The organism is Devosia enhydra, from assembly GCF_900119845.1.
Taxonomy (GTDB): Bacteria; Pseudomonadota; Alphaproteobacteria; order Rhizobiales; family Devosiaceae; genus FPKU01.
Genome location: NZ_FPKU01000004.1, coordinates 284,265 through 339,115 on the forward strand (window position 1 = coordinate 284,265; position 54,851 = coordinate 339,115).

Annotated in this window: 56 protein-coding genes and 1 tRNA gene (2 of these 57 cut by a window edge); 33 read left to right on the forward strand and 24 right to left on the reverse strand. The window is 65.7% G+C overall.

Translation table 11 applies throughout. The features are described from left to right. The 4 genes in view from BT183_RS19775 to BT183_RS19790 are tightly spaced (at most 23 nt apart) and all read right to left on the reverse strand, a layout consistent with a single transcriptional unit that may run on beyond the window. Nucleotides 1-862 carry the 5' portion of an ABC transporter substrate-binding protein gene (locus BT183_RS19775; RefSeq protein WP_072346820.1) on the reverse strand. It extends 398 nt beyond the left edge of the window, so the window shows 862 of its 1,260 coding nt (coding positions 1-862); the start codon lies at nt 860-862; its stop codon lies off the left edge, out of view. A gap of 23 nt (nt 863-885) precedes the next feature. Continuing rightward, nucleotides 886-2,010 (reverse strand): ABC transporter ATP-binding protein, encoded by a 1,125-nt coding sequence (locus BT183_RS19780; protein ID WP_072346822.1) that lies wholly within the window; start codon nt 2,008-2,010, stop codon nt 886-888. Between the two features lie 5 nt (nt 2,011-2,015). Then, nucleotides 2,016-2,924 (reverse strand): carbohydrate ABC transporter permease, encoded by a 909-nt coding sequence (locus BT183_RS19785; RefSeq protein WP_072346824.1) that lies wholly within the window; start codon nt 2,922-2,924, stop codon nt 2,016-2,018. Between the two features lies 1 nt (nt 2,925). Continuing rightward, on the reverse strand, nt 2,926-3,816 hold the full coding sequence (locus BT183_RS19790; protein WP_072346826.1) for a carbohydrate ABC transporter permease: 891 nt from the start codon (nt 3,814-3,816) through the stop codon (nt 2,926-2,928). A gap of 240 nt (nt 3,817-4,056) precedes the next feature. Here BT183_RS19790 and BT183_RS19795 point away from each other — a divergent pair, with 240 nt between their 5' ends. Both BT183_RS19795 and BT183_RS19800 read left to right on the forward strand, forming a co-directional pair. Next, nucleotides 4,057-4,998, forward strand: a complete 942-nt coding sequence (locus tag BT183_RS19795) for a helix-turn-helix transcriptional regulator (RefSeq protein WP_072346828.1) — start codon at nt 4,057-4,059, stop codon at nt 4,996-4,998. A gap of 92 nt (nt 4,999-5,090) precedes the next feature. Beyond that, nucleotides 5,091-6,014: a glycine--tRNA ligase subunit alpha gene (locus tag BT183_RS19800; protein ID WP_072346830.1), complete on the forward strand. Its 924-nt coding sequence runs from the start codon at nt 5,091-5,093 to the stop codon at nt 6,012-6,014. A 27-nt stretch (nt 6,015-6,041) separates the two neighbouring features. Here the strand turns inward: BT183_RS19800 and BT183_RS19805 are convergent, their stop codons facing one another. Together BT183_RS19805 and BT183_RS19810 are read right to left on the reverse strand one after the other, a co-directional pair. Next, on the reverse strand, nt 6,042-6,731 hold the full coding sequence (locus tag BT183_RS19805) for a hypothetical protein (protein ID WP_143145921.1): 690 nt from the start codon (nt 6,729-6,731) through the stop codon (nt 6,042-6,044). A 210-nt stretch (nt 6,732-6,941) separates the two neighbouring features. After that, nucleotides 6,942-7,439, reverse strand: a complete 498-nt coding sequence (locus BT183_RS19810) for a cytochrome b (RefSeq protein ID WP_072346834.1) — start codon at nt 7,437-7,439, stop codon at nt 6,942-6,944. Between the two features lie 121 nt (nt 7,440-7,560). Between BT183_RS19810 and BT183_RS19815 the strand changes: the two genes are divergently transcribed. Both BT183_RS19815 and BT183_RS20890 read left to right on the forward strand, forming a co-directional pair. Then, entirely contained in the window at nt 7,561-8,118 is a 558-nt protein-coding gene (locus tag BT183_RS19815) for a LemA family protein (RefSeq protein ID WP_072346836.1), read from the forward strand. A 32-nt stretch (nt 8,119-8,150) separates the two neighbouring features. After that, nucleotides 8,151-10,073: a DUF2207 domain-containing protein gene (locus tag BT183_RS20890; protein WP_177282659.1), complete on the forward strand. Its 1,923-nt coding sequence runs from the start codon at nt 8,151-8,153 to the stop codon at nt 10,071-10,073. An 82-nt stretch (nt 10,074-10,155) separates the two neighbouring features. On the opposite strand, the gene ppa is transcribed toward BT183_RS20890, so the two are convergent. Next, complete coding sequence (ppa, locus tag BT183_RS19825; RefSeq protein WP_072346838.1) at nt 10,156-10,686, reverse strand: inorganic diphosphatase; 531 nt, start codon at nt 10,684-10,686, stop codon at nt 10,156-10,158. 110 nt (nt 10,687-10,796) lie between these two features. Here ppa and BT183_RS19830 point away from each other — a divergent pair, with 110 nt between their 5' ends. Beyond that, complete coding sequence (locus tag BT183_RS19830; protein ID WP_210185508.1) at nt 10,797-11,360, forward strand: hypothetical protein; 564 nt, start codon at nt 10,797-10,799, stop codon at nt 11,358-11,360. On the opposite strand, the gene BT183_RS19835 is transcribed toward BT183_RS19830, so the two are convergent. The 3 genes from BT183_RS19835 to BT183_RS19845 are packed head-to-tail and all read right to left on the reverse strand — an operon-like array spanning nt 11,335 to nt 13,723. Continuing rightward, entirely contained in the window at nt 11,335-12,708 is a 1,374-nt protein-coding gene (locus tag BT183_RS19835; protein WP_072346842.1) for a sensor histidine kinase, read from the reverse strand. The two genes, BT183_RS19830 and BT183_RS19835, sit on opposite strands and share 26 nt — an antisense overlap. Continuing rightward, nucleotides 12,705-13,379 (reverse strand): response regulator, encoded by a 675-nt coding sequence (locus BT183_RS19840; protein WP_072346844.1) that lies wholly within the window; start codon nt 13,377-13,379, stop codon nt 12,705-12,707. The genes BT183_RS19835 and BT183_RS19840 overlap by 4 nt, the downstream gene beginning before the upstream one ends. 14 nt (nt 13,380-13,393) lie before the next feature. Further along, on the reverse strand, nt 13,394-13,723 hold the full coding sequence (locus BT183_RS19845; protein WP_072346846.1) for a PepSY domain-containing protein: 330 nt from the start codon (nt 13,721-13,723) through the stop codon (nt 13,394-13,396). 105 nt (nt 13,724-13,828) lie between these two features. Between BT183_RS19845 and BT183_RS19850 the strand changes: the two genes are divergently transcribed. Together BT183_RS19850 and BT183_RS19855 are read left to right on the forward strand one after the other, a co-directional pair. Beyond that, complete coding sequence (locus BT183_RS19850; protein WP_072346848.1) at nt 13,829-14,533, forward strand: PepSY domain-containing protein; 705 nt, start codon at nt 13,829-13,831, stop codon at nt 14,531-14,533. After that, nucleotides 14,530-14,760, forward strand: coding sequence for a hypothetical protein (locus tag BT183_RS19855; RefSeq protein ID WP_072346850.1), 231 nt, complete (start codon nt 14,530-14,532; stop codon nt 14,758-14,760). The genes BT183_RS19850 and BT183_RS19855 overlap by 4 nt, the downstream gene beginning before the upstream one ends. Nucleotides 14,761-14,833: 73 nt before the next feature. Here the strand turns inward: BT183_RS19855 and BT183_RS19860 are convergent, their stop codons facing one another. Further along, nucleotides 14,834-15,265, reverse strand: coding sequence for a tellurite resistance TerB family protein (locus tag BT183_RS19860; protein ID WP_072346852.1), 432 nt, complete (start codon nt 15,263-15,265; stop codon nt 14,834-14,836). 86 nt (nt 15,266-15,351) lie between these two features. After that, nucleotides 15,352-15,654, reverse strand: coding sequence for a 4a-hydroxytetrahydrobiopterin dehydratase (locus BT183_RS19865; RefSeq protein WP_072346854.1), 303 nt, complete (start codon nt 15,652-15,654; stop codon nt 15,352-15,354). Nucleotides 15,655-15,870: 216 nt separating this feature from the next. Here BT183_RS19865 and BT183_RS19870 point away from each other — a divergent pair, with 216 nt between their 5' ends. From BT183_RS19870 to BT183_RS19890, 5 genes are all read left to right on the forward strand, one after another. Next, nucleotides 15,871-18,162 carry a putative bifunctional diguanylate cyclase/phosphodiesterase gene (locus BT183_RS19870; RefSeq protein ID WP_072346856.1) on the forward strand — a complete coding sequence of 764 codons (2,292 nt, stop codon included), beginning with the start codon at nt 15,871-15,873 and terminating at the stop codon, nt 18,160-18,162. Nucleotides 18,163-18,297: 135 nt separating this feature from the next. Continuing rightward, a complete protein-coding gene (locus tag BT183_RS19875; RefSeq protein WP_072346858.1) occupies nt 18,298-19,053 on the forward strand; it encodes an N-acyl amino acid synthase FeeM domain-containing protein in 756 nt (251 codons plus the stop codon). 91 nt (nt 19,054-19,144) lie between these two features. Beyond that, complete coding sequence (guaD, locus tag BT183_RS19880) at nt 19,145-20,566, forward strand: guanine deaminase (RefSeq protein ID WP_072346860.1); 1,422 nt, start codon at nt 19,145-19,147, stop codon at nt 20,564-20,566. Nucleotides 20,567-20,571: 5 nt separating this feature from the next. Beyond that, nucleotides 20,572-23,034, forward strand: a complete 2,463-nt coding sequence (hrpB, locus tag BT183_RS19885; protein WP_072346862.1) for an ATP-dependent helicase HrpB — start codon at nt 20,572-20,574, stop codon at nt 23,032-23,034. Further along, nucleotides 23,034-23,723: a pseudouridine synthase gene (locus tag BT183_RS19890; protein ID WP_244545402.1), complete on the forward strand. Its 690-nt coding sequence runs from the start codon at nt 23,034-23,036 to the stop codon at nt 23,721-23,723. Before hrpB ends, BT183_RS19890 begins: the two co-directional genes overlap by 1 nt. 443 nt (nt 23,724-24,166) lie before the next feature. On the opposite strand, the gene BT183_RS19895 is transcribed toward BT183_RS19890, so the two are convergent. Then, entirely contained in the window at nt 24,167-25,909 is a 1,743-nt protein-coding gene (locus BT183_RS19895) for an alpha/beta hydrolase (RefSeq protein ID WP_084603720.1), read from the reverse strand. 566 nt (nt 25,910-26,475) lie between these two features. Between BT183_RS19895 and BT183_RS19900 the strand changes: the two genes are divergently transcribed. Further along, a tRNA-Arg gene (locus tag BT183_RS19900) sits at nt 26,476-26,552 on the forward strand. A 246-nt stretch (nt 26,553-26,798) separates the two neighbouring features. Here the strand turns inward: BT183_RS19900 and BT183_RS19905 are convergent. Beyond that, nucleotides 26,799-27,686 (reverse strand): helix-turn-helix domain-containing protein, encoded by an 888-nt coding sequence (locus BT183_RS19905; protein WP_072346998.1) that lies wholly within the window; start codon nt 27,684-27,686, stop codon nt 26,799-26,801. Between the two features lie 250 nt (nt 27,687-27,936). On the opposite strand from BT183_RS19905, the gene irrA reads away from it, so the two are divergent. Then, nucleotides 27,937-28,404 (forward strand): iron response transcriptional regulator IrrA, encoded by a 468-nt coding sequence (irrA, locus tag BT183_RS19910; protein WP_084603722.1) that lies wholly within the window; start codon nt 27,937-27,939, stop codon nt 28,402-28,404. 164 nt (nt 28,405-28,568) lie between these two features. Here irrA and BT183_RS19915 read toward each other — a convergent pair whose 3' ends face one another. The 5 genes from BT183_RS19915 to BT183_RS19935 all read right to left on the reverse strand — a co-directional run bounded on the left by BT183_RS19915 (nt 28,569) and on the right by BT183_RS19935 (nt 32,457). After that, nucleotides 28,569-29,084, reverse strand: coding sequence for a DUF6644 family protein (locus tag BT183_RS19915; protein ID WP_072346868.1), 516 nt, complete (start codon nt 29,082-29,084; stop codon nt 28,569-28,571). A gap of 11 nt (nt 29,085-29,095) precedes the next feature. Next, the gene (locus BT183_RS19920) at nt 29,096-29,617 is read right to left on the reverse strand and encodes a DUF6644 family protein (RefSeq protein ID WP_143145924.1); all 522 of its coding nucleotides are present in this window, start codon (nt 29,615-29,617) and stop codon (nt 29,096-29,098) included. Between the two features lie 75 nt (nt 29,618-29,692). Then, nucleotides 29,693-30,163, reverse strand: a complete 471-nt coding sequence (locus tag BT183_RS19925; RefSeq protein WP_072346871.1) for a DUF6152 family protein — start codon at nt 30,161-30,163, stop codon at nt 29,693-29,695. An 18-nt stretch (nt 30,164-30,181) separates the two neighbouring features. Then, nucleotides 30,182-31,258, reverse strand: coding sequence for a hypothetical protein (locus BT183_RS19930; protein ID WP_072346872.1), 1,077 nt, complete (start codon nt 31,256-31,258; stop codon nt 30,182-30,184). A gap of 311 nt (nt 31,259-31,569) precedes the next feature. Beyond that, the gene (locus BT183_RS19935; RefSeq protein WP_177282661.1) at nt 31,570-32,457 is read right to left on the reverse strand and encodes a protein-methionine-sulfoxide reductase heme-binding subunit MsrQ; all 888 of its coding nucleotides are present in this window, start codon (nt 32,455-32,457) and stop codon (nt 31,570-31,572) included. A gap of 183 nt (nt 32,458-32,640) precedes the next feature. On the opposite strand from BT183_RS19935, the gene BT183_RS20895 reads away from it, so the two are divergent. From BT183_RS20895 to BT183_RS19950, 3 genes are all read left to right on the forward strand, one after another. After that, entirely contained in the window at nt 32,641-33,210 is a 570-nt protein-coding gene (locus tag BT183_RS20895) for a cytochrome c (protein ID WP_177282663.1), read from the forward strand. Nucleotides 33,211-33,293: 83 nt separating this feature from the next. After that, the gene (locus BT183_RS19945) at nt 33,294-33,929 is read left to right on the forward strand and encodes a HupE/UreJ family protein (protein WP_210185509.1); all 636 of its coding nucleotides are present in this window, start codon (nt 33,294-33,296) and stop codon (nt 33,927-33,929) included. Continuing rightward, nucleotides 33,926-34,519, forward strand: a complete 594-nt coding sequence (locus BT183_RS19950; protein ID WP_072346876.1) for a hypothetical protein — start codon at nt 33,926-33,928, stop codon at nt 34,517-34,519. The genes BT183_RS19945 and BT183_RS19950 overlap by 4 nt, the downstream gene beginning before the upstream one ends. On the opposite strand, the gene BT183_RS19955 is transcribed toward BT183_RS19950, so the two are convergent. Then, complete coding sequence (locus tag BT183_RS19955) at nt 34,513-36,375, reverse strand: cobaltochelatase CobT-related protein (RefSeq protein WP_084603723.1); 1,863 nt, start codon at nt 36,373-36,375, stop codon at nt 34,513-34,515. The genes BT183_RS19950 and BT183_RS19955 overlap by 7 nt on opposite strands. 173 nt (nt 36,376-36,548) lie before the next feature. Here BT183_RS19955 and BT183_RS19960 point away from each other — a divergent pair, with 173 nt between their 5' ends. The 7 genes from BT183_RS19960 (at nt 36,549) to BT183_RS19990 (ending at nt 42,691) form a co-directional block, all read left to right on the forward strand. Further along, a complete protein-coding gene (locus tag BT183_RS19960) occupies nt 36,549-37,049 on the forward strand; it encodes a cupin domain-containing protein (RefSeq protein WP_072346877.1) in 501 nt (166 codons plus the stop codon). 22 nt (nt 37,050-37,071) lie between these two features. Beyond that, nucleotides 37,072-38,115 carry a hydroxyquinol 1,2-dioxygenase gene (locus BT183_RS19965; protein ID WP_143145925.1) on the forward strand — a complete coding sequence of 348 codons (1,044 nt, stop codon included), beginning with the start codon at nt 37,072-37,074 and terminating at the stop codon, nt 38,113-38,115. 201 nt (nt 38,116-38,316) lie between these two features. After that, a complete protein-coding gene (locus BT183_RS19970) occupies nt 38,317-39,780 on the forward strand; it encodes an aldehyde dehydrogenase family protein (protein WP_072346878.1) in 1,464 nt (487 codons plus the stop codon). Nucleotides 39,781-39,906: 126 nt separating this feature from the next. After that, the gene (locus BT183_RS19975) at nt 39,907-40,959 is read left to right on the forward strand and encodes a maleylacetate reductase (protein WP_072346879.1); all 1,053 of its coding nucleotides are present in this window, start codon (nt 39,907-39,909) and stop codon (nt 40,957-40,959) included. 7 nt (nt 40,960-40,966) lie between these two features. After that, nucleotides 40,967-41,272, forward strand: coding sequence for a YciI family protein (locus BT183_RS19980; RefSeq protein ID WP_072346880.1), 306 nt, complete (start codon nt 40,967-40,969; stop codon nt 41,270-41,272). Further along, nucleotides 41,265-41,675, forward strand: a complete 411-nt coding sequence (locus BT183_RS19985; RefSeq protein WP_072346881.1) for a Rieske (2Fe-2S) protein — start codon at nt 41,265-41,267, stop codon at nt 41,673-41,675. Before BT183_RS19980 ends, BT183_RS19985 begins: the two co-directional genes overlap by 8 nt. Then, nucleotides 41,672-42,691 carry an AAA family ATPase gene (locus BT183_RS19990; protein WP_072346883.1) on the forward strand — a complete coding sequence of 340 codons (1,020 nt, stop codon included), beginning with the start codon at nt 41,672-41,674 and terminating at the stop codon, nt 42,689-42,691. Before BT183_RS19985 ends, BT183_RS19990 begins: the two co-directional genes overlap by 4 nt. On the opposite strand, the gene pcaQ is transcribed toward BT183_RS19990, so the two are convergent. Beyond that, nucleotides 42,667-43,605 (reverse strand): pca operon transcription factor PcaQ, encoded by a 939-nt coding sequence (pcaQ, locus tag BT183_RS19995; protein WP_072347002.1) that lies wholly within the window; start codon nt 43,603-43,605, stop codon nt 42,667-42,669. The two genes, BT183_RS19990 and pcaQ, sit on opposite strands and share 25 nt — an antisense overlap. Nucleotides 43,606-44,023: 418 nt before the next feature. Here pcaQ and BT183_RS20000 point away from each other — a divergent pair, with 418 nt between their 5' ends. The 8 genes from BT183_RS20000 (at nt 44,024) to BT183_RS20035 (ending at nt 51,387) form a co-directional block, all read left to right on the forward strand. Further along, nucleotides 44,024-44,890 carry a helix-turn-helix domain-containing protein gene (locus tag BT183_RS20000; protein WP_177282665.1) on the forward strand — a complete coding sequence of 289 codons (867 nt, stop codon included), beginning with the start codon at nt 44,024-44,026 and terminating at the stop codon, nt 44,888-44,890. Nucleotides 44,891-45,029: 139 nt separating this feature from the next. After that, complete coding sequence (locus tag BT183_RS20005; protein ID WP_244545403.1) at nt 45,030-46,340, forward strand: ABC transporter substrate-binding protein; 1,311 nt, start codon at nt 45,030-45,032, stop codon at nt 46,338-46,340. A 4-nt stretch (nt 46,341-46,344) separates the two neighbouring features. Beyond that, a complete protein-coding gene (locus BT183_RS20010) occupies nt 46,345-47,073 on the forward strand; it encodes an ABC transporter ATP-binding protein (RefSeq protein ID WP_072346887.1) in 729 nt (242 codons plus the stop codon). Beyond that, a complete protein-coding gene (locus tag BT183_RS20015) occupies nt 47,070-47,774 on the forward strand; it encodes an ABC transporter ATP-binding protein (protein ID WP_072346888.1) in 705 nt (234 codons plus the stop codon). The genes BT183_RS20010 and BT183_RS20015 overlap by 4 nt, the downstream gene beginning before the upstream one ends. 3 nt (nt 47,775-47,777) lie before the next feature. After that, on the forward strand, nt 47,778-48,635 hold the full coding sequence (locus tag BT183_RS20020; RefSeq protein WP_072346889.1) for a branched-chain amino acid ABC transporter permease: 858 nt from the start codon (nt 47,778-47,780) through the stop codon (nt 48,633-48,635). A gap of 4 nt (nt 48,636-48,639) precedes the next feature. After that, nucleotides 48,640-49,740 (forward strand): branched-chain amino acid ABC transporter permease, encoded by a 1,101-nt coding sequence (locus tag BT183_RS20025; protein ID WP_072346890.1) that lies wholly within the window; start codon nt 48,640-48,642, stop codon nt 49,738-49,740. Then, nucleotides 49,737-50,627, forward strand: coding sequence for a dioxygenase family protein (locus BT183_RS20030; protein WP_425290590.1), 891 nt, complete (start codon nt 49,737-49,739; stop codon nt 50,625-50,627). The genes BT183_RS20025 and BT183_RS20030 overlap by 4 nt, the downstream gene beginning before the upstream one ends. After that, nucleotides 50,611-51,387: an SDR family NAD(P)-dependent oxidoreductase gene (locus tag BT183_RS20035; protein ID WP_177282667.1), complete on the forward strand. Its 777-nt coding sequence runs from the start codon at nt 50,611-50,613 to the stop codon at nt 51,385-51,387. The genes BT183_RS20030 and BT183_RS20035 overlap by 17 nt, the downstream gene beginning before the upstream one ends. Nucleotides 51,388-51,396: 9 nt before the next feature. On the opposite strand, the gene BT183_RS20040 is transcribed toward BT183_RS20035, so the two are convergent. Both BT183_RS20040 and BT183_RS20045 read right to left on the reverse strand, forming a co-directional pair. After that, on the reverse strand, nt 51,397-52,053 hold the full coding sequence (locus BT183_RS20040; protein ID WP_072346893.1) for an alpha/beta hydrolase: 657 nt from the start codon (nt 52,051-52,053) through the stop codon (nt 51,397-51,399). Continuing rightward, entirely contained in the window at nt 52,053-53,012 is a 960-nt protein-coding gene (locus tag BT183_RS20045) for a VOC family protein (protein ID WP_072346895.1), read from the reverse strand. Before BT183_RS20045 ends, BT183_RS20040 begins: the two co-directional genes overlap by 1 nt. Before the next feature lie 192 nt (nt 53,013-53,204). Between BT183_RS20045 and BT183_RS20050 the strand changes: the two genes are divergently transcribed. After that, nucleotides 53,205-54,155 carry a LysR family transcriptional regulator gene (locus tag BT183_RS20050; protein WP_072346897.1) on the forward strand — a complete coding sequence of 317 codons (951 nt, stop codon included), beginning with the start codon at nt 53,205-53,207 and terminating at the stop codon, nt 54,153-54,155. A gap of 73 nt (nt 54,156-54,228) precedes the next feature. Here BT183_RS20050 and BT183_RS20055 read toward each other — a convergent pair whose 3' ends face one another. After that, on the reverse strand, nt 54,229-54,851 hold the 3' portion of the coding sequence (locus tag BT183_RS20055; RefSeq protein WP_084603727.1) for a LysR family transcriptional regulator. It continues 355 nt past the right edge of the window; 623 of the gene's 978 nt are visible here — the last part of the coding sequence; its start codon lies off the right edge, out of view — the gene reads right to left on this strand; it ends in the stop codon at nt 54,229-54,231.

Here is a 54,851-nt window from a genome sequence, read left to right on the forward strand (position 1 = left end):
CCTTGAGGATCGGCACGGAGACCAGTGTCTGTCCCTTGGTCAGGGGGCCAGCATATTGGGAATAGGTGGAATCCCACTGATAGGCCCCGCCGATGCGGCCTTCGATCCAGTCGGCGCGCTCCTGGAGGTTGGTATTGCCGCTGCCGGCCGCATCCTGCCAGCTCTGGATGGTGCCGGTATCGACCAGCGACTGATAGAAGGCGATGCCCTTGGCCAGCTCGGCCGGCGTCCAGGCCACGGTGTTGGTGGCCGGATCGATGAGGTCCTTGCCGGTCATCTGCGTGGTGACGAGCGAAACGATCAGCAAGGCGTCGAGCCCGGCGGCATAGAACGGGTAGGCGTTCTGGCCGTGCACCTCCTTGAATTTGGGCGTGGCGGCGATCAGTTCGTCCCAGGTGGTGGGAATGGCGAGCCCGGCCTTCTCGAAGGCGGTGGCATTCATGAAAAAGACGCGGCCGGTAGTGGAGACCGAAAGCCCGTTGAGCTTGCCATTGGTGGTGCCGGCGGCAAGGTCCGCCGCGGTCCAGTTCGAGGTGTCGAGTTCCCCAAGCGTTGCGAGATCGGCAAAGCCCGAGCCATCCTTGCTCATCAGGGGCAGCCACGGCCAGTTGATCTGCATGATGTCGGGCTCAGTGCCGCCCGCGAGCTGGGTGGTCACCTTCTCCTGATGGCCCCCGAAGCCGCCATATTCGGCCGCCACGGTGTGGCCGTGCTTGTCGCCGCAGAACTTGATCGCCTCCTGCGTGGCGGCATGGCGGGCATCGCCGCCCCACCAGCTCATGCGCAGATCGACCGCGCCGGCGCTGACGCTCGAGCCCAGAACGGCTGCGAGGCCGAAAATGATCGAAACCCTGGTCTTCATGGTGTCCTCCCTTGTGTTTGCAGTCACGCGCGGCCGAGGCTGATGGTCTGCCCCGTTTCCGAATCGAACAGATGCAGCAGGTCCTCGGCCGGCCGCAGCCAGATGCGGTCATCCCTGAGCTTGCTGCGATCGAAGGCCTCGCCCGGTACCACCGAGACGAGGTTGAGCCCGCCCACCGCGACATGCAGGTAGACTTCGTGGCCCATATATTCGACATGGGCGACCCGGCCTGGCAGGCCATCGCCATTGGCTCCCACCGGCTGCAGGTGCTGCGGGCGGATGCCCAGTTGCACCGCCTTGCCGGTGCCGGGGGCGATGCGGGCGCCCAGCGCGGCGCCATAGCGCAGCGTGTGGCCGGCAATCGTTAAAGTGGGCGCATCGGCCGATCCGCCCAGGGTCGCCGGCACGATGTTCATCTCCGGGCTGCCGATGAAACCGCCGACAAAGGCATTGGCGGGGCGCGAATAGATGGTCACCGGATCATCGACCTGCATGATGCGCCCGTCCTTCATCACGCAGATGCGGTCGCCCATGGTCATGGCTTCGGTCTGGTCATGGGTGACATAGGCCACCGTCGAGGAGAGTCCGTCATCCTTGAGCGCCCGGTGCAGCTCGATGAGCCGCACGCGCATCGAGGCGCGCAGCTTGGCATCGAGGTTCGAGAGTGGTTCGTCGAAGAGGAAGACCTGCGGCTTCTTGATGATGGCGCGCCCCACCGCGACGCGCTGCGCCTGCCCGCCCGAGAGCTGCTTGGGCAGGCGCTCGAGCAATTGCTCGATCTCGAGCAGCTTGGCGGTCGCGGCCACGCCGCCCTCGATCTCGGGCTTTTTGCGGCGGGCGAGCTTGAGCCCGAAGGCGAGGTTGTTGAACACCTTCATGTGCGGATAGAGCGCGTAGTTCTGGAACACCATGGCGATGCCGCGCTCGCCCGGCACGATGTTGTTCACCACCCGATCCCCGATGCGGATTTCGCCCGAGGTGACGGTCTCGAGCCCCGCGATCATTCGCAAAGTGGTGGATTTCGCGCAGCCCGAGGGGCCGACAAAGGCCATGAACTCGCCGTCGCGGATGGAGAGGTTGATGCCGTGCACGGCCTTGAAGCCATTGCCATAGGTCTTTTCGAGATTGACGAGATCGAGGCTTGCCATGTGCGTCAGCCCTTGGTTCCGCCGGTTGCGACACCGCGGATGAAGTGTTTCTGGGCGAGGAAAAAGACCACCAGCGAGGGCGCCAGCGAGATGACCGTCATGGCCAGGATCTTGTTCCAGGAGAAGGCTTCGGTGGCGTCGATCGAAAGCTGGAGCGCCAGCGAGATCGGGTATTTGGCCACCGAGGAGATGTAGATCAGCGGCCCCAGGAAGTCGTTCATGGTCCACATGAACTGGAAGAGGCAGACCGAAACGATGGCCGGGGACAGCATGGGAATGACGATGAAGATCAGCGTCTGCAGGGTGTTGGCGCCATCGATGCGGGCGGCTTCCTCCATGTCGCGCGGAATGGCGCGCAGGAACTGGATGAGCATGAAGACAAAGAATGCATCGCCCGCCAGCGCCGAGGGCACCCAGAGCGGCAGGTAGCTGTCGAGCCAGCCCAGATCGCGGAACACGAGATATTGCGGGATGCGGGTCACGACATTGGGCAGAAGCAGCGTGGCGATGAGGGTGGCAAACAGCAGGCGCTTGAAGGGGAATTCGAAGCGCGCAAAGCCATAGGCCACGAGCGTCGCCGAGATCGCCGTGCCGATCACCTTGGGCAGGACGATGAGGAAGGTGTTCCAGTAGAACTGCCCGAAATTATAGGGCGTCGAGGTCTTCCACCCCTCCACATAGCCGTCGAGAGTGGGCTCGAACGGAATAAAGGAGGGATTGGTGAAGATCTCCTGGTTGGACTTGAACGATGCCCCGATGAGCCAAAGCAGCGGATAGACCATGATGAAACCGACCACGATCAGGATCGTGTAGCGGACCGTCGAGGAAATCTTCTCCATCCGGCGCGTCGCGGCATTGGCGCGGGCGCTGTCGGCGGTATCGGGGAGGGCGATGGTGGCAGTCTCGGCGCTCATGTCAGCTCCTCCTGTCGCCGGCGTAGTAGACCCAGCGCTTGGATGACCAGAAGGCCAGCAGCGTCAGCACCATGATGATGGCAAACAGCACCCAGGAGATCGCGGAGGCGTAGCCCATGTTGAAGCGCCGGAAGGCCGAGTCGTAGATGTAGAGCGGCAGCAAATAGGTGGAGCGCAGGGGCGCCCCCGTGCCGTCGGTGATGATGAAGGGGCCGTTGAACTCCTGGAACGCCTCGACCGTCTGCATGATCATGTTGAAGAAGATGACGGGCGTGATCAGGGGCAGGGTGATGAAGGTGAAGACCTGCCACTTCTTGGCGCCATCGATGGCGGCCGCCTCGTAGAGCGACTGGTCGATCGATTGCAGCGCGGCAAGGAAGATCACCATGGCCGAGCCGAACTGCCAGACGCGCAGCAGCGTGATGGTGAAGAGCGCGTATTTGGGATCGCCGAACCAGTTGACCGGCTCGGCCCCGACCGAGAGGAGCACCATGTTGACGATGCCAGTATCGGCGAAGATGTAGCGCCACAGCACCGCGATCGCCACCGACCCGCCGAGCACCGAGGGGACATAAAAGGCGGTCCGGAAGAGATTGATGCCCCTGAGCCGGTAATTGAGGATAACGGCGATAAAGAGCGCGAAGGCAAGCTTCAGCGGCACCGTCATGAAGACGTAGGAGAGCGTGACCCCGAGCGAGCGCTGGAAGGTGCGATCCCTGGTAAAGAGCTCGACATAGTTCTGGATGCCGGCCCAGACGGGCGCCGACATGAGGTTGTAGGTGGTGAAGGACAGGTAGAACGACGCCACGAAGGGGATCGCGGTGAAGATCAGCAGGCCGATGATGTAGGGCGTGACATAGGCGAGCCCCAGATATTTGCTGTCTCCGCCCATCGGGCCTCCTCTCATGCCGGGGCGCCTGCCGCAAAGGGGCAGAGCGGGAGCCGGCCTCCTGCGCAATCGTGCATGAATATACGAGCATCACGGCCCCGTACGCGGAAGGCCGGTCTGTCGATATCCAGAGATTACGATCGTCTTCCCTGCCGAATACCGATCTTTCTTGCCGGTTCTTTCGGTTGACCTGATATGAAAGCGTCACGCCGCTTGGGGGAATTGACGGTTCGGGAGAAAAGGATGGATGAAATCGAAGGTGCTGGTGGCGCCAGCGTGCTGGGGGGCATACCCTCGGATGCGCTGACGCTGGGGCTGTCGCGATCGACCATCAAGATGCGCCACACCGCGAGCTGGCGGGTGGAAAAATCCAACGACGTCCATGATCTGGTGGTCTGCCTGACCGGCTCGGCACGCTATGAACTCGACGGGGTGTCGCTGGTGCTGGAGCCGGGGGACGCGATGCTGATCCCCGCCGGCAGCCGCTTCGTGGGCTGGCTCAACGATGGCGCGCTCTATACCGGGCTGGCGCAGCATTTCACGCTGACGCTCTTTGGCAATGCCGACCTCATCGGCCAGATGCAGCTGCGCCCCAAGGCGCGCTTTGCCCGCTGGGACCTGGTCGAGCCGATGGTGCGGCACTATCTGGCGATTGCGCCGGCCTCTTCGACGACGCTGGTGCAATATCCGATCTTCATGTTCATCCTGCTCGATTATCTCGAGGCCGCCTTCGTCAGCTGGCGCGAGCAGGCGCTGGCCGGCAGCGCCAGCCCCGATGCGCTGTCGCTGCACATCATGCTGGTGGCGGCGCGCATCGCCGGCGATCCGCTGCGCGAGGGGGTTCTGGAGGAATGCCTCGCGAGCCTGCCCTACAATCTTGATTATTTCCGCCGCGCCTTCCGCCAGCGCATCGGCTACACGCCGGCCAAATTCGTCGAGTTCAAGCGCCTCGAACGGGCGATGAACTGGCTGGCCGCCGGCCATTCAGTCAAGCAGGCGGCGGCCCGCACCGGGTTTTCGGACGTCTATTACTTCTCACGCCAGTTCAAGCGCTATTTCGGCACCTCGCCGTCTTCCTACCGGCTGCTGGTCAAGTCGCGGGAGGGGCGGCATTTCGTCGAGGAATCAGGGGTGGTGATGGGGCTGCCTTCGGCCTTCGATCCGGAAAAGGCGCTGGGGCCGTGAGTCCCATGCCATTGCTCCAAGAGGAGAGCATTGACCGGTGTGGCTGGCGCAAATAGGGTCCCGCCGACTTCGTCGCCCGGACCCAAAGCGCCATGACCGATACGCTCGAGCCCACCCTAGACCCCCGCAAATCCTTCCAGGGGCTGATCCTGACTTTGCAGCGGTACTGGGCGCGGCAGGGCTGCGTGATCCTGCAACCCTATGACATGCAGATGGGCGCCGGCACCTTCCACCCGGCCACGACGCTGCGGGCGCTGGGCCCGAAACCCTGGAACGCCGCCTATGTGCAGCCCTCGCGCCGGCCCAAGGACGGGCGCTATGGCGAGAACCCCAACCGGTTCCAGCACTATTACCAGTTCCAGGTGATCCTGAAGCCCTCGCCCGACAATCTTCAGCAGCTCTATCTCGACTCCCTCGCCGAGATCGGCCTTGATGCCAAAATCCACGATATCCGCTTTGTCGAGGACGATTGGGAGAGCCCGACGCTGGGCGCCTGGGGGCTGGGCTGGGAATGCTGGTGCGACGGGATGGAAGTGAGCCAGTTCACCTATTTCCAGCAGGTGGCCGGGTTCGACTGCAACCCGGTGGCCGGCGAGCTCACCTATGGGCTCGAGCGCATCGCCATGTATCTGCAGGGCGTCGACAATGGCTATGAGCTCAATTTCAACGGCGGCGAGGGCGACCGCAAGGTGACCTATGGCGATGTCTTCCTCCAGAACGAGGAAGAGTTCTCGCGCTACAATTTCGAGGCCGCCGACACCGAGATGCTGTTCCGGCACTTTGCCGATGCCGAAAAGGAATGCCGCGCCCTGCTCGAAAAGGGCGAGGTCGACGGGCGCCATACCCTCGCCGTGCCGGCCTATGAGCAGGTGATCAAGGCCAGCCACAGCTTCAACCTGCTCGATGCGCGCGGGGTGATCTCGGTGACCGAGCGGCAGAGCTACATCCTGCGCATCCGCGAACTGGCCAAGGCCTGCGGCGGCGCCTGGCTCAAGACGGCAGGCGGCGGGGCCTGAGGCTCCCTCCGCCGGGGTCGCATCCAGTCAGCTGGGCACTAGCGTGCCGATGGAGCGCTTTTCGACGTAAAAGCCGTAGAGCGTGGTGAGGATGCTCACTCCTATGATGGATTTCAGCCAAAACGACCAAGCAGTCCAAGCCAGACTAGCGATGTGATTGGCCGTATGAGGGCCTGCTAGACCTGCGCCGATAAGGTCCAGCAGAAAGTTGGTCAATCCCCATCCGATGGCCAGAGCAACAATGCTGCCAGACTTTCCGCTGGTTAGCGCCCAGGCCTCGCTTACCTTGAGGCGCTGTTTCAATGCACTGGCAGGCAATATCAACCCGACGCGAAAAAATATAAGCAATCCGATAGTCCAAATCATTGCGGTGATGACAAGCAAGAGTGGCGCAGTTGCCCCGCTTGCAATCACAAATCCCACCGGTACCATCATCACGACCATGGCAAGCCAGCCGATTAGGCCAACGATGACGCCAGCGATGAAATAGGCAAGGACGCGCTCGCCTGAAAAATTGGGCACCAAACCTGACGGAGCCTCATTAAGCAGCACATATCGGTGCCAGGCGACGGCGAACCACAAAAATGTCGCCGTTGAAATGACGATAAAAACGAAGCCGGGCAGCAGCCATATCCCTTGCGCGAATATAAACCCCAGAGCGGCAAGCCCTGTGATCGCTTGAACGGCAAGAAGTACACCCCCCACCCGCAGCGCCATGCCGAAATCTGTGAAAACGAGCTTCACTGAGTGAATGAAAAGCTTAAGGCCGACCAAAATTGCCCCCGGTCTGGCGTTGAACAACAGTCGTGAAGAAAAGCCCGCGGTCGTGCGCTGGCTATTTCGTCAATCAGTGCTAGGCGCAATGTTCGGGCGACGCAATATTCATTCGCGCGGGCGTCAATGGATTTCCCGCTAAAGTCTTTGCGGTCAGGATTTTGCGCGCAACATCCGCTTCAGGCTATCGTTCTTGAAATAGAAATGTTCGGCGAGGGCGCCGATCACATGCAGCCCCACCAGCACATAGATCAGCGTCGAGATCGTGCCGTGGAAATCGGCCGCTTCTTCGACGCCGCGGAACCAGGCGACGGCGCCACTGATCGGCATGATCAGGATGATGGCGTAGAGCGCCCAGTGGGTCGCGAGGCCGAGCCAGACAAGGGCTGCTGGCTTGTCGTGATGAGGGGCCGGCGCGCCGCGCGTGACGCGGATCAGCAGCCGCGCGATCGCGAGGACGAGGATGGTGATGCCGATGATGACATGGACTTGCGCGCCCGAGGCATCGGCCGGGGCGGCCACGGTGCCATCGATGCCGGCATCGAACGCCGCTTCTATGCCGGGATGGATGAAGAGCTGGTAGATCACCAGCGCCGCGATGATCCAGTGCAAGGCGATCTGAAGTCTCGAATAGCCCAAGCGTCTGGCCATGACGATCGTACTCCCGTTGACCCGGTCAATAGGGTGGCAGTGGCGCAAGGCGCCTGCAAGGTGATAAATGGACTGAAGATACTCACGCCTTGCGGGCCGAAGGCCAGCCATAGAGGGACCCATGACCAGCCTCATCATTCTCGCACTTGTCGTCGCGGCGGCAGTCTATGCCGTCTATGTCTACAACGATCTCGTGCGCAAGCGGCAGCTCTCGCGCGAGGGCTGGTCGGGCATCGACGTGCAGCTCAAGCGCCGCACCGACCTCATCCCCAACCTCATGGAAACCGTGCGCGGCTATATGGGCCATGAGCGCCAGACGCTCGAGGCGGTGGTCGAGGCGCGCGCCAAGGCAACGAGCGCCGCGTCGTCCGGTCCCGAAGCGCGGGCGCGGGCCGAAGGCGAGCTCTCGGCGGCGCTGGGGCGGCTTTTGGCGATCGCCGAAGCCTATCCCGACCTCAAGGCCAACACGACCTTCCTCGAATTCCAGAGCGCCCTGCGCAGCGTGGAAGACGAGATCCAGATGTCCCGCCGCTACTATAACGGCACGGTGCGCGACCTGAACGTGGCAGTGGAATCCTTCCCCTCCAACGTCGTCGCCAATGTCTTCAAGTTCGACAAGGCCGAGTATTTCGAGCTCGACAACGAAGCCGAGCGCGCCGTTCCGCAGGTGAAGTTCTGACCTTGCGCGGCTTTGTGCACGAAGGGGCTCGGTTGCGGGGGACGACGGCGATCCTTACGAGGGCCCTTCTGGGCGTGGTGCTGGCGCTGCTGCTCGCCCTTCCGGCCGAGGCGCAGACCGAACAGATCACGGCGTTTTCGTCCGATGTGACGCTGAGCCGCGATGGCACGGTGTCGGTGATCGAGACCATCGACGTGGTGGCGGGCGGGGACGAGATCCGGCGCGGCATCTATCGCGACATCCCCATCACGCTCGCAAATGACGATGGCACGCGTCAACGCTCGGACCTGACGGTGACTTCGGTACGCCGCAACGGGCAGGCAGAGCCCTTTTCGGTGGAGCGGCTCGACAGCGATTTCCAGCGCATCCGCATCGGTTCGGCCGATGCGCTCTTGCCGCGCGGGCCGCAGCGCTACGAGATCCGCTATGAAATGACCCGCATGGCGCGGCGCTTTGCCGACCATGACGAATTATACTGGAACGCCACGGGCAATTACTGGGTGTTTCCAATAGCCAGTGCCGTAGCGCGGCTGCACCTGCCCGAGGGCGCGGTGATCGCGCGCAGCATCGGCTATACCGGGCCGCCCGGATCGCAGGAGCAGGCGGTTACCATTACGCAGCCCGAGCCTGGCGTGGCGATCTTCCGCGCGCAGCGCGGGCTGGGGCCGGGCGAGGGCATGAGCGTGGCGGTGAGCTTCCAGAAGGGCATCCTCACCGAGCCCGAGGGGGCGACGGCGGCCTATTACTGGCTGTCGGACCGGCGCGACCTGATCTTGCCGCTTGCGGCGGTGATCCTGGTGCTGGGCTACAACCTTCTCGCTTGGGGCGCGGTGGGGCGCGATCCGAAAAAGGGAACCATCATCCCGCTCTTTCACCCGCCTAAGGGCTATTCGCCGGCGCTGGTGCATTACATCGCCAATTGGGGCTGGGCCAAAAGCGGGTGGACGGCGTTCACCGCCGCGATCTTCAATCTTGGCGTCAAGGGTCTGGTGTCGATCGACAATTCCGGCAAGGCGATGGTCATCCGCCATCTCGGCAAGGCGCCGTCCGAGGCGTTGCCGCCCGGCGAGGCGGTGATCGATGACCTCCTAGCGCGGCGCGGTACCATCACCGTCGACAAGACGGATGGTCCCGAACTGGGCAAGACACGCAGCGAATTCCTGCGCCGCATCGAGGCGGAGAACCGGCAGGTCTATTTCCGCAACAACAGCATCTATGTGGTGATCGGGGTGATGATCTCGATTGCGGCGCTGGCGCTGATGCTGTGGCTGGGCGTGCTCGAGCCTGAATTCATGTTCCTCGCCATCGCGGCGGGTGTCGGGATCGGTGTGCTGGCGGGGTTGCTGCGCGCGTTCTGGAGCGGCAATGGCGTGGTGCGCATCATCGTCATCGCCTGGCTCGCCATCGCGGGTGGCAATGTCCTGGGATCGGTCTCGGGGATTTTCGCCGGGCTGCGCATCGATCCGCCGCTGGTGGCGGCGGCCAGCATCGTAATCATCAATGTCGCCTTCGCGGTGCTGATGCGGGCCCCGACCGTTCAGGGCCGCAAGCGCATGGACGAGATCGAGGGGCTCAAGATGTATCTCGAGACGGCCGAGAAGAACCGTCTCAACATGCGCGACGAGCCGCCGCTGACGGTCGAGCGCTTCGAGCGGCTCCTGCCTTATGCTATCGCGCTGGGCGTGGAAAAGCCGTGGTCGCAGCATTTCGAGGCGGCGCTGGCGCGCAACGAAATCCGCGACGTGACGCCGGGCTATGCGCCGGCCTGGTATCGCGGGGACAGTTTCGGTGCGAGCTCGTCCGGGTTTTCGACCGCCATGTCATCGATGGCCGCCGGCATGAGCGCCGCGATGATCTCGGCGCAACCGGCCTCGTCATCGGGCTCGGGCTTTTCGGGCGGAGGCGGGGGCGGCTCGGGCGGCGGTGGTGGCGGGGGCGGCGGGGGCGGCTGGTAAAGCCGCCGCCCGGTCAGGCCCCTGTGCTGGCGGGCCTGCCGCGCTTGTGCGGCAAGCCCCTCGCGGCAGCGTCAGGGCTTGGTCAGGCCTTGGCGGCCAGCGCGATGGCGTCGAGGATGACGCGACGGGCCTCGGCGAGGTTGCCGATCTTTTCGATGCGGGCCCACTTGCCGGGCTCCAGATCCTTGTAGTGGGTGAAGAAGTGCTTCACGCGCTCGAGCTGGATGGGCTGGATATCCTCGATATCCTTGATGTGCTCATACATGTGGGTGAGCTTGGAGACCGGCACGGCAAGGATCTTCTCGTCCTTGCCGCCATCGTCTTCCATCATCAGCACGCCGAAGGGGCGGCAGCGTACCACGGCGCCCGGCACCAGCGGGCGGGTGTTCATCACGATGACGTCGAGCGGATCGCCATCCCCGCACAGGGTATGGGGCACGAAGCCGTAATTGCCCGGATAGCGCATGGGCGTATAGAGGAAGCGATCGACGAACAGCGCGCCGGAGGCCTTGTCGATCTCGTATTTGATCGGCTCGCCGCCCAAGGGCACTTCGATGATGACGTTGAGGTCGTCGGGCGGGTTCTTGCCGATGGGAATGGCGTCGATGTTCATGGCGCTTCCGGACGTTAGAGGCGGTAAAGGTGGCCGGGTTCTGCCTAGGATGGGCCGCAAAAGCAAGCCATATTGGCGCACTGCCACCCATGCACAGGATGGAGAGCCCCGTGCCCTACGCAACAAAATCCGCCATCGCCGGCCTGTTTGCAGCCCTTGTCGCCGGGGTATCGGCCACGCCGGCCCAGGCGGCCTTCGAGAGCGCCTATACCGATATCGATCTCGACCAGTGCCTCTTGCTCGATGCCGATGATTTCGGCGCCAGCTGGGCCTGCCCGGGCTATCGTGGCTATCCGCTGATGATCACCGAGGGCGATCTGCGCTTTTCGCTGATCTACGGGTTTGGTGCCCGCAGCGGGGACGGGCAGACCCTGCCGCCCTTCAACCGGCTCGGCGAAAGGCTCGAATGGCGCCTGTCCAACGCCATGGGGCGCTGGCTGCCGGTGGCCACCATCGTGCGCTATCATACCGCAGATGGCGAGACCGGCGAGGATAGCGGGCAGGTGCTGGTGGTGACCCAGCTGGTGGAGGGCAATACCTGCCACATCGCCTATATCGATGCGCGCGCCAACACCAATGCCAATGCGCTGGCGCGGGAAGCGGCAGACGCATCGGGCGATTTCGACTGCGCCTCCGACGAGGTGGAGATCATCGGGCGGTTCGAGGCCTGGTAGTGGGGGCGGCCGGCAGAGTGAGCCGTGCGCGGGTGCCGCCGCCTTCGGCCCGTTCGAGCCGCACCGACCCGCCATAAAGGGTCGCGAGATCCGAAACGATGGCGAGCCCGAGGCCGGAACCCGGGCGGGTCTCGTCGAAGCGCTGGCCGCGCTCAGTGGCGCGCAGCGCCTCGGCGGGCGCAAGGCCCGGACCGTCATCGACGACGACCACTTCAAGCATCGCCTCGTCGGCCCGCGCGGCGCTGATGGTGATGCGCTGCACGCCCCATTTGCAGGCGTTGTCGATGAGATTGCCCAGCATCTCGTCGAGATCCTGCCGCTCGCCGGCAAAGGCGAGGTCGGGCTCGACGGTCAGCTCGAGCGCGAGCCGGCGATCGGCATGGATGCCGCGAAACACCGGCAGCAGCCCTGAAAGCGCCAGTTCGAGATCGGCGCGCGACCCCGTGCCGCCCTCCGCCGCGGCGCTGCGCGCCCGGGCCAGATGATGCACGACCAGCCGGTTCATGGTCTCGGTCGCCTCGGGAATGCCGGCGACCGGCAGGCTGCCGCCGCGCGCCTTTTCGAGCGCGCTGGTGATGACGGCGAGCGGCGTCTTCAATCCATGCGCGAGGTTGCCGACATGGGTGCGGGCCCGCGCCAGCGTGGTGCGGCTGGTTTCGAGCAGGCGGTTGATCTCGTCGACCAGCGGGGCGATCTCGGCATGGCGGGCGGGCGGCAGGGTCTCGATCTCGCCGGCGCCAATGCGGGCCAGTTCCGCGCGCAGCTGGCGCAGCGGCTTTAGACCGATACGGACCTGGATGACGATGGCGAGGGTGAGGCCCAGTCCGAGCAGAACGAGCGAAATGACCAGCGGAGTGAGGATGCCGGCCAGCCGCGTCTCGATCTCGGCCTGGGGCAAAGCGGCGGTGATGACGAGGCGCTGCGCGCTGCCCGGCACGCTGAAGCCGCGGGTGGCAAGCCGCAGGGCTTCGCCGCGCGGGCCCAGGCCCGCTGCGCGGCCGATGGTTTCGCCCGCCGGGATGGGTGGGGCAACAAGATCGGAGGTCCAGAGCGAGCCCGAGCGGATGAGCGTGCCTCCGGCATCGCCGACCTGCCAGTACCAGCCCGAATAGGGCTGTTCGAAGCGCGGATCGGCGACGGCGGCATCGAGGCTCAGGCGCCCGGTATCCCCATCATAGGCGGTGCTGGCCATGACCGCGACCATCGCCGCATCGAGGCTTGCATCATAGGTCTCCTCGACGAATTGGCGCAGCAGCCCCGAAATCAGGATGCCGGCCAGCGCGAGCGCCACGATGCTCGCGCCGATGGCGAGCAGCGCCAGCCGCAGCGCGAGCGAGGCGCGTCTCACGCATCGGCCCCCGGCTCGGGCACGAGGCGATAGCCCTGGCCACGGATGGTCTCGATATGGCTGCGCCCGATCTTGCGGCGCAGCCGGCCGATGATGACTTCAAGGGAATTGAAGTCGCGCTCGGTGTCACGCTCGTAAAGATGCTCGGACAGTTCGGTGCGCGAAACGACGCGGCCGGTGTGGTGGATGAGATAGGCCAGCAGCCGCTGCTCGAAGGCGGTTAGGCGGATCGGCAGCCCATCGAGGGTGATGAGGCCCATCTGGGTATCGAGCGACAGCGGCCCGCAGTCGAGCACGGTCGTGGCATGGCCGGCGGCGCGGCGGATGAGCGAGCGCAAGCGGATGATGACTTCCTCGGTGCGGAAGGGCTTGGTGAGATAGTCGTCGGCCCCGGCACGGAAGCCGCGCACCTTCTCTGACCATTCCTCGCGCGCCGTGAGGATGAGCACCGGCATGGCGCGCTTGGCGCGGCGCCAGCCTTCGAGCACCGAAATGCCATCGAGCCCAGGCAGGCCCAGATCGAGCACCACCGCGTCATAGGTTTCGGTCTGCCCGAGGAATTCGCCTTCGGTGCCGTCGGCTGCCCCATCGGCGGCAAAGCCTGCGGCACGCAGATCATCCAGCAGCGCCTCGCGGAGGCGGGCATCGTCTTCGACGACCAGAATGCGCATGAACCGATGCCCCTTTAGAAGCCGTTGGCGCGGCGGCGGGCGGCAACGAGGCCGCGCCCGTCGACCTCGAGGATGTCGCCGTTTTCGGCATCCACCCTGATGGCGAGGATGTCCCCCGCCGGGGTGAGGAGGCGGAAGGCATAGACCGAGCCGGTCATCTCCTCGGGGCGGGCGGGCACGAGTTCGGCCCCGATCACCTGGCCCGAGAAGCGGGCGGTGGCGGCGGCGATGGCCTCGATGATGGTGATGCCCGTGCCTTGCGCGCGGGCAGGCGTCGAGAGCCCGAGGAGGCCGGGGGCAAGCAGCAGCAGGGCCAGGGCGATGGTGCGCAGCGTCTTTGTCATGACATCCCTTAACCCGATGAAGCTGAACCGAAATTGAACCGGGCCGTTTCGGGTGGGTTCAAACCGCCTCATATAGGGTCACCGGCATCTGCAAAGGAGATCGACATGACCAAGAAGACATTCATCAGTGCCGCCCTCATTGCCGCGCTCGTGCTCCCCGCCGGTATCGCCATCGCTCAGCCCGCTGCGCCGGTGCCCCCCGCAGCCACCCGCCCGGCCTTCGATGCCGATGCGGCGCGCGCGCTGCTCGAAGGGTTCGGGCTGACCGACATCCGGCTCGATGACGATGATGACGGGCATTTCGAATTCGATGCGCGCACGGCCGAAGGCTATCAGGTCGAGATCGAGATCGGGCGCGATGGCGAGATCCGCAAGATCGACCTCGACGATGATGACGACGATCGTGGCAGCGCCTCGCTGATCGCGGCGCTGCCGGCGGGGGTGCGCGAGGCGCTCTCGACGCGCGGCGTCGTGGCGCTGCGCGACTATGAGCGCAAGCCGCGCCATTTCGAGATCGAGGGCGTGACCGGCGAGGGCCGCGAGATCGAGATCGAATTGCGCAACGACAACCGCGTCGGAGCGGTGAGTGTGTCCGATCCGCGCGGCGCCCAGCAGCCGGCCTTCGATGAAGCCGCCTTCACCGCCGCCGTGGTCGCGGCCGGCTACCAGGTCTCGAGCGTGTCGCAGCGGCCGCGCCATGTCGAGGTCGATGCGGTCAATCCCGAGGGCGAGCCAGTGCGGCTGCATGCCGATTTCGACGGCACGGTCTACAAGGAGACGCTGGTGCGTGGCGCGGGCGGGCGCTCGTGACCCCGGAGGCCAGCGAGAGCCGCATCGCCCGGATCGAGGCGATGCAGTCCGACATGGTGCAGCGGCTGGGGCGGCTCGAAGCGCAGGAGCGCGCCGCTCCTCGGCCGGGGCCAACTCCGCGCGGCATCAACTGGGCGATGGTGGGCCTCGGGGTCCTGGGGCTCATCGTGCTCTTCTGGGTGGTGGACGAACTGCCCGGACCGCCCTTCTGGCATCGCCTGTTCTGAGTAGCCGTTTGGCGCGCGATGCCGGAGCGCCCCGGGGGTTCGAGCCCCGGGGCGGCTTTTGTTGCGAACTGTATCAGGCGCGCGCCATCTGGTTGCGCAGCACCGTGCGCTGGCGGGCCGAGACGCCGATGAGTTCGGCGATGCGCCAGACCATGTTGTCCTCGAGCTCGTGGTTCCGGCCATCGGCGAACACCACCTGCCACATCATGCGCACGATCTCGACGCGCTCCTCTTCGTCGAGCTGGGTCAGGGCCGAAGTGAATTTGTAGAAATCCACCGCTTCGGCATCGTGCTTGAGCGCCTCGCGCATCAGCTTTTCGACATCGGGCTCGGCGAGCCCATAGTGATCCTGCAGGGCCCCGCGCACGGCGCGGCGCTCTTCCTCGCCCATCGTGCCATCGACCGCAGCCAGATGAACGAGCAGCGCCGCCACGGCCAGCCTGGGCTGGTGGGAAAGGGTCTCCACCTGCGGCCCGGAAAAGATGCGGCTCAGGGCTTCAAACATGCGGGCGATCTCCGTGCGTATACCGATGACAGGTAAGGCCTCGATGGTGCGAGGGAAAGCGTGCGGTGGCAAGGCTCACGATCATGTCAGGCCGACACCTGCGGATCGAGTGCGTCGATGCGCGTCGCGAGCCCGATATCCTTGTCGGTGACGCCGCCGGCGTCATGGGTGCTGAGGCGGATCGAGACGCGGTTGTAGACATTGGACCAGTCCGGATGGTGGCCCGACTTTTCGGCGATCAGCGCCACCCGGGTCATGAAGGCGAAGGCTGCGCCGAAATCCTCGAAGCGGAAATCCTTGCCGATGGCGTTCGCCGCGGCGTCATAGCTCCAGCCGTCAAGGCCTTCTAGGGCTTCGCTGCGCTGGTCGTCAGAAAGTGTGTCGGGCATATTTTTTGCTCCTGCCTGATGCGCCCGCCGCAAGCGACAGCGCGCGGACAATCTTGAATTCGCCTGCCGCCATCACTGGTTAAGCGGGTTTTGACGTCAACGCATGCCAACGCCGATCATTGCATCTAAAGCCCTCACTTTTAAGCGATTTTAACCCGGAAGCGGGCATATGGGGCGGCATCGGAGACGCTGTTGCTGCACTCGGCGCGCAAATCAATGCCGGCGATCGACTACGTGTCGATCGTCAAGTCGGTCTACAAGGACCGACGCTCCCTGGTATCGGGCGGTATCGCCACGGTGCTGGGCGTGAGTGCCTGCGCGATCAAGACGGGCTCGCTGGTGCTCTATGCGCATGCGGTGCTGTTCGTCGTCGTCACCGTTTTGCGCTACATCGATTTTTCTCAGTTCCGCAAGGTGCAACTGGGTCCGACCGATGTCGAGACCGCCGCCGTATGGGAGTTGCGCGCCACCTTCTGGGCAGGCGCGGTGGCCTTCGCCTATGGCAGCTGGTGCTTTTCGAGCATGGTGCTGGTGGGCGACCCGGTGGTCGAGCTCCTCGCCTTCGTGACCACCACGGCCGCCATGGTCGGGGTGGTGACGCGCAATTTCGGCCTCGACCGCATGCTGACGCTGCAGCTGATCATCGCGATCACGCTGATGAGCTCGGGCCTCGTGCTCAAGTTCAACGTCTATTATTTCGTGCTGCTCACCATGCTGCTGCCGATGCTCATCTCGATGCGGTTCCTCGCCGCCGACGTGCGCAACGTGCTGCTCTCGGCGGTGCATGGACGGGTGGAGGCCAACCGTCTGGCCGGGCAGCTCGATACCGCGCTCGAAACCATGCATCACGGGCTCTGCATGCTCGATCAGGACGGGCTCATCACCGTGGTCAACGACCGGGCCGAGATGGTTTTTGCCGGTTTCGTGGCCGGCAACTGGAAGGGCAGGCCCTTCGCGGCGCTGATCGCAGCGGCCGCCGCACGCGGAACCGTGCCGCAGCGGGCCGCCGAAAAGCTGCTCGATACCGTGGCCCAGCACGGGGTGGGCAAGGTCATCCTCAGGCTCGCCAATTCGGAATATTGCGAGGTCACCGTCTCCTCGCGCGCCGATCGCACGGTGCTGCTGTTCGAGGACATTACCGACCGCGTGAAGGCCGAAGAGCGCATCAATTACATGGCCCATTACGATGCGCTGACCGGGCTGCTCAATCGCGGCTTCTTCTCCGAGCAGGTCAATGCCGATCTCGACCGGTTGCGCGGCCTGCCGCCGGGCAACGCGGCCATGCTGATCATTGTCGATGTCGACGACTTCAAGCATGTCAACGACACACACGGCCATATGGTAGGCGACCGGCTGCTGGTCGATACCGCCGAGCGGCTCAAGCGCGTGCTGGGACGTGGCACGATGATCGCGCGGCTCGGCGGCGACGAATTCGTGGTCTATCGCAGCGGGCCGGCGGGCGCCGACAATCCCGAGGCCATCGCCGCCCAGCTCATCGAGACTTTCCAGGAGCCGTTCCTCATCATGGGGGAGCGGCTTGCGGTCAATATCAGCGCGGGGCTCGTGGTGCAGACGGACCTCGACGGCGAGGATCTCGATACCTTCATGGTCAAGGCGGACCTCGCGCTCTACAAGGCCAAGGCCAATGGCAAGGCACAGGCCCAGCTCTTCCACGAGCAGATGGATACCGACTACCGCTATCGCCAGCGGCTCAAGGCGGATCTGGCGGTCTGCGTTGCGGCCAACGGGCTGACGCTGGTCTACCAGCCGATCATCGATCTGCGGACGCGGCGGGTGGTGTGCTGCGAGGCGCTGGCGCGCTGGAACCATCCCGAATTCGGCGCTATCCCGCCCTCGGTGTTCATTCCCATCGCCGAAGAGACCGGGCTTATTTCCGACATCACGCGCTTCGTGCTCGCCTCGGCGGTCGCCGAATGCCGGAACTGGCCCGACGACATCGCGGTGTCGGTCAACATCTCGGCGCGCGATTTCCGCCATACCGACGTCAAGGGCATGGTGGAGGCGACGCTGCGCGACTCCGGCCTGCCGGCGCATCGGCTCGAAATCGAGGTCACCGAAACCGCGCTCATCGAGGAGCGTGACGCGGCCACCAAGATTCTTTCGGCCTTGCAGGCGCAGGGCATCGGCATCGCGCTCGACGATTTCGGCACGGGCTATTCCTCGCTCTCCTATCTCCAGGCGCTGCCCTTCACCAAGCTCAAGGTGGACCGCAGCTTCGTGGTCGATGTGGTGCACAATCCGCGCGCCCTGAAGCTGCTCAAGAACGTGGTGCAGCTGGGCAAGGATATCGACCTCAAGGTCACAGCCGAAGGGGTGGAGACCGAGGAGCAGCTGGCGGTGCTCGCGGCGCACACCAAGGTCGACCACATCCAGGGCTATCTCTTCGGCATCCCCCTGCCGCGCCGCGACGTGGCTGAACTGATCGACCGGCTGGCCGGCGTCTCCTATCGCGCCCAGCAACCTCGCAAACTGGTTAACCAGCCCTAAACGCCCGCAGCATCTGCGGGTTTTGTCCTTTCCGAGCAGCCATCCGGCATGCGGATGGATACAAATTGATTAAAAACCCTTCCAAAGATGCCTAACGGATCGTTAAGGTCTGCGTGGTTGGTTGGGGTTGTGCTGATGAGTATCGCGTCCCAGGAAGCGGGTCAGGCTTCGCGTTTCGCCCTCGGGCTGGTCGATATGCTCGACCGGGTCGAATATCGACGGGTTTCTCCCGAGCAGCAGCTCGATCCCATCTATCGCCTGCGCTACGAAGCGTATCGGCGCGAGGAGTTCATCCAGCCCAACGCGCAGGGCATCGTGCGCGACGAGTTCGACGAACTGCCCAACGCCTATGCTTATGGCGTCTATCTTGACGGGCAACTCGTGAGTTCGGTGCGCTTCCACTACATGACGCAGGATTTCCGCACCGCGCCGAGCCATTCGGTGTTTACCGACGTGCTCGATCCGCTGCTCGACGATGGCGCGACCTTCATCGATCCGGGCCGCTTCACCGCCGACCACGAGGCGAGCCTCGCCTTCCCGGCGCTGCCCTTCCTGACGCTGCGCGTGGTGGTGATGGCGACCGTGCATTGGGGGGTGGACTACTGCCTCTCCTCGGTGCGGCCCGAACACGTGGCGTTCTATCGCCGGGTGTTCAACTCCAAGAAGCTCTCGGCCGAGCGCTACTATCACGGGTTGAGCTTTCCCATGGTGCTCTATGCCTCGCATGTGCCGAGCACCATCGGGGGGCTGTGCGAGCGCTACCCGTTCTTCAAATCCACCGAGATGGAACGCCAGCTGATGTTCGGGCCCAAGGCCTCGACCGGCATGATCCTGCCCACGGCGCGAATGGCGCATATGCTATCGCAAAGGCATCAGGCGCTGGCCTGCTGAAGTCCGCCCGCAGGTGACGTCGTCGGCACGCGGTTGACGCCACCGCCGCCTGTGCTAGCCTTGAAATCGATTTCAGGTTTCGGGGGCAAGCATGGGCGGTTCGGGCGATGTGCGGGGCAGGGTGCTGCGCGGGACGTTTTTCCATGCGCCCAGTCCGGATGGCTTCGAATGCTGCGCTGATGCGATGCTGGTGATCGACGCGGCCGGGGCAATTGCAGACGTGCTGCGGGCCGGCAGCGGCGAGCACGCAGCGCTGGCAGCGGACGAGAGCGGGCAGGTGATGAGGCTGCCCGAGGGCAGCGTGATGCTGCCCGGTTTCGTCGATTGTCATGTCCATGCCCCGCAATTTCCGCAACTGGGGCTGGCGCTCGACGTGCCGCTCGAAACCTGGCTGATGCGCTACACCTTTCCGCTCGAGGCGCGTTATGCCGACCTCGATTTCGCCGCCCGCGCCTATGGCCAGCTGGTCGATGACCTGCTGGCCGGCGGCACCACGACGGCGCTCTATTTTGCCACCGTGCATGTGCCGGCGACGCGGCTCCTCGCCGATCTCTGCATAAAAAAGGGCCAGCGGGCGCTGATCGGCAAGGTGGCGATGGACCTCGACACCTGCCCGGACTTCTATCGCGATGCCGATGCCGACGAAGCGGTGGCGGGCACGCGCGCCATCATCGACCATATTCGCGCCCATGCAGGCAATAGCGAGGGCAGGGTGCTGCCGGTGGTGACGCCGCGCTTCATTCCTGCCTGCACCGATGAAGCACTCGAAGGGCTCGGGCAACTCGCGGCGGAGACGGGCGCGCATGTGCAGACCCATTGCTCGGAGAGCGACTGGGCGCATGGCTATGTGCGCGAGCGGCACGGGATGAGCGATGCCGAAAGCCTCGATCGCTTCGGGCTCGTGGGCCGGCGCAGCATCGTCGCGCATGCCAATTTCCTCTCGGGCAGCGACATGGACCTGCTGGTCCAACGCGGGGCGGGAGTTGCCCATTGCGCCCATTCCAACGCCTATTTCGCCAATGCGGTGTTTCCGCTGCGCCGGGCGCTCGAAAAGGGCCTGCACGTGGGGCTGGGCACCGACATTTCGGGCGGGCCTTCGGCTTCGATGCTCGACGCGCAGCGCATGACGGTCGCCGCCTCGCGCATGCTCGAGGATGGCGTCGACGCCGGACTGCCGGCCGGCGAACGCGGTTGCAGGGACAGCCGCGTCGACATGGTGACGGCCTTTCACCTCGCGACGGCTGGCGGGGCCGAGGCGCTCGACCTGCCGGTGGGGAGCTTCGAGATCGGCCGGAAATTCGATGCCATCGCCATCGATACCGAGGCGGCCGAAGGCACGATCCGGCTCTTTGACGGGAGCGCGCCGTCCGATGTGCTGGCGGGGGTGCTCTATCAGGCTTCGCGCGCCAATATCGCCCATGTCTGGGTCGATGGCCGGCTGGTGCGCAGCCACAGGGATGCCGCGCCCCGCTCTAAGCCGGGCTTGCGGGCGGGCGCGTTTGCGGCCATCTAGCGGCCATGCGCCACGCCTTTGCCGACACATTGCCCATCGATGCCGTTCTGCCCGAGCTCGCGGCCGCGCTTGCAGGCGCGGGGCAGGCGGTGCTGGTGGCCCCGCCGGGCGCGGGCAAGACGACGCGCGTGCCGCTCGCTTTGCTCGATGCGCCGTGGCGCGGCGATGGCCGCATCATCATGATGGAGCCGCGCCGGCTCGCCGCCCGCGCCGCCGCGACCCGCATGGCGGGTACGCTGGGGCAGGCGGTGGGCGAGACGGTGGGCTATCGCGTGCGGCTCGAGGCGAAGGTATCGGCGCGCACGCGGATCGAGGTGGTGACCGAGGGCGTCTTCACCCGCATGATCCTGGCCGATCCCGAGCTTGCGGGCGTTGCGGCGGTGATCTTCGATGAATTCCACGAGCGCAGCCTCGATGCCGATCTGGGCCTGGCGCTGGCGCGGGACGCACGCGAATTGCGGCCCGACCTGCGGCTGGTGGTGATGTCGGCAACTCTCGATGGGGCGCGGGTTTCGGCGCTTCTCGCCGATGCGCCGGTGATCGTCAGCGAGGGGCGGGCCTTTCCGGTCGAAACGCGGTACCTTTCGCGCGACCCCGACCTGCGCATCGAGGATGCGGTGGCCGGTGCGGTGCGGCTGGCGCTGGGTGCTGGCCCGGGCAACTGCCTTGCCTTTTTGCCCGGCGAGGCGGAAATCCGCCGCACGGCCGAGCGGCTGACGGGCACGCTGCCGGCGGGCGTCGAGCTCTTGCCGCTCTACGGGCAGTTGCCGCCGGCCGAGCAGGACCGCGCGCTGCGCCCGCCGCCGGACGGCATGCGGCGCGTGGTGCTGGCGACCGCGATCGCAGAGACCTCGCTGACCCTGCCCGACATCCGCATCGTGGTCGATGGCGGGCTGCGGCGCGCCCCGGCCTATGAACCGGCCACGGGCATGAGCCGGCTCGTGACGCGGCCGGTGTCCCGCGCGGCGGCGGACCAGCGGCGCGGCCGCGCCGGACGCACGGCGCCGGGGCTCTGTTTCCGGCTGTGGCATCAGGGGCAGGAGGCGGCGCTTGATGCCTATGATCGGCCCGAAATGCTCGAAGCCGATCTGTCGGGCCTCGTGCTCGACCTGGCGCTGTGGGGGGTAAGCGACCCCGGCCAGCTCGGCTTTCTCGATCCGCCTCCGGCACCGGCCTGGGCCGAGGCGGTGGACCTCCTGCAACGGCTCGACGCGCTCGATGCGAAAGGGCGGATCACCCCGGCCGGCCGCGATCTCCAGAAACTGCCGCTGCACCCGCGGCTGGCCCATATGGTGATGGCGTCGGGCCCCGAAGGGGCGGCGGATGCGGCAGCGCAGCTGGCGGTGCTGCTGGGCGAGCGGGGGCTGGGCGGGGATGGCGTCGATCTTGGCCATCGGCTCGACCGCATGCGCGGCGAACGCGGCCAGCGGGCGGATGCGGCGCGGGGCATGGCAGCGCGCTGGGCGCGCCTGGCGGGCACTGCCAAAGAGAGCGGCAGCGCTTTGGCCGGGCGGCTGCTGGCGCGGGCCTATCCCGACCGTGTGGCGCAGAATGTCGATGGGCGCGGGCGCTTCCGCCTCGCCAATGGCCGGCAGGCGAGCCTTGACCCCGCCGAGGCGCTGGCACGGGCGCCGTTTCTGGTGGTCGCCGATCTCTCGGGCGCGGCCGGCGATGCGCGCATCCGGTCGGCGGCGGCGCTGTCGCGCGAGGACATCGAGCAGCTCTTTAGCCATCGCATCGTCGATGAGACGGTGCTGAGCTTTGATGCCGGCGCAGCGGCAGTGCGGGCGCGCCGGCAGGTTCGGCTCGATGCGCTCAAGCTCGCGGACCAGCCGGTGGCGGTTGAGGATATCGCGGGCGCCGCGACGCTTCTGGCCGAGGGCATCGCCCGGCTCGGCATCGACCGGCTGCCCTGGACGCGCGACCAGCTTGCACTGCGGGCGCGGATCGGCTTTCTGCGCGTAACGCTGGGCGAGGACTGGCCTGATCTCTCCGATGACGCGCTCGAAAAAACCGCTGCCGAGTGGCTGGCGCCGTTCATCGCCGGCCGGCTGTCGCTTGGCGAGATCACCGCCGCCGATCTGGGCAATGCGCTCGATGGGCTCGTGCCCTATGGCATGCGCCAGGAGATGGAGGGGCTGCTGCCTAGCCATTACGATGCCCCCTCGGGTTCGCGCCTGCCTATCGAGTATGGCGGGGAGAACGGCCCGACGCTCTCGATCCGCGTGCAGGAGCTGTTCGGGCTCGACAGGCATCCGGCCATCGCGAGGGGCAAGGTAAAGCTGCTCCTGGTGCTGCTGTCTCCGGCGCAGCGACCGATCCAGACGACGCGCGACCTGCCCGGCTTCTGGCGCGGCTCGTGGCGCGACGTGGTCAAGGACCTCAAGGGCCGCTATCCGCGCCATCCCTGGCCCGACGATCCGCTCGTTGCGCCACCCACCGCCCGCGCCAAGCCCAGAGGCACGTGATGACTGAGGCCATGCCGCCGCTCGGCGCGATGCCCGAAAGCTTCGACTATCATCCCCCCACCGAGCCGTGGCTCAGCATCATTCATCTCGATGATGACCTCGTGGTGCTCGACAAGCCCTCGGGCCTGCTCTCGGTGCCCGGGCGTGATCCGGCATTGTCCGACAGCCTCGCCAAACGCGTGCAGGCGCGGTTTCCCGGTTCGGCGGTGACGCACCGGCTCGACAAGGACACCTCGGGGGTCCTGGTGATGGCCCGCAACAAGCGCGCGCTCGCCCATGTGGGGCAGGAATTCGAGCAGCGCCGCGCCCGCAAGGCCTATGTCGCCCGCGTCTGGGGCGATGTTGCGGGCGAAAGCGGGGAAATCGACCTGCCGCTCGCCACCGACTGGGAGAACAAGCCGCGCCAGCGCGTCGACCATGAGGCTGGCCGCGCGAGCCGCACCCGCTGGCAGGTGATCGGGCGCGAGGCGGGCGTGACGCGGCTGCAGCTCGAACCGCTGACCGGCCGCACCCACCAGCTGCGCGTGCATCTGCGCGCTATCGGCCACCCGATCCTGGGCGATGTGTTCTACGCCACGGGCGAAGCGCTCGCCGCCGCCGACCGATTGCAGCTGCACGCCCACTGGCTCGAATTCGCCCATCCGGGCGACGGCCATGTGGTGCGTTACGAGGCTCCCCTGCCGTTTTAGGGCGGCGGTGGCGTGCGCGAACCTCGCCCATCGAGACGCCCCTGTCGGGGCTCCTCAGGGTGAGGGTCTCATGAGTTTTGGACCGACCTCATGGTGAGGAGCCCCGCAGGGGCGTCTCGAACCACGAGGGCGGGTAGCGCGGAGTTGGCGACATCCCCACCTGGTCGTTCCTGCGGAAGCAGGGACCTCTGTTCACCGGGCCGCATCGCAAACAGAGGTCCCTGCTTTTGCAGGGACGACGTTGGGGGCAGGGATGGGGCCCGAACCTCGCCCTTCGAGACGCCCCTATCGGGGCTCCTCAGGGTGAGGTTCTCGTGATTTCAGCATGAGGTTCTCATGAGTTTTGGACCGACCTCATGGTGAGGAGCCCCGCAGGGGCGTCTCGAACCACGAGGGCGGGTAGCGCGGATGGGGGTGGCGGTGAGCCTGCCCGAACCCCGCCCTCAATCGCCGAGGATCTGCGACACCGCCGTTTCCAGCTCGGTGATCTTTTCGGGTTCGAGTTCGGGCGGGGCGAAGCGGGATTCGATGAGCGACAGGGCCTCGGAAAGCGAGCTGACCCGGGCCGAGCGCAGTTGCGCCAGCGCCGAGAGCATGGCGCTGCCGTCGCAATGGGTGGGATCGTAGAGCCAGGCGGCGGCTGTGGCGGCGGGTGAGCCCGGCCCGATGCCGCAGCGGCGCTCGGGCGGGGAATCGCGCCAGAACAGCGTCAAGATATCGGTGAGGGCCGAGGCATCATTCGCGAAATAGGAATGGGCCAGCATGTCCTCGCCCAGAGTGGACATATCGATGCTGTCGACCCAGGCAGGAATGGGCGTGCCCGGCCCGCCCTCGCCGGCGCGCGGGGCATCGCCATGCAGCTTGCGCGAGGCCATCAGCGCCCAGTCCTTCTGCGAGGTATAGAGCGTCATCCGCCGCACGGCGGGCCTGATGGTCTCGGCCATCTCGGCAAAGAGCCCGGCATCGACATCGGGCGCCGTGAACAGCACCTGGTCGAACGCCGGGGGCTTGTCCGCATTGCGCAGCGCGAACAGCTCGAGCGCCTCCACCAGCGCGCGATTGCCCATGGAATGGGCGATGAGGTGGATGCGGGTGGCCCCGGTATCGGCCACCACCTGATCGAGGAAGCCCGAGAGCCGCCGTGCCGAGAGCTGCACAACCGCCGCATCGGCGAGATAGGCAAACAGCGAGCCCTGCGAAGGCCAGGAATAGAGGATCGGCAGCCCCTCGAAATTCATGTCATAGGCCATCTGCGCGGTGCGGCGGGCCGCATCGGCGAAGGTGACGTTGAAGCCATGCACGAAGACGAAAGCCTCGTTGCTGCCGGTGATCTCGAGGTGGTTCTGCATCTGCGCGAACATGTCGGCGGATACAGCCGGGGTCACCGATTTCAGCACCACATGGCGCGTGAGGTCTTCGGCCTCGAAGGTCCAGACCGTGGGCGCTTCGAGCGCGCCGGGCTTGTGCACCAGCGGGATCGAGACATCGGCCCAGCCATAATCGAGCTCACCGCGCTCGGACCCGTAGATCTCGCTGGGGCGCTCGCTGTCCGTGCGGGCGCGATCGGTGGCGTAAAAGATGCGCACCAGCGAATGCGCCGGCCGAGCATCGGCGGGCGCAGTGGCATCGCCGAGACTGGCTGAAAACGGCGTCAGTGCTTCGATCTCGGCGCGATAGCGCAGCCGCAAGCGGGGCTGGGCGATGGCCTCGATGCGCTCGGCGAGTGCGGCATGAAGCGGGATGGCATCGAGCGCGAGCCCACGCATCAGGTCAGTGCGGATGGCATCGGAATGGGCCGCGATCGCGGCAGCCGTGTCGCCGGCGCGCCAGAAGGCATCGCCCGCTGCCTCCAGCGCGGCTGCCCGCTCGGGCGACTGCGGGCCCAGGCGTTCGGCGCGCTGGGCGGCAATTTCGAGCCAGAGCCGGGCCGCCTCCGCGTGGTTTTCAAGCCGGGCCTCGAACGCGGCCCGCGCGACGAGAATATCGTCACGATCCTCAGCGCGCGTCGTGGCGGAAAGAGCGGTGTCGAAGGCCGTCCGCGCCGCCATCTCGTCGCTGCCGGCGATGGTTTCCACGAGGCTAGCGGCATCGGCGGCATCAAGGCCCTGCGCCGCGGCGCTGCCGGCAGCCAGGCTTGCGCTCAATAGAGCGGCGAGCAAAACAAGCACAGCGGATCGCAGTCTCATTTCACCTCACGGACATGGGGACCGGCTAGCGGCTCGACCCGGCGGACTATACCCCAATCGACGCCCCAGGCCAGTGCCACCTTGGGTTGACGACGTCGGCAGCGCGGCACGCTGATGCTAAAGGGTGTGGACAAGAGGCTAGAGAGACTGTGGGCCTCTGAGTGCGCGTGCGCAGGCGAATGCCCGCCATGATGGCGCGGGCGCCAGCGGGCAAAGTGCGGGATCTTCGTACGCGTGCGCAGGAAAATGCCGACCCCGCCATCGTCAGGCGAGCCTCAGATATCAATGGCTCCCTAAAACGGCGCAGGGCGCAAGGCTTCATGTTTTTGCGGGTTCGGAAAGTGAACCGCTATTGGCTGCGTCTGAACGCTCCGACGCCCCAACCCGCTCCCCGCGATGGCGATGTCATGCCTCCGTGCAAAGAGGGTAAGCCGCGTCAGCCTGCGGGTGGTGCGCCGGGAATTGACGGGCTGGCGCACCTGTGCAGGGTTCACGGTTTTCCGGTTGCGCAAACGCCTCTTGTCGAGTAGTTTCCGCCCGTTCGCGGGTCCCCCCGCCACCGGCCTGCACCCGTAGCTCAGCTGGATAGAGCGCTGCCCTCCGAAGGCAGAGGTCACAAGTTCGAATCTTGTCGGGTGCGCCAAGACTTGCATCGGTTGTTGAGCCGATGGGCAGGTTCGGATTTTGAATGCTTTTCGTGCACCCGAGTTAACGCCAAGCGCGCAAGGGTGCCTTGGCAGATTGGTGTTTTGCCTACACCCATGCGCGTCTCTGGGCGGGGCGCCCTATACGCTAGAGCAATGGATCGCACCGAACTGCTGCGGCGGCTCTATCTCGAACTCCACTGAGGCGGAAGGGATAGGACCCAGGCAACGATCGAGCCGCCGCGTTACCCGCCCTGGACGGAGCGGCGATAGGCGGCGGGCGTGGTCTCGAAATGTTTCTGGAAAATCCGCGTCAGATGCTCCTGATGCGTGAAGCCGCAATCGAGGGCGATCTCGGCGATCGGCTTCCTCGTCTTGGCGAGCAGGTGACGGGCGCGCCTGATGCGGACGCCGATCAGGTAGCGGTGCGGGGGCAAGCCCGTCTCGGCTGAAAAGATCCGCGCCAGATGGCTCTGGCTCCGGCACGCGGCCGCTGCGATCTCCGCCAGCCCGATGGATCGATCGGCATGGGCCTCGATGAAATCGATGGCGCGCACCACCTCGGGCGACAGGATGCGGCCGGTCGGCGTGGTCCGCCAATGCGGCTTGATGCCGAGATGGACCGCCATGATGTGCGAGGCGATGCAGCGCGCCAGATGGTCGGTGAAGAGCGGCTCCGCATCGCCTGACAGCATGGCGCCCAACCCGGCCATGCAGAGCGCGGTCAGCATGGGCTCGGCCTCGATCAGCCTGCCTTCGAACGGCACCTTGGATGGATCCTTGTCCGTCACCTCCATCGCGACGTCGTTCCAGATCGCCTGCCTTATATAGAGGTGGATCGTATCGGCAGTCTGGCAGAGCTCGGCGTCGAAGGGCGCGTCGGGCGCGACCAGCCGTACCGACCCGGCCGGGGCGTAGACCTGCCGGGAGCGGCTGAGGTCCATGTAGCCAACGATTTCGTCGCGATGAAAGACGACCAGAGGGTCACGCGCGGTGAACGAGCCGCGGAAGGGCCGCTCGGTCTGCGATGACATGTAGAGCGAGCGCCACCCGAGCCCGTCGCTGCTCCTCCTGTTGCTGACGCCCGCAAGCGCCAGCATGCCATGCGTCTCCGACACCCCGAAGGGGCGCATCGACATCCTCCACTGCGTGACCATGGTCTTTTCGATCTTTCTGGGCCAGCACCCAACTCTACCCGATTGCGGGCCTTGAGCAAGATGGCGCGCCGCCTGCGACATCCGCAGGGTTGGCGCCTGCCGCAGTCGTTCCAGCGGCAATCGGAGCGGGGTCGTGCCGAGGCGCGCGCGGTGCAGAAACCCGCCTGCTTTGGGCAGGCTCGCCACAGCGGGCCGGCGCTAGCGTCAAGGCTTTAGAGGACCAGCCATGACTGCCAAAGCAAGCCTTAGAGATCATCCGGCACCGGCAGCGTCGGGGGCCGAGCCCAGCCGCCGTGCCTGCCTCGCCACGATCCTGCGGATGGCCGGGCTCAGGGCGACGCGGCAAAGGATGGATCTGGCCGACCGGCTGGTTGGTCGCGACCGGCATGTGACGGCCGAGACCCTCTATCTCGAAGCCTCTGCTGCTGGAGAGGACCTGTCGCTTGCGACCGTCTACAACACCCTGCGGCAGTTCCAGGGCGCGGGGCTCGTCCGCGAGATCGCCGTGGAGGGCCTGCGCAGCGTCTTTGATACCGACACCTCACGGCACCACCACTTCTATTTCGCCGACGAGGACAGGATCATCGATATTCCGCCCGGTCACCTGCTCGTGCCCGATCTGCCCGAGGGGCCCGAGGGCTATGAGGTCGACCGCCTCGACATCATCGTCCGGCTGCGCCGCCCGTCGCGATAGAGCCTTTTCACCGGGTCCCTAAAACGGCAAAGCGCTTGAGGTCTTCTTGTCTTGCCGTTCCGCGCGGCGAACCGGTGTCCGCTCGCCTCGTAACGCAATGCCACGGCCGCCCGGACCCCTGCGGGATTCGGGCGGCCGTTCGGCATAAGCGCCGGGAGGAGCGCTCAGAGGAAGGCGAAGGGGTCGTCGGCCACCGAGGTGAAGCCGATGAGGCGGCCAAAGACGATGACACCCATCCAGAGGCCGATCGACAAAAGGCCGGCCAGGCGTGCGGAATTGGGCGGCGCAGTCCTGTCCCACACCGAGACGCCCCGCGCCGTGACGAGTTCGAACACCAGCATGTTGAGCCCCGCTGCGATGAGCAGGATCATCTTGATCTGGAAATTGATGTTTATGTAGATGCTCGTGGCGTTGGGCAGGAACAGCAATATGCCGGTGATGACGGCGAGCACGAAGCCGCCCCAGGTCAGTTTCAGCAGGTCGTGAGCCACGCGCGTGAACGGCCGGTTGGTCGAGGCGACGCCCAGAAGCCTCAGGTCCACGATCAGGATGGTGCCGAAAACCAGCGCGATGGCGATGACATGCACCGATTCCACGATCGGATAGGTCGGGCCGAAGGTGTTCACGAACTGGGAGAGCGCAGAATTCTCCAGCGCCGAAAAGAAGCTTGAAAGATCCATGATCGTTCTGCCTAGACCGAACTGATGGGAGACAGCGATCCCCAGACCAGGGGGTCGTAAGCAATGAAGCGGCCAAGGAAGATGATGGCGACCCAGATGCCGATGGTGACATAGGCGTTCCGCCTGAGCCCGCTTTGGGCCGGCTCGTCGGGATGGGTGAAGGCCTCGTCGGTATGGACGGCGCGCAGGAAGCGGACCGATATCGTGATGGCGATGACCAGGAGGATCATCTTGAGCCAGAACGAGATGGCCATCAGTTCGCGCAGCGGCTCGGCGAGGATGAGCACGGTGCCGGTTGCGGCCAGAACGGCCAGCGCGCACCAGGCCCATGGCGCGAAGCGGTTCGCCGTGCTGCGGATCGACACGCCGCCCCAGGTAATGCCCACGATGCGGAGCGCGATCATGAGCACGGATATGAAGATCACCGCGATCGCCATGATGTGGATCGACTGCATGGTCGGCACCACCCAGGGTGAGGTGGCCATGGCCAGGCTGAGCGGGGACTGGCCCAGTTCGATAAGGAATTCAACCATTTCGCGGGCATCCTCCATTGCCCAGATCGGAAAGGAGGCCGGAAGATCGCTCTCCCGGCCTCCGTGGCGACAGTCTTATTTGATGCCTTCGCCGGCTTTGGCTTCCTCGAGCGACTTGTAGCCCTTGGCGATCCAGGCCGGCCAGTTGGCGATGCGCTGGTTGGCGCGGCAGCCGGCGTCGGAGGGGTTGTAGGCCGTGCCATCGGCGGTCACGAACACGCCGGCGGCGCCGCCATTACGGCCATCGCGCAGCGGGCAGCTGACGACGCTGATCTCGTCGCCGGTCTTGAAGGTGTCGCCGGTCATCTGCGGGGAGCGGCCGAGCAGGGACGGCGGGGCCGCGCCTTCAAAGGCCCAGACCACGCCCTCGGCGTCCTCGATGATCATGAAGGTGTGCGGGCTGTTGAAGGCCCAGCGCACGACCTTGCCCTGGATCACGTCCTCGACGTCCGGATTGAACATGGAAAAGCTGTGGTGGGCGTAGGCCATGGTGACCGGGGCCGCGATTGCCGCTGCGGCCAGAGCGAAGGCGAGAAGCTTGTTCATTGGGGGTTACCTTCCTTCTTACTGGTTGGCCGGCTTTTGGCCGAACACGGTGTCGAAATCGAACTGGTCCGGAGACTGGGTCTGGCCAGAAAGGTCGGCCGGCAGGTCGGGATTGCGCATTTCGTGCCACGAACGACCCTCTTCACCCGGCAGGCGGATGCTGGTGGTGTCGTTCTCGCCGCGCACCTGGGCGCCGGTGTTGCAGTCCCAGTGACGCATGCGGTAGCCGGCGTCCTCGATGGCCGCGGCCTTGACCCAGGTGTAGACGCCGCTCAACGGCTTCAGCAGGCTGACGGGATCATAGAAGGTCACCTGGGCGATGAGGCGCTGCATGCCGTTGGCTTCGGTCACGAGCTTGTAGACCTCGACGATCTCCATCTCGTTGGAGAAGGGCGGATAGCCGCGGAAATAGTCGGCCGGCCACATGTCGTTGGTCCAGACCACGAGCGTGTCGTTGATCCAGAAGCCGATGCTGTCGCCGGTCGGGGAATGCGCACCGTCGATGTTCTTGTGGTCCTGGTCGACATAGACGCGGCGGGTTTCGTTGGCCAGGTCGTTGAGCCACCAGGACTGGTCGGGGGTGTTGACCCATTCGCGCACATAGGGCTCGAGCAGCCAGCGGGGCACGCCGGTCGCTTCGCAGGTGGTCAGGCGATCGTAGGGCTGCTCGTTGAACGGGATCATGTGCTCGCGGCGCTGCTTGAAGGCCGCTTCGTATTCCGGGGTCAGCACGCCCTCGGCAACGACGCCGCCGGCGGTGAGGCCGGGCGGGATGGGGCCGACAAAGAACGGCGACACGCCGCCGCGCAGCGCGATGCTGTTCCAGCTGGCTTCCCACAGGCCCTCCCATTTGGGCACAGACTCATAGGTGTGGCGGGTGCCGCCATTGGCCTGGCGCTTGAGATAGTTGAAATGCTCTTCGGCCGTCTTGAAGGCGCGCGGGGGCGGCACCACCGCCACGGCGAGCGGGTTTGCGGCCGGTGCGGGTGCCGGCGCGGCAGGCGGGGTCGGCGTTTGGGCAAGGCTCAGGACCGGCGCGCTCGCAGCCAGCAGAAGTCCAAGCGCAAATGCGCCAAAGACCTTTTTCGTCTTCATGTTCTTTCCTCTCCTCGGCCGAAACTGTGCACTGGCGGATGGCCAGCCGTCCTCCATCCCCTCCATGGCGCTGAACGGGGCAGCGCCCACTGCGGTCTCCCACCCGCAGTCGTCCACAGCGATTGAAGCGTCTGCCTGATATAACCAGAAGTGATATTTTCTTTGGTTTGGCTATATCGATCCGCCGGTTCACGACCCTGGCGGCGGCGATCTCCGTCCTGCTGCTAGATCCATCATTTCAGGGCTCCTGTTCGTATCCCTGCACGGATCTCATCGATCACTTGCATGAAACGATCACGTTATCGTGCCCCTCAAGATATCGGGTTTGGTAATGTCTTCCGGCTGCCCGTAAGGCTCGCCGTCACGGTAACCGCCGTCCACGCCAAGAGAATCCAGACCGGTGGCACGCCCAGATAGATCCAGATGTCGGGGTTCACATTGTCGAGGATCGCCGCGAGCGGGGTCTGGGTGCTGCGTTCGGCCTGCATGCTTACGAGCCACAGCGGCTGGATCAGCAGGGCAAAGAGCGCAGCCGCAAAACCCAGCCCGAAAAGGGCAGCGGGCTGGGTGCCAAGGCGCCGCCGCTCCAGCCACCGCCATCCCATCAGCCAGACATAGAGGCCCGCCATCAAAAAGGGCGGGCCCTGCAGCGAGCCCGGAGACAGCATGAAATGCAGCACGGCCAGCAGTGCGGCGAGATAGACGAGGCCATGCAGCTGCTTCCAGCGCCGACCCATCGCCCTGATGACGCGATCAAACGAGGTCAGGGCGAGCGCCAGCAGCAGTAGTGCAGAAACGGTCGCGATCCACAGCGTGGCGCGCCCGGCAAGCTCTCCGCCCAAGGCGGCCCAATCCCAGAACCTCAGCCCGAACCAGGCCACGATGTGCAGGAGGCAATAGGCGAAGCTGGCAACGCCCAAAAGCCGGCGCAGCTGCGCCAGGCGCCCCATCCCAGTGATGCGGCGGATCGGCGTTACCGCAAGGCACCCCAGCAGCAGATAGGTGCACCACAGGCCCGAATGGTAGATGAGGTTGACGTAAGGGGACGGAAAGTCCCAGCGGCCGGAGGCGAATTCGCCCAGCATCCACACCGCCGGGATAGAGGTGCCGACAAGCGCGGTGAGCTTGAGGAGCGAAAACCGGCCCGCCGGATCGAACCACGGCATGGCGCGCCAGAACGCATGGAAGACACCGGCCATCATCCCCTCCCGGACAGTCGGGCCAGCCTAGGACGATTGCGGGGGGCGGGACTGTACGATCCGGCTCGCTCGCTGCACGTTTCGAGCGCTTCGCCGGGTGCGTTAGGTGCAGCCTTTTCCAATGATTGTGCAGGACGCTTCTCCGGCCGCCATGGCCATCTTGGCGCAAAAGGAGGGTCTGAAATGCGTCGCCAAAGCCTGATTGCAATTGCCCTTGGAGCCCTTGTGCTCGCGGCCGGAACATTGCCGCCGACACTGGCGCAGAATACCCCCGCGCCGAACGCCCCCGCGCCGGAGATGACCGCGCTCACCTCGCAGAAGGATACGACCCTGGCCCGCCGGTTGCTGATGAACAGCATCGGGGCCAACAACGACATCGTGCACGACATTCTCGATGGTGCGCTGCCGGCAGACGATCTCGAACTGCGTGGCCGGCTCGATTCCATCGCGGCCATGCTCTACGCCATGCCCAGCCTCTATAGGGCCGCGCCCAATCCTTATACCGAAGAGGGCGAACGCGAGGACGCGACCCATGTCTCCCTAGCGAGCGAGGCGGTCTGGGAGTATTTCGAGGATTTCCAGCTGCGCTCCGAGGAGGCCTTCCTCAAGGCGCGAGAGGCCGCCCAGGCCCATCCGGAGGACATGCTGGCGCGCGTCGAAGAGCTCGAGATGATGTGCGAAAGCTGCCACGAATCCTTCCGCAAGCCTTTCGAATATTTCGATTTCGATCGCGTGCAAGACTTCGTGAAATGATCGCCGGCCGGAGCGCCGGAAGGCGACGCCATCCTGCCGGTCGGTGTGCAGCGCTCGCCGGAATCGGGCTTCTGGCCTCCGCCATGCCGGCGCTCGCCCATGGCGTTGCGGGTGGAGACGCGCAGTTTCTCGAAACGGCGCAGGGCGTGCAGTTCTGGCCCTATCTCTATCTGGGCGCCAAGCACATGTTCACAGGCTACGATCACCTGCTGTTCCTGCTCGGCGTCATCTTCTTTCTTTACCGGCTGAGGGACGTGGCGATATATGTCACCATGTTCAGCATCGGCCACTCGGTCACCCTGCTGCTGGGGGTTCTGGGCGGGCTGCGCCTCGATGCCCATATCGTCGACGCCATCATCGGATTTTCGGTGATCTACAAGGCCTTCGACAATCTGGGCGGCTTCCGCCGGCTGTTCGGCCATTCCCCCGACCAGAAGGCTGCGGTGCTGGTCTTCGGGCTCATCCACGGCTTCGGCCTTGCCACCAAGCTTCAGGATCTCAGCCTTTCGCCCGAGGGGCTGGTGCCCAACATGATCGCCTTCAACATCGGGGTTGAAGTGGGCCAGCTGGCCGCCCTGGCCTTCATTCTCACGGCCCTCCAGCTCTGGCGCACAACACCGTCATTCACGCGGCAGGCGGCGCTGATCAACGTGCTGATCATGGCGGCCGGCGTCGCGCTGGTTGAGATGCAACTGGTCGGATACTGGAGCGGCGCATGAGCGCGGACGGACTTTCCCCCACCCCACCGCCCTCGGGCGCTCGGCTTGGCCTGCAGGTGCTCGGCGCCCTGGCGCTCGGCACAGTTCTCACCCTCACGGTCGTCCTGCCGGCCGAATATGGCATCGACCCCACCGGCTTTGGCGCCCTCACCGGGCTCAACCGGATATCGCAGCCGCCCGAGATGGTGGTGGAGACGCGCTTCAGCGCCCCGCCCGAAATCGCCCGCCCCGAAGCTCTGCCGTTCCGGCAGGACGTCGTCACCATACCCATCGGCGCTTTCGGGCGGACGCTGGGTGCAACGGAATACAAGGTGACGCTCGAGGAGGGGCAGACCCTCGTCTATTCGTGGAAGGCGTCGGTGCCGGTGGTGTTCGAGTTCCACGGCCACACCACCCCCACCGATGGCAGTCCGGCCCAGGTGATGGACTATGCCAAGGGGACCGCAACCGAGGGCAATGGCGCCCTGACGGCGCCGCTCAGCGGCATCCATGGCTGGTACTTCGCCAATCCCACCTTCGAGGATGTCAGCGTCGAACTGACATTGGCCGGCTATTACACGCTCGAGCCGGGCCTTATCGGCATTCACTGACGCGCCAGCATCGCGTCGAGGGCGCCGATCAGCGCCGGCCCGAGCTCGTCGATGGCATCGATGCGGCGGGCCGAGCGATAATAGGTCTGCACATCGTGCCTCACGCCGATGGCGGTGAGTTCGATCTGGCCGCTGCGCTCGATCTCGCCGATCACCTCGCGCAGGTGGCGGTCGAGGATTTCCTTGTCGGCATTGGCCTCGATGGTGGCCTGGTCGACCGGTGCGCCGTCCGAGATGACGAGCAGGATACGGCGCTGTTCGGGCCGTGCCAGCATGCGGCGGGCTGCCCAGGCGAGCGCCTCGCCGTCGATGTTCTCCTTGAGCAGGTCCGCCGACATCATGGCGCAGAGATTGAGCCGTGCGCGCCGGTAGGGCTCCTCGGCGCCCTTGTAGATGACATGGAGCAGGTCATTGAGGCGGCCGGGGTTTTCGGGCCGGCCGGCCCGGATCCAGTCCTGCGCCGATTGCCCGCCTTTCCAGCCCATCGTGGTGAAGCCCAGCACCTCGGTGGTCACCGCGCAGCTTTCGAGGGCGGCGCAGATGAGGTCCGAGGCGATGCAGGCCAGCTCGATGGTCTTGCCGCGCATCGAGCCCGAATTGTCGATGAGCAGGGTGACACAGGTGTCCCGGAACTGCGACTCCTCCTCCTGCTTGTAGGCATCGGCGAAGCCGGGATTGACCACGACGCGGTCGAGGCGCGAGGCATCGACCAGCCCTTCCTCGAGATCGAATGTCCAGGATCGGGTCTGGCGCGCCATCAGCCGTCGCTGCAACTGCGTCACCAGCCGCGCCATGCTGCGGCGATTGGCACTGCGGCGCTTGTCGAGCCCCTCCTGCGCCTGCCGCATGGTCTGCTGGGGCACAAGGTCCTCGGCGCGTGCCACCTGGTCGTGCCGCGTCGTGTAGGCGCGGTAGGGCAGGGCCCGGGCCAGCCGGGCAACCTCGACGGGCGGCCAGATCGAGGGGGCATCCTCGTCTGCAGTCAGCGCATCGGGGCCGGGCTCGAAGCTCTCGTCCTCGCTTTGGCTCTGGCCATGCTCGAGGTCCCCATCCTCCGGCCCGCCGCCGGCGCGGTTGCTGATGTCGCGCCGGATCGGCCCTTCGCCCTTGCCGTGCAAGGCGGAATAGAGGGCGTCGATGAAGGCGCGCGCCGCCTCTCCATACTGCGCCTGCCGGTCCAGCACGGCGCCCAGCGCCGCGATCTGGGGGCCGAGGCGCTCATGCATCCAGCGGTCCCACATCCAGAATCCCGAAGTGGCGATCGACGCCTCGGGGCGGCCCACCAGAGCGTCGCCCACCACCATCCGGATCGCTTCCTCGAGCGGCACCAGCGAGGCCAGATGGGCGCCGAGGAGATCGGAGCGGGCGAGCCGCGCGCGGTGTGCGGCTGCGAGGTTATCGCCAACCCCCTGCAGGCGCCGGGCTCCCAGCGCCTCGCAGCGCAGGAGCTCGAGAAGGTCGAAAAGCCGCGCGTCGCCGGGCTTGTCGGGCCGCATCGCCCCGTGGATCTCAGCGTCGTGGAAACGCAGGAAGAGCGCGGCGGAATCGATCCGGCCGCGCAGGGCCGGCATGTTGTCCGCGCGCAACTCCTCAGGCGCCGCGCGCAGTCCGCCCGTGCCATCGGTCTCCCCGATCTGCACGTCGATATCGTCGCGCCCCGACAGCGAGCGCGCCGCCGCCGAGAGCTGGCCGGCCAGCTCCAGCTGGTGCCGCTCGCCGTCGCGCTTTTCGCGCAAATCGGCGCGCGAGCGCATGGAATCGGGATCCGACCACAGGGCCAGCCATTCCGCGCCGTTGCGCACCTGGCCCTTCTCGTCGCGCTTGAGGATGGTCGAGCGGATGTCCTCGCCTGCCATTTTACGCCTCCCTTTCGCTTTTCATCCTAGCGGCGCGGAGGGCGATGGCGGGGTTTTTCCGGCGAGGAATGCGCAGAAGGTTGCCCGCTTTGTGCAGGCCCCCAACCGGCCCGACTGCCTAGTGTTTTGGACAGTCGCTATTACGCCGCCAGAGTTTTCGAGGAGGTTTCGCCGTGGGTCAGTACACCACAGATTTTGGCTCCATCCATTCCTACAAGAAGGGCGGCGTCACAGCCATCGACGACGATCCCAAGCGCTATGTCTTTTCCAATATGTTCGAAGTGGCCGCCAAGTCGGCGCCCTATGAGCGTGTCGCGGTTGCCAAGAACTTCGAATACGTGATCGAGAGCGCCAAGGCCGAGGGGGAGTCAGGCTGGTATACTGCGGCCCATGACGAGTTCGTCATCGCCATGGATGGCAAGGTGCGGGTCGACTTCGTCAAGCTGGCCGATCCCGATGCCCTGGTCGACCCCGAAAGCGAAGGCGCTGTCCATATCGAGGGCAAGCCCGAGGGCGCCAATATGGGCTATGTCGTGCTCGGTCGTGGCCACATGGCCATGCTGCCGGTCGGCTCGGCCTACAAGTTCAGTGCGCCCGAAACCTGCACCATCCTCATCCAGTCCATCGACGGCGCCGTGACCCAACATAAATGGGCCCAGTTCTGCCAGAAGTGATCGCCATCAAGGAGACCCTGCCATGGCTATGAAAGAATCCGCCTTCGCCGGCACCGACGAAGAGATCAGCAATCCGCGCGGCCTGCCGATCACCGGCAATTTCGCGATCAACCCCGCCGACAACATCACCGGCTACAAGTCCTTCCAGGCCGGCTCGTTCAAATTCCATCGCGACGAGTATTTCTGCTACGTGACCACGCCCACCGGCGTGCACACCATGCCCGCCGACGCCTTCCTGCGCGCGCTGATGCGCGACGTGGCCTGGGGCTTTTTCTACGGCACGGTGAATTTCGACCAGGTCTTCGGCACCACCAATTATTATGGTGAGGTCGACATGTTCATGGGCGCCACCAACGAGGCCTATACTGCCGCCGGCCGCGACTTCGTCGAGCGCTTCAAGGCCGACAAGCTGATGGACGTCTTCAAGCAGATGGTCTCGGACTGGACCAATGAAGGCTACGACCCCTTCGCTGCGCCCATGGAGACCGGAGTGCCGTGGGGCATCAAGAACGGCGACAATGACGAGGCCGTCAGCCGCGAGCGCGTGACCGCCCGCCGCATGGTCGGCCTGCCCGGCGATACCCCGGTGCGCACCGATGCCAATGGCTATCCGGTCAACCGCATGTTCGCCGACGTGGTCCAGGACCAGCCCGAGGTGCATGCCGAGCCCGGCTTCGAGCACGAGGTGTCGGCCTACAACCTCTTCGCCTATCTGTCGCGCTCGGATGTGACGTGGAATCCCTCGGTGTGCTCGGTGGTCAAGGATAGCCTGTTCTGCCCCACCTCGGAGGAGTACATCCTGCCCGTCGAGCACGGCAATGACCGCTGCGAGTGGTTCATCCAGCTCACCGACGAGATCACCTGGAACGTCAAGGACGGCGCCACCGGCCGCCCGCGCGCCATCATCAACATGAAGGCGGGCGATTGCTGCTGCATGCCGGCGGACATCCGGCACCAGGGCTTTTCGGCCAAGCGCTCGATGCTGCTGGTGTGGGAAAACGGCTCGCCCAAGATCCCCGAGCTGATCCGTCAGGGTCTGGCTCCGGACGTCGCCGTCGAGTTCTAGCCCGGTCCGGGCGAGCCGGACCCGGTTCGTCCGGACCGCGAGAGAACGAAGAATGGAGCTCTCCGGCGGTGCAATGCACCGGCGAAAAGCTCTCGGAACGGGCGGTCGCTCCCACTTCCGCCCTGCGGCCGGCTTCCGCCAACCCCGGAAACCGGCCGCTTACATCCTGTCCCTCGTCCCAGACAACCAGCGGTAGAGATCGTGCAGACCAAGCTCTTCATCGGCGGCGAATTCGTTGATGGCCTCGCCGGGGGCCTGATCCCGGTCTTCAATCCGTATTCGGGCGAGATCATCTGCGAGATCGCCGAGGCGCGGGCCGAGGATGTCGATCGCGCTGTCCTCGCCGCCAAGGCCGCCCAGGGCGCCTGGGGCAGGGCCGATGCCGCCGATCGCGGCAACCTCCTGCTCAAGCTGGCCGATGCCATCGATGCCCATGCCGAGGAACTGATCCAGCTCGAAGCCCTCGATACCGGCCATCCGGTGCGCGATGCGCGCAAGCTCGACGTGCCGCGCACCTCGCGGTGCTTCCGCTATTTCGGGGGCATGGCCGACAAGTTCGAAGGCTTCGTGCCGCCGGTCTATCCCGGCTTCATCAATTACGTGCAGCGCGAACCGGTGGGCGTCGTCGGCCAGATCGTGCCGTGGAATTTCCCGCTGATGTTCACCAGCTGGAAGATGGCGCCGGCGCTCGCTGCCGGCAATGCCATCGTCATCAAGCCCAGCGAGCTGACCCCGCTCTCCACGCTCCGCATCGCTGAACTGATGCGCGATGTCGGCTTTCCGGCTGGGGTGGTCAACGTCGTGCCCGGCTACGGCCATACTGCCGGTGCGCGCATCGCCGAGCATCCCGAGATCGGCAAGGTCGCCTTCACCGGCTCTACCGCAACCGGCCGCCGCATCGTTCAGGCCTCCGCCGGCAACCTCAAGAAGGTGCAGCTCGAACTGGGGGGCAAGGGCCCCAATATCGTTTTCGGGGATGCCAATATCCGCGCCGCCATCGGCGGATCGGCCTTCGCCATCTTCCACAACCAGGGCCAGGCCTGCATCGCCGGCTCGCGGCTCATCCTGCACAAATCCATCGCCGACGAATTCCTCGACGGCTTCACCAAATTCGCGCGCTCGATCAAGCTGGGTGATCCGCTCGATCCCATCACTGAAATGGGCCCGCTGACCTCGAAGCAGCATCAGGAACGCGTGCTGCAGTTTTCGCAGGTCGCCAAAGACGAAGGCGGCGAGATCCTCACCGGCGGCCGCAGGCCCGATCGCGACGACCTTGCCAATGGCTATTTCGTCGAGCCCACCATCGTGCGCGCAAAGCCCGGCGACCGGGTCAGCCAGGAGGAGGTGTTCGGCCCCTTCGTCACCGTCACCACCTTCGAGGACGATGAGGAGGCGCTCGCCATCGCCAACGGCGTGCAATACGGGCTGGGCTCGGGCCTCTGGACCGCCAATCTCACGCGCGCGCACAAGTTCGCCCGCGACATCCGCGCCGGCATGGTCTGGGTCAACTGTTACAAGGTGGTGCATCCCGGCTCGCCCTTTGGCGGGGTGGGCGAAAGCGGCTATGGGCGGGAGATGGGCTTCGAGGTGATGCGCGAATACACTCAGCCCAAATCGGTCTGGATCAATTTCGATTCCAAGATGCCGCCGCATTACGACCGCTAGCGTTCCAAGGCGAGGTGGATACCGCTTCGCCGTCCGGAAACGCGCCACAATAATGACCTGGAGCTTTGCGCCGGTTCAGCGAACCGGCGAAAGGCTCCAGTCGCCAGCCAGCACCAGGGGTGGACCATGGACTTCGTTTATAATGCCAATCCCTCCCGCGTGATCTTCGGCGAGGGCAGCCGCGCCAGGGTGGCCGAGGAGCTCGACCGCCTCGGCATCGAGCGGGCCATCATCATCTCGACGCCCGACCAGTCCGCGCTGGCGGCCGAGATCGCAAGATCCATCGGCGGGCGGGCCGGCATCATGTATCCCGGGGCCGTGCAGCATACGCCCGTCGAGGTGACGGAATCGGCCCTGCTCGCCGTCAGTTCCGTGCGCGCCGATGGCTGCCTCGCCATCGGCGGGGGCTCGACCACGGGGCTCTCCAAGGCCATCGCCTATCGCACTGATCTGCCGCAACTGGTCATTCCCACCACCTTCGCCGGCTCGGAGATGACCCCGATCCTCGGGCAGACCCAGGCCGGCCGCAAGACCACGGTGTCCGATCCCAAGATCCTGCCCGAGACCGTCATCTACGATCCCGAGCTGACCGTCACCATGCCCAGCTTCATCTCCGGTCCTTCGGGCATGAACGCCATCGCCCATTCGGTCGAGGCGCTCTACGCCAAGGATCGCAACCCGATCATTTCCATGCTTGCCGAGGCCTCGATCCGGGCCCTCGGCAGCGCGCTGCCGGTTCTGATGGAGGAGTCCCGCAACCTCAAGGCGCATTCCGAGGCGCTTTACGGCGCCTGGCTTGCCGGGGTCTGCCTCGGCGCCGTCGGCATGGCGATCCACCACAAGATCTGCCACACGCTGGGCGGCACGTTCAATCTCAACCACGCCGATATCCATGCGCTGATGATCCCCTACACCTCGGCCTACAATCGCGAGGCGGCGCCCGATGCGATGGCTGCCATCGCCCGAGCTCTAAGCGCGGCCGATGGGCCGAGCGGCATTTATGCGCTGACCCAGCGCGCCGCGACCAAGCGGTCGCTCGCCGAAATGGGGCTGACCGAAGCCGATCTCGACACCGCCGCCGACCTCGCCCTGCAGAACCCCTATTACAACCCCCGTCCGGTGACCCGCGAGGGCGTGCGCGCCATGCTGCAGGCGGCGTTCGAGGGCAGGGCGCCCTGAGCTCGCCATGCCCTATTTCTGTGTTCATGCCATCGATCGTCCCGGCCGCCTTGCGGACAGGCAGCGCCTGCGCGAAAGCCATCGCGCCCGCCTGCGGGTGCATGACCATCCCGTGGTCGTGCGCATTGGCGGGCCGCTGCTCGGCGACGATGGCGAGATGATGGGCAGCATGCTCGTCATCGAGGCCGCAACGCGCACCGCCGTTGAGGCCTATCTGGCCGGCGACCCCTATGTTGTCGAAGATCTGTTCGCCAGCGTCACCATCAGCGGCTTCAACTGGGGGCTGGGCCAGCCGGAGCCATCCCATGGCTGACGCGCTCTCCCGCCCCGATCCGCTGCTCTGGCGCACCCGCCCGCGCGCCCCCCAGCCCGGCACCGTTCTCGCCCCGCTCGATGAGATTGCCGATGGCACGGCCCGGGAGTTCGTGTTCGGCCGGGGCACCACGGTGTTCTCGATGTTCGTCGTGCGCCGGGGCGATGCGGTCTTCGGCTATCTCAACATCTGTCCGCATTATTCCTCGCCGCTCAACCATCGGGCCGGGCATTTCCTCAACGAGGATGGCAGCCGCATCCGCTGCACCATGCATTTTGCCGAATTCCGCATCGAGGACGGGTTTGGCATCGCGGGGGCCGCCCAGAACTGCTGGCTCGATCCGGTGCCGGTGCATGTGGAAAACGGCACCATCGTGATTTCCCGACCCGGAGACCTGCCGTGACCGAAGACCTGTCGCCCACCGCGCGCCCCGACATCATGGTATCGATCCGGGACGCCTTCGGCATCGATGTCGATGGCAGCGTGCCCGGCTTCAGCCGGCCCGGCGAGCACGTGCCGGTGGTCGATGCCAGCTATCGCTTCGATCCGGCCACCACCATGGCCATCCTCGCCGGCTTCGAGGGCAATCTGCGGGTGCTGCTGCAAGGCCGGCACGGCACGGGCAAATCGAGCCATATCGAGCAGGTCGCGGCGCGCCTCAACTGGCCCTGCATCCGGCTCAATCTCGACAGCCATGTCAGCCGCATCGACCTCATCGGCAAGGACGCCATCGTGCTGCGCGACGGCAAGCAGGTGACCGAGTATCGCGAGGGGCTCTTGCCCTGGTGCTATCAGCGGCCGGTTGCCCTGGTGCTCGACGAATATGATGCCGGCCGCCCCGATGTGATGTTCGTCATCCAGCGTGTGCTGGAGGCTGAAGGCAAGCTGACCATCCTCGACCAGAACCGCGTCATCCCGCCCAATCCGTTCTTCAGGCTCTTCGCCACGGCCAATACGGTGGGCCTCGGGGATGTCACCGGGCTCTATCACGGCACCCAGCAGCTCAATCAGGCGCAGCTCGACCGCTGGAACATCATCGCCCGGCTCGACTATCTCGAGGAGACCGCCGAAGTCGAGGTGGTGACGAGCAAGGTGCCGTGGATGGCCGAAGCCGGCCGTGCCCAGATGCTCATGCAGATGGTGCGCATGGCCAATCTCACCCGCACCGGCTTTGCGGCCGGAGACGTGTCGGTGGTGATGTCGCCGCGCACCGTCATCTCATGGGCGCAGAATTACCGCGTCTTCGGCGATATCGACTTCGCTTTCGAGACAGCCTTCCTCAATCGCTGCGACGAGGCCGAGCGGCCCCTTTACGGCGAATATTACCAGCGCGTCTTCGGGCGCGAGCCCAGCGGCCGGGCGCCCGAGGCCTGGCAGCGCGTGCAGGTCCCCGGTCAGGAGGGCGCGCGCGGGAACTGAGCCGTGGCATCGCGCACGGCGTCCATCATCGCCATCACCGGGGCCCCCATCTGCTCGTTGGCCCGCATGGTGATGCCGACCGGGCCGCGGCTGGCACTGGTGTCGAGCGCCAGCGCCACCAGCTGGCCGATGTCCAGATCCCGCGCGACGACGCTGTGTGAGATGGTCCAGATCGCGTCGTTTTCGAGGGCGAAGGCCCGCGCAAAGCTGTTCGACACGGTTTCGATCTCAAACCGCACCGTCCCCATCCCGCCTGCGATGAAGAGCGAATCCACGATGGGGCGGATGATGGCATTGGCCGGCGGCAGCAGCAGCGGATAGGGTTCGAGCTCGCGATAGGCCAGGTCCGGCCGCTGGGCGAGGGGGTGCTGGGGCCGCACCGCGAAGGTGAGCTGCTCGGAATAGAGGTGCTCGAAAACCAGGCCCTTCATCACATCCGGACTCGGCAGCCGCCCCACGATGAAGTCGAGCTTGCCATCGCGCAGCATCGCCAGCATGTGCCCGCTCGGGCCGCTTTCGACATGAACCCGGCAGGCAAAGGGGCTGCGCCTGAAGCTGGCGACGGCGCGGGGCACCACGTCGACCTCGACCGTGGGCAGCGCTCCGAGCCGCACGACGGCCTGGCTCGATCGGGCCAGATCGACGCTTTCTATGCCCTCGCGTATGGCGGCGGCCGCGGCCATGGCATGGCGAGCGAACATCTCGCCCTGCCGGGTCAGCACCAGCTTGCGGCCGGTGCGGTCGAACAGGGCGGTCTGCAAGAGCGTCTCGAGTTCGGCGATGGATTTCGAAACGGCCGGCTGGCTCAGCCCCAGCGCCTGGCTGGCCGCCACCACGCCCCCTTGCCGGTTGACCTCCAGAAAGCAGCTGATGTGCCGCAGCTTGATGCGCGGATCGAGGAGGCTGGTGCTCATCATATTCTTCCTGGATATACATATCCCGGAAATCATCATTTTACCTGCCGGGTTCGGCGGTCAATATACCCTGATCGGTTATGGCAAGGGAAATGGAGCGCGTCCTGAGGTTCATGCCGTCCAAGCCCGACACGTCCATGTTGGACCGGGCCGTACTCAAGACATCCGCCGGCGCTGGCGATGGTCCGGCGCAGCGCCTGCCTGCAGAGCGTATGGCCGGCCGCGCGGTGGATCGGGCAGGGCATTGCTGCCGGATCGGGGGAGGTCTACCAATTGATCATCTGGCGGGGCCAACCCGCCGTCTCAGTAGCCTTGCTTTCAAGGCAGGAGCCTCCAGACGGCCGCAGAGCCGGGAGGTTCAAGTGGGAGAGAAGACATGTATGCTCGACGGCCGTTCGGCATAGAAGAAACGCATGGAATGCTGGCGCAACCGAGTGCCAGGATCAAGGCGAACAGCGACGGGCGCGACTGGACGTCCCTGTTCGCGTCGGTGCAGAGGGAGACCCCGTTCCGCGGCGTCTTCCACTCATCGCGAGACCATCTGCTCGTTCTGCATCGGGATGGTCCGGTGCAGGTGGAAAGCCTGTGCGATCGCAATATCGGCAAGCGCGTCGTGCCTGCCGGGGGCATCCACATCATCTCGCCGGGTGTCGATTTCGGCATCAACCTCACCGGCTCGATCGAGACCGTGCATGTCTATGTGCGGCGCTCCGTGATCGAGGAGGTGGCGCTCGAGACGGTGGACGGGGACCCCGCTCGCATCGAGATCCCCAGCAGCATCGTGGAATGCGATCGTGCGCTGCAGTCGCTCATAGATGCCTCGGCCTATGCGGTGGAGGACGAGAGCCTGGGCTCCTCGATGTTCGCCGACTACCTGTCCAGAACGATCGCCGCCCAGCTCATCCGCGCCTATTCCAAGGCAAAGCTCAAGGGCGGGGGCCGGGCATCGGCGAGCGGCAGCATGTCGCCCACCCTGTCGGACGCGGTGGACTACATGATGGCCAATATCGACACGGCCATCAATCTCACCGACATCGCGCGGGCGACCAATCGCAGTCCCAGCCATGTGGCGCGGATTTTCCGCACCGAGCTGGGCATGCCGCCCCACCGCTATCTCATCAACCTGCGCGTCGAAAAGGCCCGCAGGCTGCTCGAGAAGACCAGCATGTCGATCGCCGAGATCGCCTATGAATGCGGCTTCGCGCACCAGGAACACCTGACCCGGCTCTTCCGTCGCTATTGCGAAACCACCCCCGCAGCCTATCGGCGTTCCAAGCGGAACTGATCGTTTCGTGCAAGTTCGGCGCGGCGGTTTGCAGGATTGGCGCCTGCCGCGCCTCTAAACTCCAGTTCGCAAGAAGAAAATTCTCGCGATCCTCGGCGCCAGCGGAGGGGGCGGTCTCAATCATCTGGAGGGAAGAGAAATGTCCAAGTCGACAATGTCCGTGCCGGTCAAGCGGCGCGTGTTTCTGGGTGCCACGTCCATCATCGCCCTGATCGCGATGGCCCCGGCGGCCATGGCGCAGACGCAGACGATCAAGATCGGGTACGTGACGCCCCAGACCGGTCCGCTGGCCGCGTTCGCCGAGGCCGACGACTTCGTCATCAAGCAGGTTCAGGATACCCTCGCCAACAGCCTCGAAACCGCGGGCGGGCCGGTGAATGTCGAGATCATCGTCCGCGACAGCCAGTCCAACCCCAACCGTGCGGCCGAAGTGGCGCGCCAGTTGATCGTTTCGGACGAAGTGCAGCTCATCGTCGTGGCCTCGACGCCTGAGACCACCAATCCGGTCTCGGCCCAGTGCGAGATCGAGGGCATTCCCTGCATCTCCACCGCCGCGCCGTGGCAGCCTTGGTTCATCGAGCGGCAGGCCAATCCGGGTGATCCGGCGACCTGGGAATCCTTCGATTACACCTATCACTTCTTCTGGGGTCTCGAGGACGTCATCGCCACCTATCAGGGCATGTGGAACCAGCTCGACACCAACAAGCAGGTGGGTGGCCTCTTCCCGAACGATGCCGACGGCAATGCCTGGGGCAATCCCGAAGTCGGCCTGCCCCCGGCCCTGAAGGCGGGTGGCTACACCATCACCGATCCGGGTCGCTACCAGAACCTCTCGGATGATTTCACCGCCCAGATCGACGCCTTCAAGGCTGCCAACGCCGATATCGTGACCGGCGTCGTCATCCCGCCCGATCTCACCACCTTCTGGACCCAGGCCAACCAGCAGGGCTACAAGCCCAAGATCGCTTCGATCGCCAAGGCCATCCTGTTCCCGGTCGCTGTCGAGGGCCTCGGCCCCATCGCCAACAACCTCTCCACCGAAGTCTGGTGGTCCGCCTCCCATCCCTTCACGTCCTCGCTCAACGGGCAGAGCGCCGGCGAGCTTGCGGGGGGCTACAGCGAGGCGACGGGCCGGCCTTGGACGCAGCCGGTCGGCTTCATCCACGCGCTGTTCGAAGTGGCCGTCGATTCCATCAAGCGGGCCGAGGATCCCTTCGATCCCGACGCGCTGGCCGAGGCGATTGCCGCGACCAATCTCGACACCATCGTGGGCCACATCGAATTCGGCGCCGAAGGCCTGCCGCCCGTGGTTGCCGCCAACGTCTCCAAGACCCCGCTGGTGGGCGGACAGTGGCGTTATCAGGATGATGGCAGCTTCGAACTGGTGATCGTGGAAAACGCTGCGCATCCGGAAATTCCGCTGGGCGGCACCATGGAAGCCATCGAGTAATCCGATGATCCTCAGACTTGCCGGCGTTTCCAAGCGCTTCGGGGCCGTCGTCGTGGCCGACAAAATCGATCTTGACGTGGCTCGTGGCGAAGCCCTCGGCATCATCGGAGCCAATGGCGCCGGCAAGTCGAGCCTGTTCAACCTCATTACCGGCGTCGTCACACCTGATGCCGGTACGGTGAGCCTGGGAGGCCGGGACGTCACCAAGGTGTCGCTGCGCAACCGTTGCGTTGCCGGCATCGGCAGGTCGTTCCAGATTCCCCGGCCCTTCGAGAGCCTCACCGTGTTCGAGAACCTGCTCGTCGCGTCCGAATATGGCCGCGAGCACGGCCATCGCGGCGCCAACGAGCTCTGCGGCTCCATTCTTGAGCGAACGGGGCTCGCCGCGCAGGCCAATACCCTCGCGGGCAAGCTGACTTTGCTCAACCGCAAGCGCCTCGAGATGGCGCGGGCCCTCGCCACCCAGCCCGACATCGTGCTGCTCGACGAAATCGCCGGCGGGCTGACCGAGGCCGAGTGCCACGAACTCGTGGCCTTCATCCGCCAGCTCAACCAGGAGGGCGTGACCATCGTGTGGATCGAGCATGTGGTGCACGCGCTGCTGTCGGTGGTCAGTCGCCTCGTGGTGCTCGAGTTCGGCCGCAAGATCGCCGACGGCGAACCTCATGCGGTGATGAACGACCCCGAAGTGCGTCGCTCCTATCTGGGCATAGACGATGAGGTCGCCGCATGACGGCCCTGCTCGAAACCCGCGGCCTCGAAGTGTTCTACGGCGATTTCCAGGCTGTCTTCGGCGTCGATTTCGAGGTGGCGGAAGGCGAGACCGTCGCCATCATCGGCGCGAATGGCGCGGGCAAGTCCTCGTTTCTGAAGGCGCTGGCCGGGCTCGTCAAAAGCCGGCCCGACGGCATCCTGCTCGATGGCCGGCCGGTGGGTGGAAAGCCGGCCTACGAAATCGTCAAATCCGGCGTGGCGCTGGTTCCCGAAGGCCGCCGCCTCTTCCCGTCGATGTCTGTGGCCGACAATCTGCGCATGGGCGAAAACGGCCGCAGCGGCGATCGTGGGTGGACCTACGAGACCGTGTGCGATCTCTTTCCCATCCTGCGCGAGCGTGCCGACCAGCTGGCGCCCACTCTGTCGGGCGGGCAGCAGCAGATGGTGGCCATAGGCCGGGCGCTGATTTCCAATCCCCGCGTGCTGCTCTGCGACGAGATCAGCCTCGGGCTGTCGCCGGCGGCGGTCAAGGACGTCTATGCCGCGATCACCGAGATCAAGAAGCGCGGCACCACGATCGTCATCGTCGAGCAGGACCTCAACGCTGCCCTGGGCGCCGCAGACCGTATCTATTGTTTCCTCGAGGGCAAGGTCAGTCTGACCGGGCGGGCCGATGAATTCGACCGGTCGCAGATCCTCGCGGCCTATTTTGGAAGCTAGCGGATGGATTATCTCAACACCATCGTGCAAGGCGTTCTGCTCGGCGGGCTTTATGCCCTCTATGCCGCCGGGCTGTCGCTGATCTTCGGGGTGATGCGGCTCATCAACCTCGCGCATGGCGATCTGATCGTGCTGGCGGCCTTCGTGCTGCTCGCCATGGTCAGCGCCTTGGGCCTGCCTCTGCCGGTTGCGCTGCTCATCCTTTTGCCCTTCGCCTTCGCGCTGGGGTGGGGGTTGCAGCGCTTTCTCCTCAACCGCACGCTGGGCGATGACATCCTCCTGCCGCTGCTGGTGACCTTCGGGCTCCAGATCCTCATCCAGAACGGCCTGCTGGTGGCCTTCAGCGCCGACAGCCGCAAGCTGTCGCTTGGCGCGCTCGAGACGCAGTCGGTCAATCTGCTCGGCCTGTCGGTCGGGCTCGTGCCGCTCATCACCTTCGCCGTCGCGGTGGTCGTGCTGGGGGCGCTGAGCTACATCTTCTACGGCACCGGGCTGGGCCGCCGCCTGCGGGCGACCTCGGATTCCACCGAGGTGGTGCAGCTGATGGGCGTCAATCCCCGCGTCATCTTCGCCATCGCGATGGGCATTTCGTTCGTGGTGCTCACCATTGCGGCGTTCTTCATGGGCGTGCGCTCCAATTTCGATCCGAGCGTCGGCCCGGCGCGGCTGCTCTACGCCTTTGAGGCGGTGGTGATCGGCGGGCTCGGCAGTCTCTGGGGCACGCTTGCGGGGGGCATCATCCTCGGGGTTGCCCAGGCGATCGGGGCCCGCATCAATCCGGAATGGCAGATCCTGGCAGGGCATCTGGTCTTCCTCGTGTTCATCATTGTCCGGCCGCGTGGCCTGTTTCCCAAGCAGTAGCGTCATGTCTTCACCCCAGCCTGCCGCAGCACCGGAACCCGCCACAGGCCGCTATCGCGTCCGCGTCGCCACGCGCACCGCCAAGGCCTTCTGGCTCGTCGCCATCGTCATCATCGCCGTCCTCGTCTTTGCGCCCGCCTTCGCCTCGCGGCCCATGCTGCAGGATCTGATCCTCGTGTTCCTCCTCGCCTCGCTGGCGCTGTGCTGGAACCTCATGGCCGGATATGCCGGGCTGATCTCGGTGGGCCAGCAGGCCTTTGTCGGCCTCGGGGGCTATGCGCTGTTCGCGCTCATCATCGTGGGCGGGTTCGATCCGCTGCTGTCGATCCCGGTCGCGGCGCTGATCGTCGCCCTCTTGTCGATCCCGGTCGGCACGCTGGTGTTTCGCATGCAGGGCGCCTATTTCGCGGTGGTGACCTGGGTGGTCGCCGAAGTCTTCCGCCTGCTGCTGGCCCAATGGCGCGAACTGGGCGGGGGCACCGGCACGTCCCTGCCACGGTCGGCCACCAACGACATGATCGGGCTCGATTTCGTCGCCGAACTCTTCGGGGTGCGCAGCGCGGCGGCGCGCGAGATCATCATCTACTGGGCGGCCTTGTTCACGGTCGTGCTGGTGGTGGGGGGCTGCTACTACCTGCTGCGCTCGCGCGTCGGGCTCGCGCTCCGTGCCATCAAGGATGGCGAGGTGGCGGCGCAGAGCGTCGGGGTCAGCACCACGCGCATCAAGTTCGCCATCTACCTCTTCGCGGCCTTCTGCGCCGGGCTCGTGGGGGCCATCTACTTCCTACAGACCTCGCGCATCTCGCCCGATGCCGCCTTCTCGCTGCTCGACTGGACGGCCTACATCATCTTCATCGTGGTGATCGGCGGGCTCGCCACCATCGAGGGGCCGATCATCGGCGCCATCCTCTTCGTTCTCCTGCGCAACACGCTGTCGGGTTATGGCCCCTGGTACCTCATCGTGCTCGGTGTGCTGGGCATCGGCGTCATGCTGCTGGCGCCCAAGGGCATCTGGGGCAATTTCTCCCAGTGGACCGGCATCCACCTGTTCCCCACGCGCAGGCGCATCGAGATCGTTTCTCAAGCTTCCAAGGATGCCAGATGACAGCCAGGGTCAGTGCAATGGCCGACCACGAGGCCCTTAACCCGCTGACGCGCCAGGTCGTCGCAAGCTTCGAGGCCGCCCCGGATCCGCGCCTGCGCCAGGTGATGCAGTCGCTGGTCATGCACCTTCATGCCTTTGCCGAGGATGTGCAACTGACCATGTCTGAATGGGAGGCCGCCATCGGCTTCCTGACCCAGACCGGCCAGAAATGCGACGACAAGCGGCAGGAATTCATCCTGCTCTCCGATACGCTCGGGCTTTCGATGCTGGTCGACGCCATCAACCACAAGACCACGGGTGGCGTCACGGAAACCACGGTGCTCGGGCCGTTCTACGTGCCCCCGCTGGCCGAGACGCCCTCGGGCAGCGACATTGCCGGGGATACCGAAGGCACGCCGCTGCATGTCGTGGCGCAGGTCACGAGCCCCGATGGGGCGCCTGTGGCGGATGCCTGGGTCGATGTCTGGCAGGCCGATGATGACGGCTATTATGATGTGCAGAAGCCGGGGCAGACGGAAAACCTGCGTGCCCGTTTCCGCACCGATGCCGAGGGCCGCGTGTCGTTCTGGTCCATCGTGCCGACCTCCTATCCCATCCCCACCGATGGGCCGGTGGGCAGGATGCTGGGCGCAGTGGGGCGTCATCCCTATCGACCCGCTCATGTGCATTTCATGATCGGCAAGGATGGCTACGAAACCCTCGTGACGCATCTGTTCATGGCTGGCGACGCCTATCTGCACAGCGACGCCGTCTTCGGGGTCAAGGACGAGTTGATCGTCACCCCCCTCGATGTCGCTGAGGGCGCGACGGAGGCGGGCGATCGCGTCGGCCCGCATAAGCGGCTCGACTATGTCTTCGGCCTGCGCCCCAGTGCCCCAGCGGCCTGACGGGCGGGCGATAGACCACAAGGACGGCGCGGTCCTCGTTTTCGGCGCAAGCCGGGGTCTGGGCCGGGCCACTTGCCTCGCGCTCGCGGCAGCGGGCTTCCCGGTCGTTCTGGGCTGCCGCAATCCCGGCGATGGCGAGGATGCGATGGCTGAGATCGTCGCCTCGGGCGGCCGGGCCCTCTGCGTCGCCGTCGACGTGACCGATCATGCGAGCGTGTCGCAGGCGGTTGCCACCGCCTGCGACTTCGCCTCCGGGCTTGCGGCCATCGTCAACAACGCCGCGATCGTCACGCCCCTGGCGCGGCTCCATCTCGGCGATCCCGACGCGTGGGCCGAGGCCATGCGGGTCAACGTGCTCGGCCCCTACAACGCCATCCGCGCCGCCTTGCCGGTGCTGCGTCGGGGCGGCGTGATCGTCAATCTTTCGAGCGGCGCCGCGCATCGCCCCGTCGAAGGCTGGAGCGCCTATTGCGCCTCGAAAGCCGCGCTCGCCATGCTGACGCGCAGCGTCTTTGCCGAATATGGCGACGTCGTTCGCGTCTATGGTGTGCAGCCAGGCCTGCTCGATACGGACATGCAGGCAGAGATCCGCGCCTCCGGCCTCGGGCCGCCGAGCCGCCTGCCGCGCTCGGCCCTTGCCGATGTCGCGGGCGCCGCCCGTGCGATCGCCTGGCTGGTGCGCACGGCGCCGGCCGATCTCTCTGGCACCGAGATCGACGTGGATGGCGTCGCCCTGCGCCGGCGGATGGACGGGGGCTGAGCGCTGACGCTAGCGCGGGCTGCCGAACCGGGGCGGCGCGCCGGCGGCAAGGTTGGCCAGCATCGCATCGAGCATCATGGTTTCGGCATCCAGCGCTTCATGGCCTCGGCCGGGAAAGAGGTCCGCCCGCAGTGCCAGCTTCTGCCGCCCCATCTCGAACATCGCCTCGGTTGTTGCCGAGAGGGGTATCCAGGGGTCGGCGTCGCTGCCGGTGAGATAGGCCGGCAGGTTGGCCGGCGCCCGCGCGGGCCGGTCGCATTGTGCCGTTCCCACCCGGCATCCGGTCAGCGCCACCAGCGCGTCGGGCGGATCGTCGCCCATGCAGACATATTCGAGCGACAGGCAGGCCCCCTGCGAGAACCCGCCCAGCAGCAGGGGCCGTCCGGGGTAGTCGGCCCGAAGCGCAGCGATCTCGTGCCGCAGCATGCCGAAGGCCTCGTCCATCTGCGCCCGCGTCTGCGGGCTCAGCGGATCGATGGCCCTCGCATCGTACCAGGCACCCCGCGGGGCCCGCGGCAGCGCAAAGGCGATGCCCGGGGTGTGCAGCCGCATGAGCACATGCTGCTCCATCTCCTCGGGCGACTGGCCGCGACCGTGGACGAAGACGCACAGCGCCTTGACCGCGGCGCCGCTCGCACCGCGGCGCAATCCGGTCGCCTGAGGCATCAGACGAAGTCCGCCTGTTCGAGGCCGGCCCGCAGTTCGTCCTCGCGATCCTTGAACCAGGGCGGAAACACCAGCGTCTTGCCGATCGCGCCGGCCGGTTCATCCTTGGTCCAGCCTTCCGGCGTGGTCCAGGCCAGTTCGAAGAGCGCGCCACCGGGCGAGCGCACATAGCAGGACTTGAAGTAGTTGCGGTCCTTCTGTTCGGAGATGTCGGTGAAGCCGAGACCCTCGATATGGGCGCGCAGCTTGAGCTGGCTCTCCTCGTCGCCGGTATTGAGCGCCAGATGGTGGATGGTGCCGCCTGACAGCGTCCAGGTGCCCTGCGGGCTGTCGCGGTCGGTGATCACTTCCACCCGCTGGATGACGCCATTGGCATCGGGAACGCGATAGACGTCGCCTTCGGCCGTGCTGGCCTCCAGTTCGAGGGGCAGGGCGATGGTAAGAAAATCATTCATAGCCGAGGTGTCGGTCACCGCCACCACGCTGCCATAGATGCCCTTGATGCCGTGGTCGCGGCCGATGCCGAGCGCGGCATTGGTGATGGGTTCGCGCGCATCGCTGTCGCTTTCCACCAATTCATGGGGAATGCCGCAGGGATGGTTGAACACCACGCGGTCCGCGCCGAAACGGGTCACCTTGGTTGCCGTTATGCCCCGCCCGTTGAGGCGGTCGACCCAGAACGCCGATGCACCCTTCGGGATCGCCTGCAGGATGGCGCGGGACTGGTTGGTGCCGCGCCGGCCATAGACGCCGGGCTTGCGGAAGGGGAAAGTGGTGATGATGGTGGAGGCATCGCCATCGGGCGAGCCGTAATAGAGGTGATAGACCGGCAGCACGCCATCGAACAGCACGGTGCGCTTCACCGAATGCAGGCCCAGGGTCTTGGTGTAGAAATCGAAGTCTTCCTGCGCACCATCCGTCGACAGCGTCAGATGGTGATAACCGCTGATCTTGCTCATGAGCGTTCCTCCCGAGGCATTGGGTGCCGGCCCGATGGGCCTCAGCACAAGGTCATGGCGGACCGTCCCGGTGGCGCAGGGCGCGCGGCCGTGCTGCCGCAGGCCGGGTTGGGTCCGACATCTCCATCCGAATGTGGCATGGGGCGGCTTGCCGATTGATGAGTTGTGCGCAGATCAATATAGCAGTGTGCTATGAAGCTGAACGAGCGCCACCTGATCCAGTTGTCGGCCGTCGTCGATGCCGGTGGCGTTTCCGAAGGCGCGGCGCTTTTAGGCATGACGCAATCGGCGGTGAGCCGTTCGCTCTCGATGCTCGAGGCCCGCATCGGCGAGCCCCTCTTCGTACCGGGTCGCAGGCCATTGCAGCCGACAGCCCTGGGCAGCCAGCTCGCGATCCATGGCCGCGCCATCCTCGCAGCGTCCCGGCGCGCCACCGATGCGGTGCAGGGCCATCTCAAGGGCACGAGCGGGGTCGTTCGCGTTGGCGGCGTGCCGTTCTTCATGGATGCCCTGATCAGCCAGATGCTCGCCGAATTCCACCGAGAGGAGCCTGAGGTCAGCGTCCAGCAGAGCTATGGCAACCTGCCCGATCTCGTCTCCGGCCTCAGCGCCGGCCTCATCGATCTGGGCATCGTTCCGGTGGGGTCGACCCATCCCGGCCCGCAATTCGAGTTCACCGAACTGCTGCGCGGCCGCAACATCGTGGCCTGCCGGGTGGGGCACCCCTTGCTCCGCCGCCGCCTTTTAAAGGCCAATGACCTTTCGGCCTATCCCTGGATCGCGCCCCTGCCGGGCTCGCCTCTGCTCTCGGATCTGCAGATGATCCTGATGAGCATCGGCGTGCCGGAACTTCACATCCGCTATTCGGGCGGGTCCCTGATGAGCGTCGTCAACTTCCTCGCCGATTCCGACGCTCTGGCGGTCCTGCCGTTCTCGGTGCTGTTTGCCATGCGCAAGGACAATCGCGTCGCCGTCGTGCCCTTCGCCATTCCGCAGCCGGATCGCAATCTGGGCATTCTGAGGCTCGTCGATGCGCCGCGCGCCCCCGCAACGGACCGGCTGGTGCTCCACCTCGTCGCAGTCTTCGACACCCTGCGCCACGTCATCAGGCGCCACGAGGATGCGCTGGTGTGGAGCGCCTGACCGACCGGAAGCCCGGTCGGGGCAGGGCGCCTCGACCGACATCCGGGCAGGGACAGCAGGCCTCAGTCGCCGCTCACTCGGCCGCTGCCGCCGCGCTCGCCGCGTCCTCGTCGCGCGTCATCATCCGGCGGGCCGCGTCGCAGACGGTGTCGCAGAAGGTGCGGAACGGGTCGAGGCTCAGCAGGTGGCGCGGCATGATCAGCACCACCTCTCGGGCATATTCGCCCAGGTCGAAATATTTGAGCCGGTTGCGCAGCCCCGGGGGCAGGTTGCTCAAGAGCGACATCGGCACATGCGCCGTGGCGAGGCCCGCCGCCACGATATCGAGCGAGACCTGATTGGTCATGCTGCCGAAAAACGGCGAGGCGAACGGCAGGCGGTGGCGATACCAGTCATCGCTCCAAGCGCCCCAGGAGAGTGCGCTGCTGATCTTCACATAGCGCGAAAGCGCCGCATAATCGGGCCGCGTGAACTGGCTGCCGGCAAGGATGCGCCCGATGGAATCGTCGGGCGCATCCGACGGCACGATCCACACGATCCTGTCGCGCCAGAGCCGCTCCACATGCAGCGACGAGCGCGAGCCCCCGATGCTCGCAGCGCTCACGACCCCGCAATTGAGCCGGTGCGTGTTGACCATCTCAACCACTTCGTCGGAGCTCGCGCCCACCAGATATTCGACGCGCGAAATCTGACCGG

What these genes read in the sequence shown, in the direction of transcription:
- BT183_RS19780 (WP_072346822.1), bottom strand. Translation starts at nt 2,010, where the DNA reads ATGGCAAGCCTCGATCTCGTCAATCTCGAAAAGACCTATGGCAATGGC.
- BT183_RS19870 (WP_072346856.1), top strand. Translation starts at nt 15,871, where the DNA reads ATGCCGGCGATCGACTACGTGTCGATCGTCAAGTCGGTCTACAAGGAC.
- BT183_RS19965 (WP_143145925.1), top strand. Translation starts at nt 37,072, where the DNA reads ATGGCTATGAAAGAATCCGCCTTCGCCGGCACCGACGAAGAGATCAGC.
- BT183_RS20015 (WP_072346888.1), top strand. Translation starts at nt 47,070, where the DNA reads ATGACGGCCCTGCTCGAAACCCGCGGCCTCGAAGTGTTCTACGGCGAT.
- pcaQ (WP_072347002.1), bottom strand. Translation starts at nt 43,605, where the DNA reads ATGAGCACCAGCCTCCTCGATCCGCGCATCAAGCTGCGGCACATCAGC.
- BT183_RS19875 (WP_072346858.1), top strand. Translation starts at nt 18,298, where the DNA reads ATGAGTATCGCGTCCCAGGAAGCGGGTCAGGCTTCGCGTTTCGCCCTC.
- BT183_RS20040 (WP_072346893.1), bottom strand. Translation starts at nt 52,053, where the DNA reads ATGCCTCAGGCGACCGGATTGCGCCGCGGTGCGAGCGGCGCCGCGGTC.
- BT183_RS19945 (WP_210185509.1), top strand. Translation starts at nt 33,294, where the DNA reads ATGCCGGCGCTCGCCCATGGCGTTGCGGGTGGAGACGCGCAGTTTCTC.
- BT183_RS19790 (WP_072346826.1), bottom strand. Translation starts at nt 3,816, where the DNA reads ATGGGCGGAGACAGCAAATATCTGGGGCTCGCCTATGTCACGCCCTAC.
- BT183_RS20895 (WP_177282663.1), top strand. Translation starts at nt 32,641, where the DNA reads ATGCGTCGCCAAAGCCTGATTGCAATTGCCCTTGGAGCCCTTGTGCTC.
- BT183_RS19935 (WP_177282661.1), bottom strand. Translation starts at nt 32,457, where the DNA reads ATGGCCGGTGTCTTCCATGCGTTCTGGCGCGCCATGCCGTGGTTCGAT.
- BT183_RS20005 (WP_244545403.1), top strand. Translation starts at nt 45,030, where the DNA reads ATGTCCAAGTCGACAATGTCCGTGCCGGTCAAGCGGCGCGTGTTTCTG.
- BT183_RS19815 (WP_072346836.1), top strand. Translation starts at nt 7,561, where the DNA reads ATGACCAGCCTCATCATTCTCGCACTTGTCGTCGCGGCGGCAGTCTAT.
- BT183_RS19955 (WP_084603723.1), bottom strand. Translation starts at nt 36,375, where the DNA reads ATGGCAGGCGAGGACATCCGCTCGACCATCCTCAAGCGCGACGAGAAG.
- BT183_RS19975 (WP_072346879.1), top strand. Translation starts at nt 39,907, where the DNA reads ATGGACTTCGTTTATAATGCCAATCCCTCCCGCGTGATCTTCGGCGAG.
- BT183_RS19860 (WP_072346852.1), bottom strand. Translation starts at nt 15,265, where the DNA reads ATGTTTGAAGCCCTGAGCCGCATCTTTTCCGGGCCGCAGGTGGAGACC.
- BT183_RS19915 (WP_072346868.1), bottom strand. Translation starts at nt 29,084, where the DNA reads ATGGATCTTTCAAGCTTCTTTTCGGCGCTGGAGAATTCTGCGCTCTCC.
- BT183_RS19785 (WP_072346824.1), bottom strand. Translation starts at nt 2,924, where the DNA reads ATGAGCGCCGAGACTGCCACCATCGCCCTCCCCGATACCGCCGACAGC.
- BT183_RS20030 (WP_425290590.1), top strand. Translation starts at nt 49,737, where the DNA reads ATGACAGCCAGGGTCAGTGCAATGGCCGACCACGAGGCCCTTAACCCG.
- BT183_RS19850 (WP_072346848.1), top strand. Translation starts at nt 13,829, where the DNA reads ATGACCAAGAAGACATTCATCAGTGCCGCCCTCATTGCCGCGCTCGTG.
- BT183_RS19800 (WP_072346830.1), top strand. Translation starts at nt 5,091, where the DNA reads ATGACCGATACGCTCGAGCCCACCCTAGACCCCCGCAAATCCTTCCAG.
- BT183_RS20010 (WP_072346887.1), top strand. Translation starts at nt 46,345, where the DNA reads ATGATCCTCAGACTTGCCGGCGTTTCCAAGCGCTTCGGGGCCGTCGTC.
- BT183_RS20000 (WP_177282665.1), top strand. Translation starts at nt 44,024, where the DNA reads ATGCTGGCGCAACCGAGTGCCAGGATCAAGGCGAACAGCGACGGGCGC.
- BT183_RS20020 (WP_072346889.1), top strand. Translation starts at nt 47,778, where the DNA reads ATGGATTATCTCAACACCATCGTGCAAGGCGTTCTGCTCGGCGGGCTT.
- BT183_RS19950 (WP_072346876.1), top strand. Translation starts at nt 33,926, where the DNA reads ATGAGCGCGGACGGACTTTCCCCCACCCCACCGCCCTCGGGCGCTCGG.
- BT183_RS19810 (WP_072346834.1), bottom strand. Translation starts at nt 7,439, where the DNA reads ATGGCCAGACGCTTGGGCTATTCGAGACTTCAGATCGCCTTGCACTGG.
- BT183_RS19905 (WP_072346998.1), bottom strand. Translation starts at nt 27,686, where the DNA reads ATGCGCCCCTTCGGGGTGTCGGAGACGCATGGCATGCTGGCGCTTGCG.
- BT183_RS19890 (WP_244545402.1), top strand. Translation starts at nt 23,034, where the DNA reads ATGACTGAGGCCATGCCGCCGCTCGGCGCGATGCCCGAAAGCTTCGAC.
- BT183_RS19845 (WP_072346846.1), bottom strand. Translation starts at nt 13,723, where the DNA reads ATGACAAAGACGCTGCGCACCATCGCCCTGGCCCTGCTGCTGCTTGCC.
- hrpB (WP_072346862.1), top strand. Translation starts at nt 20,572, where the DNA reads ATGCGCCACGCCTTTGCCGACACATTGCCCATCGATGCCGTTCTGCCC.
- BT183_RS20050 (WP_072346897.1), top strand. Translation starts at nt 53,205, where the DNA reads ATGAAGCTGAACGAGCGCCACCTGATCCAGTTGTCGGCCGTCGTCGAT.
- BT183_RS20045 (WP_072346895.1), bottom strand. Translation starts at nt 53,012, where the DNA reads ATGAGCAAGATCAGCGGTTATCACCATCTGACGCTGTCGACGGATGGT.
- BT183_RS19895 (WP_084603720.1), bottom strand. Translation starts at nt 25,909, where the DNA reads ATGAGACTGCGATCCGCTGTGCTTGTTTTGCTCGCCGCTCTATTGAGC.
- guaD (WP_072346860.1), top strand. Translation starts at nt 19,145, where the DNA reads ATGGGCGGTTCGGGCGATGTGCGGGGCAGGGTGCTGCGCGGGACGTTT.
- BT183_RS19840 (WP_072346844.1), bottom strand. Translation starts at nt 13,379, where the DNA reads ATGCGCATTCTGGTCGTCGAAGACGATGCCCGCCTCCGCGAGGCGCTG.
- BT183_RS19980 (WP_072346880.1), top strand. Translation starts at nt 40,967, where the DNA reads ATGCCCTATTTCTGTGTTCATGCCATCGATCGTCCCGGCCGCCTTGCG.
- BT183_RS19925 (WP_072346871.1), bottom strand. Translation starts at nt 30,163, where the DNA reads ATGAACAAGCTTCTCGCCTTCGCTCTGGCCGCAGCGGCAATCGCGGCC.
- BT183_RS20025 (WP_072346890.1), top strand. Translation starts at nt 48,640, where the DNA reads ATGTCTTCACCCCAGCCTGCCGCAGCACCGGAACCCGCCACAGGCCGC.
- BT183_RS19985 (WP_072346881.1), top strand. Translation starts at nt 41,265, where the DNA reads ATGGCTGACGCGCTCTCCCGCCCCGATCCGCTGCTCTGGCGCACCCGC.
- BT183_RS19920 (WP_143145924.1), bottom strand. Translation starts at nt 29,617, where the DNA reads ATGGTTGAATTCCTTATCGAACTGGGCCAGTCCCCGCTCAGCCTGGCC.
- BT183_RS19795 (WP_072346828.1), top strand. Translation starts at nt 4,057, where the DNA reads ATGGATGAAATCGAAGGTGCTGGTGGCGCCAGCGTGCTGGGGGGCATA.
- BT183_RS19865 (WP_072346854.1), bottom strand. Translation starts at nt 15,654, where the DNA reads ATGCCCGACACACTTTCTGACGACCAGCGCAGCGAAGCCCTAGAAGGC.
- irrA (WP_084603722.1), top strand. Translation starts at nt 27,937, where the DNA reads ATGACTGCCAAAGCAAGCCTTAGAGATCATCCGGCACCGGCAGCGTCG.
- BT183_RS19930 (WP_072346872.1), bottom strand. Translation starts at nt 31,258, where the DNA reads ATGAAGACGAAAAAGGTCTTTGGCGCATTTGCGCTTGGACTTCTGCTG.
- BT183_RS19805 (WP_143145921.1), bottom strand. Translation starts at nt 6,731, where the DNA reads ATGGCGCTGCGGGTGGGGGGTGTACTTCTTGCCGTTCAAGCGATCACA.
- ppa (WP_072346838.1), bottom strand. Translation starts at nt 10,686, where the DNA reads ATGAACATCGACGCCATTCCCATCGGCAAGAACCCGCCCGACGACCTC.